The following is a 45,768-nucleotide window of genomic DNA, read 5'->3' as shown; positions in this document are numbered from 1 at the left end:
GGCGAGCAGCGCTTCTGCGTCACCGGCACGCCGACCGACGCGGTGATGATGGGCCTCGCCCACATCATGAAGGAGGTGCAGCCCGATCTGATCCTTTCCGGGGTCAATCGCGGCGCCAATCTCGGCGAGGACGTCACCTATTCGGGCACGGTTTCGGCGGCGATGGAGGGCGCGCTCGCCGGCATTCCCTCGATCGCGCTCAGCCAGAGCTATCCGCGGGAAGGGATGGGCGACATGGTGCCCTTCGCCGCCGCCGAGGCCTGGGCGGAGCGGGTGCTGCGCCCGCTGATCGGGACGCCGATGGCGCCGCGTACTTTGGTCAACGTCAATTTCCCCGCGCTGCCCCCCGAGGCGGTCAAAGGCATCCGCGTCGTCCGTCAGGGCATTCGCGACTATGGCCGCCTCAGGATCGTCAAGAACACCGATCCGCGCGGCTACAATTATTACTGGTTCGGGCTCGCGCCGGTGGTGCAGACGCCCGGCCACGAGACCGACCTCGAGGCGATCGCCGACGGCTATGTCACGGTGACGCCGCTCCATCTCGATCTCACCCACGAGGCCTCGCTCGATCGACTCGCGGAGCGGTTCGCGTGACCGTCCCGGTCGGCGGTCCGAACCAGACCACGCTGCGGCGCAAGGCCGCTCTCTCACCCTGGATGTCGATCGCCTGGCGGGTCGGCGCGGTGTTCGGCCTGCTCGCCTTCGCAATTGCCGTCCACTGGTTCGAGCGCGAAGGGCTGGAGGACGGCCTAGACGGCCATGTCAGCTTCCTCGACGTCGTCTATTTCACGATGATCAGCATCACGACCACCGGCTATGGCGACATCGTCCCGGTGACCGACACGACGCGCATGTTCGATGCGCTGGTGGTGACGCCGATCCGCATCTTCTTCGTGCTGATCTTTATCGGCACGGCTTATACGTTCGTCATCCGGCGGACTTGGGACAGGTGGAGCATGGCACGCTTGCAACGACATCTTCACGATCACATCGTGGTTGCCGGCTTCGGCACCAGCGGCTCGGAGGCGGTCGACGAGCTGATCGCGCGGGGCACCGACCCGGGGCGGATCGTCGTCATCGACGCGAGCGCGGACGCCCTCGCCCGCGCCGAATCCTTGGGCTGCGCCGTGCTCCAGGCCGACGCCACCCGCGACCAAACCCTGAACGCGGTGCGGATCGCCCGCGCCAGGGTGATGATCATCTCGGCCGGCCGCGACGATACGTCGATCCTGATCTGCCTGACGGCGCGGCATCTCGCGCCCGACCTCAGGATCACGCTGGCGGTGCGCGCCGAGGACAACGAGCTGCCGGCGCGCGCGGCGGGGGCGACGACCGTGATCAACCCGGTGAGCTTCGCCGGCCTGCTGCTCGCCGGCTCCGCGCACGGCCCCAACATTTCCGACTATCTCGCCGATCTCGCCTCCGCCCACGGCCGGGTCGCGCTCGGCGAGCGGGAGGTGAAACCCGAGGAATGCGGCAAATCGCTGGCGGAGCTTTCCACCGGCCTCGGCGTGCGCGTCTATCGCGACGGAAAGCCGATCGGCTTCTGGGAGGAAGAGGCGCGCTCGCTTTGCGCGGGCGACCGGATCGTCGAGATCATCCCCTCGATCGGCTGCGAGGCGTCGCTGCCGCTGCAGTCCGGACCGCCGCGCAAGATGGCGCCGGAAGGCGCCTGAGCCTCAGCCTGCCCCGGTCCACTTGGCGACGACATAAGCGGTCGGCTCCTCGCCGTCGCCGGGCGCTGTGGGCTGGTGATGGACGCATAAGACGGTCAGATAATTGGCCTCGTTGCCGCGCCGGACGCTGAGCCGGTCGCCGGGCGAAGGCAGAGCAAGGAAATCGAGCTCGCCCCATTCCTCCGACTGGTCCTGCAGCGATCCCCGCTCCACCAGCAGCCGCATCCGCACCATATTCGCCTTCTCCTCGGCGCTCATCTTGGCCGCCCTTGGCTTCCGGGGCTAGGAAATTCGGCTCTTGGGCAAGCACCCGCGTAACGACAATTTTACTCTCGCGGTGCATGAGGCCGGGAAGGAGACCGGATGGCGCGGTTCGTAACTTTCAAGCGGGGCGGTCAGCCCGGCAAGGTCGGGATCAATCCCGAGCTGGTGACCGACGTGCGCGCCTCGATCGGCGCTTTCACCGATATCTTCTTCGGCGAGCACCATATCGCTGTCGAGGGCTCCTACGACGAGGTAATCGCCCAGCTTTCGGGAGCGGACGAGCGGCGCGCCGGCGCGTCCCAGCAGCAATATTGGCTTAAAGGGTCCGGCGCCCGGCCCTGAGGGCTAGCGAGACTCTAGGAAAATCCGCGCTCCGGCACTATGTGGCGCGCTCCCATGGAACTCGAACTCCCCGCCCCGCCCAAGGTCGGCATGGTTTCGCTCGGCTGTCCGAAGAACCTCGTCGATTCGGAGCGCATCCTGACCAAGCTCCGCTCGGACGGCTACGCCTTGTCCGCGGACTATGCCGGGGCGGATGTCGTGCTGGTCAACACCTGCGGCTTCCTCGACTCGGCCAAGGAGGAGAGCCTGGAGGCGATCGGCGAGGCGATTGCCGAGAACGGCCGCGTGATCGTCACCGGCTGTTTCGGCAAGGAGGCCGAGGCGATCCGCCAACGCTTTCCCGAAGTGCTCGCGATCACCGGCGCGCATCAATATGAAGAGGTGGTCGGTGCGGTCCATGTCGCCGCGCCGATGCCGCCGAGCGCGTATCTGAACCTAGTGCCGGACGCCGGGCTGAAGCTCACCCCGCGCCATTACAGCTATCTGAAGATTTCAGAGGGCTGCAACCACCGCTGCGCCTTCTGCATCATCCCCTCGCTGCGCGGCGATCTGGTCAGCCGGCGGCCCGACGCGATCCTGCGCGAGGCCGAGAAATTGGTCGCGGCCGGGACGAAGGAGCTGCTGGTGATCAGCCAGGATACTTCGGCCTATGGCGTCGACATCCGCAAGGAGCCGCGGATGTGGCAGGGCCGCGAGATCGTGCCACACATGACCGATCTCGCCCGCGAGCTCGGCCGGATCGCGCCCTGGCTGCGGCTTCATTACGTCTACCCCTATCCGCACGTCGACCAAATCATCCCGCTGATGGCCGAGGGGCTTGTCCTCCCCTATCTCGACATTCCCTTCCAGCATGCCTCGCGCAGCGTGCTGAAGGCGATGCGGCGGCCGGCGAACGAGGCGAAGGTACTCGAGCGGATCCGCTCGTGGCGCGAGATCTGCCCCGACATCGCGATCCGCTCGACCTTCATCACCGGCTTCCCCGGTGAGACCGACGCGGATTTCGAATATTTGCTCGATTGGCTGGACGAGGCGCAGCTCGACCGGGTCGGTGCCTTCCGCTTCGAGCCCGTGAAAGGCGCCGCCGCCAATGACCTTCCCGGCGCCGTGCCCGAAGCGGTCAAGGAGGAGCGCTACGCCCGGCTGATGGCGAAATGCGCCGCCATCTCCGCCGCCAAGCTCCAGGCGAAGACCGGACGGACGATCGAGGTGATCGTCGACGCGGTCGACGCCGACGGCGCGACCGGCCGCTCCGAGGCGGACGCGCCCGAAATCGACGGCGAAGTCCACCTCCGCGACGCCGGCCATCTCGCGCAGGGCGATATCGTCAGCGTCCGCGTCGAGGACGCCGACGAGCACGATCTCTACGGCGTTCCGGTCGCGGCCTAGGGTCCTATTCCGCCGCCGCTGCGGCGCTTTGCGCCAGTCCCGTGACCAAATCGGCGAAGCGGCGGCCGACGGGCACCTTGTCCCCGCCCTGGAGCTCAGCCCGAAGCGCGCCGCTCCGGGTCCGCTCCAGCGCGACGATCGCGCCCTGCCGGCAGAGCACCGAGCGATGGACGCGGATGAAGCCGTGCGGACCGAGCATTCTCGCGGCGGCGCTCAGGGTCATGCGAATCGTGCCGCCCGCGTCGCCGGCATGGAGCCGGATATAATCGCCTTCCGCCTCGACCCATTCGATGCGCTCGACAGGCAGGCGCACCCGCTGGCGGTTACGCTCGGCCCAGAGCGTCTCCGGCTCTGGCGCGGAATGCGGCGCAGAAGACTTGCGCGAGAGGAGCGCCTGTTGCGCGGCCAGCGCGCGGTCGTAGCGCAGCAGCAGATAGGCGCCCGACCAGGCGAAGAAGTAGCCGAGCCAGACGAGCAGCCAGCGCAGGGTCGCGGGCAATGCCGCCGCCACCGTCGGGGTCTGCGGATCGAAAGAGAGATCGATGGCGAGGCGCGCCACCGCGATCGCCCCGGCCGCGCCCATCGCCCAGGCGAGGACCTGCCGCGCCTGGGCGACGAGAGAATCGGCCTCGCGGCGCGCCAGACGCGCGATCGCCAGGCCGAAGAAGATGGCGCCGAGCCCGGTGCTGACCAGCCGATTCGCTTGGACCAGATCGAACGCCTCGGGGTCGATCAGCAGCGCGCGCACGGAGAAGAGCAGGAAGGTGATCAGCCAGAACAGCGCGACGAAGGCCATCGTCGCGCGGCGCGACCAGCCGGCGTCGACGCCGACCGCGAGAGTTCCGGCCATCGAGGTACCCGGCATCATGTCCGCCGTTCGACTCACCCCGCCACCATGCGCAAAAGCGGGCCGGACGGCCAGTCCCGAGTGAGCGGCAGGCCCGCGACCCCATTCCCACCCCGCCGCGCCTTCGGCTAAGAGGCGCGCCATGACCGCGCTCGCCGATCTCCTCAAGCCCGATCAGGGCCAGGCCGCAACCCGCCTCCAGCTCGTCGACAAGAAGGGCTTCGACGCCTGGCTGAAGGACCAGCCGGGGCCGGCGCGGCAGGCCGCGCAGGCGCAGGGGTTCAAGGCGGAGGGCTACCAGCTCGCGATCCTTCCGGGGGAGCGCGACGGCTGGTCGGCGGCGCTCGGCGTCGCCAATGTCGACGAGCTCAGCCCCTGGTGCCTGTCCAAGGCCGCCGATCTGCTCCCCGAAGGGACCTATCGCGTCGCGGACCGGTCGCCGGGGCCGGGCGTGCTCGGCTGGCTGCTCGGCCAGTATCGCTTCGAGCGCTACCGCAAGGAGAAGAATTCGAAGGGCCCGCGCGTGCTTCTCACCGACGAGCCGGCGCGGATCGACGAGACGGTGCGGATCGCGGAATCGACCTTCCTCGTCCGCGATCTCGTCAACACGCCCGCCGGCGATCTCGGTCCCGCGGAACTGCAGGACGCGGTCGAGGCGGTCGCGAAGGATTGCGGCGCCAAGAGCCGCACGATTTCGGGCGAGGCGCTGGCGAAGGACTATCCGATGGTCGCCGCAGTGGGGCGTGCGGCGAGCGAGCGGCGGGCGCCGCGGCTGATCGAGCTCGAATGGGGCGATCAGCGCCACCCGCGCCTCGCCTTGGTCGGCAAGGGGGTGTGCTTCGACACGGGCGGGCTCGACATCAAGCCGTCGGCGGGGATGCGGCTGATGAAGAAGGACATGGGCGGGGCCGCGCATGCCCTCGCCCTCGCCCGGCTCGTGATGAAGGCGAATCTTCCAGTCCGGCTCCATTTGCTGATTCCCGCGGTCGAGAATGCGGTGTCGGGCGACGCTTTCCGCCCCGGCGACATCCTCACCAGCCGCAAGGGGCTGACCGTGGAGGTCGGCAATACCGATGCGGAAGGGCGGCTGATCCTCGCCGATGCGCTGACCAGAGCGGGCGAGGACAAGCCGGAGCTGCTGCTCGATTTCGCGACGCTCACCGGCGCCGCGCGAATCGCGCTGGGACCGGATCTGCCGGCGCTCTTTTCGAATGACGACGCGCTCGCTGGGGAGCTGCTCGCCGCCGGGACCGAAATCAGCGACCCGCTCTGGCGGATGCCGCTGTGGAAACATTATGAGGAGATGCTCGCCTCCGACCTCGCCGATCTCGGCAATGTCGCGGACGCGCCGATGGCGGGCTCGGTGACGGCCGCCTTGTTCCTCCAGAAATTCGTGCCCGAGGGGGTCGCCTGGGCGCATTTCGATACCTTCGCCTGGCGCGCTTCGGCCAGGCCCGGGCGGCCCAAGGGCGGCGACGCGCTCGGCCTGCGCGCGGCTTGGGAGGTGCTGCGCTGGCGCTATCCGCGCGGCTGATTTGCGGTCCTTGCCACGGACAATCGGACCAAAGCCGGAAACGAAACGGGTCCTTGCTGGTTTTAGGGCCGTAACATGCCTGAAAATTTGCGGAGCGAGCCCGTGGCCGACCATGCCCTCAAGAGCTGGATGCAGACGCTGATCAGCCATGTCAGATCCGGCCAGCCCGACCTCACCAACCGGCAAATGGCGCTGATGCTGCTGGTCTATCTCACCCCCGGCCCGCACACCGTGCGCGGCCTCGCCGCCATACTCGGCGTGTCGAAGCCGGTGATCACGCGCGCCTTGAACACGCTCGGCTCCCTCGGCTATCTGCGCCGCGTGCGCGACGAGGCGGACCGCCGCAACGTATTCGTCGCCAAGACCGGAACCGGGCAGGAATTCCTTGAGCGCTTCGAAGGCAACCTCGACAAGGCCGACAATGGCGGCCGCCGCTCCAGCGGCGAGCGCGGGCTGCTCTTCCAGCACGGCTGACCATTTCCGCCTGACCGGCCCGACCGCGCGGCTCGATCCGCGGGTCAACGCCTATCGCTCCGATCTCGCCGACATCGCCCTCTCCGCCTGCGTGCTCGCGCCGCATTATGCGCGCGCTTTGCTGCGCGGCTGCGGCTCGCGCCCGACGTTCGTGCGCGGCGGCGCCGACGCCGACGCTCCACCGGTGAGCGAGCTGCTGCCGGGCGAGGATTTCGCGGTGCTCGAATATGCCGGCGGCCGGGCCTGGGGCTATTGCGCGGCGGACCGGGCGGTCGGCTATGTCGAGGCGATTGAGCTGACCGAGCCGATCGCCCCGACCCACATCGTCTGCGAGAAAAGCGCACCGGTGATGCCCGACGCGCGCGTCACAGCGCCGCTGCTTGCGAGCCTGCCGATGGGCGCGCGGCTGCACGGCGAGGAATGCGGCGCCTGTCTCAACACCGAATATGGCTGCGTCCCCTTGAGCCATTTGGAGAGGATCGACGAGCCCGCCGACGACCCGGTTGTGATCGCCGAGCGGCTGATCGGCACCCCCTGGCTCGAGGGCGGGCGCAGCCATGCCGGGATCGACGCGGGCGGGCTCGTCCAGCTCACGCTTTCCCTGTGCGGCATCGCCGCGCCGCGCTTCGCCGACCAGCAGCGCGAGCTGGGCGAGCCAGCGACGGGCGCGCCGCGCCACGGCGATCTCGTCCTGTTCGAAGACGGGGCCGGGCTGATGATCGACGATCTCATGCTGATCCACGCCAGCCGCGAGGCGGGCAAGGTCACCACGGTCCCGCTCGCGCTGCTCCGGGACGCGGAGCGCCGTCGGCTGCCGCTCTAGGCGCGTTGCATTTCGACTGCGAAACGAGCAGTCTCCTCCCGCGAAAGACAACGGAGGGGAAAATGAACGTCATCACGACAAAGCCACCCGTCTGGTTTCGTGCAGTGGCGGTTCTGGCCGTCTTGTGGAACCTGATCGGAGTCTGGTCCTATCTCGGCCATGTCGGCACCGTCCCGCCGATGCAGGAAATGACGCCCGAGCAGCAGGTGCTGATGGCGACGATCCCGACCTGGGTCACGGGCGCCTTCGCCCTCGCCGTCTTCACAGGGCTCATCGGCAGCCTCGGCCTGCTGCTCTCGAAGGCCTGGGCACGGTTGGTGCTGATCGTGTCCCTGGTCTGCATTGTCGTGCAGATGGGCTGGGTGCTGTTCGTCAGCGAGGCCCGCGCGGTCGAAGGGAGTCAGGCCTTCGTCATGCCGATCCTGATCACCGCCATCGCGCTGCTGCTGGTCTGGGCGGCCAGTACCGGCGTGAAGCGCGGCTGGCTGACCTAGCGTCCGGGTTCCGCGGCCTTACATCTCGCCGCGGGCGCGGCGGATGGCGTACCAGCGCTGGACGTTGGCATTGTGCTGCTCCAGCGTGTCGGCGAAGACGTGCCCGCCGCTGCCGTCGGCGACGAAATAGAGCGCATTGGTCGGCTGCGGATTGAGCACGGCGGCGATCGACGCCCGCCCGGGATTGGCGATCGGCCCGATCGGCAGGCCCGCGCTCGCATAGGTGTTGTAGCCGTTATTGGCGCGCAGCTCGGAGAGCCGGATGCGCCGCCCGAGCGGCCGCCCGCGCGTGATCGGATAGATCACGGTCGGATCGGCCTGGAGCGGCATGTTGCGGCGCAGCCGGTTGGTATAGACGCCCGCGACCATTCGCCGCTCGGACGGCTTGCTGGTTTCCTTTTCGACGATCGAGGCGAGGATGATCGCCGCCTCGGGACTGACCACGGCGATGTTGGCGCCGCGCTGCTCCCAGAGCCGCGCCAGCTCGCGCCGCATCGCCGCCTGCATCCGCGCCAGCACCGCTGCCCGGCTCTCGCCGCGCCGGTAGCTGTAAGTGTCCGGCAGCACCGAGCCCTCGGGCGGGACCTCGATCGCGCCGGTCAGAAATTCGGTCCGCATCAGCCGCTCGTGGACGAGGACGGAGGGCATGCCTTCGGGAATCGTCACCAGCCGCTGGATCGGCCGGCCATATTGGAGATGGGTGAGGATCGCCGCCGCGCTTATCCCTTCGCGAAGCTGGAACTCGCCGGCCTGGATCGGGGCGTGATCGCCGAACAGCCGAGCGAAGCCGCGGAACACCGTGGCATTGCCGCGGATCGCGCCGGCCTGCTCGAGCTGCTGCGCGACGCGGGCGACGCTCGCGCCCTGCTCGACGATGAGCGTCACCGGCTGCGAAGTCGGCCCGGGGCCGACCCAGAACATCCAGAGCGAGACGCCCGCGGCGAGAATCGCGAGCGCCGGCACGATCAGCAGCAGCAGCGCCGCGCGCTTGATGGTCCTGCGGCGCTTCGGCTTCATAAGGGCTCGCTTACACGGCCTTCATGACGAGGCTGGCATTGGTGCCGCCGAAGCCGAAGCTGTTGTTGAGCACCGCCTTGACCCTGCGCTCCTTGGCGACGTGCGGGACGAGATCGACTCCCGCCGTCCCCTCGCTCGGATTGTCGAGGTTGAGCGTCGGCGGGACGATCTGGTCGCGCAAGGCGAGGATGCAAAAGATCGATTCGACCGCGCCGGCGCCGCCGAGCAGATGGCCGATCGCCGACTTGGTCGAGCTCATCGACAATCCGCCGATATGGTTGCCGAATAGGCGCCGGACCGCGCCCAGCTCGAGCTCGTCGCCGAGCGGGGTCGAGGTGCCGTGGGCGTTGATATAGTCGATATCGCCGAGGTCGAGGCCCGAGCGCTTCATCGCCACCTGCATCGCGCGGAAGCCGCCCGACCCTTCCGGGTGCGGGGCGGTGACGTGATAGGCGTCGCCGGACATGCCGTAGCCGACCAGCTCGGCGTAGATTTTGGCGCCGCGCTTTTTGGCCCGCTCATATTCCTCGAGCACGACGACGCCTGCGCCCTCGCCCATGACGAAGCCGTCGCGGTCCTTGTCATAGGGGCGGCTGGCCTTCTCGGGCTGGTCGTTGAAGTTGGTCGAGAGCGCGCGCGCCTGCGCGAAGCCGGCGATGCCGAGCGGGCAGAGCGCGTCCTCGCTACCTCCGGCGAGCATGACGTCGGCATCGTCCATCGCGATCATCCGCCCGGCGTCGCCGATCGAATGGGCGCCGGTCGAGCAGGCGGTGACGACCGCATGGTTCGGGCCCATCAGCCCGTATTTGATCGAGACCTGGCCCGAGATCAGGTTGATCAGCCGGCCGTGCACGAAATGCGGGCTGACCCGGCGCGGCCCCTTTTCGTGGAGGACGATCGATTCCTTCTCGATGCCGGGCAGCCCGCCGATCCCCGAGCCGATCGAGACGCCGGCGCGGAAGCGCTCCTCCTCGCTCATCTCGGTGAGGCCGGCATCCTCCAGCGCCTGGCCGGCGGCGTCGAGGCCGTAGATGATGAACGGATCGACCTGCCGCTGCACCTTGTGATCGACCCTTTTTCCGGGGTCGAAGCCATATTCATGCTCGGGCGGCTTGACCTCGCAGGCGATCTGGCAGGCATAATCGGTGGGATCGAACCGGGTGATGCGGGTCGCGCCGCACTTCGCGGCGAGGATGTTCTTCCAGCTCGTCTCGACGTCGCCGCCCAGAGGGGTGACGAGCCCGAGACCGGTGACCACGACACGGCGCATCTTTGGCTTACTCCTTAAAGACGAACGGCTCCCCACTTAGAGCGGGGAGCCGCAAATTCAATCGATCGGCTCTCGCCGCCGGCACCCGGCGAACGGACCAGGAGGCTCAGGCCTTGTTCTGGTCGATATAGTCGATCGCGTCCTTGACGGTGGTGATCTTCTCCGCGGCGTCGTCGGGAATCTCGACCCCGAACTCCTCCTCGAAAGCCATGACCAGCTCGACGATGTCGAGGCTGTCCGCGCCGAGATCGTCGATGAAGCTCGCTTCCTCGGTGACCTTGTCGGCCTCGACGCCCAGATGCTCGACGACGATCTTCTTAACGCGGTCAGCGGTCTCGCTCATAGTTCACCTTTCCCTAGAGGCGTTTCTTTTCGGCTCCCGCCCTAGCCCCTCGCAGCGGCAAAAGGCAAGTGGCAGGCAGTCAGGAGATCATCGCCATCCCGCCGTTGACGTGCAGCGTCTGGCCGGTGACGTAGCTGGCCTCGCGGCTGGCGAGATAGATCGCCGCCGCGCCGATATCCTCGCCGGTGCCGAGGTCGCCGGCCGGGATGCGCGCGACCAGCGCCGCCTTCTGCGCCTCCGGCAGGACGTCGGTCATCGCCGAGCGGATGAAGCCCGGGGCGATGCAGTTGACGGTGATGCCCCGGCTGCCGACTTCCTGCGCGAGCGCCTTCGACATTCCGACGAGGCCGGCCTTGGAGGCGGCATAATTGGCCTGGCCCGGATTGCCGGTCGCGCCGACCACCGAGGTGATCGAGACGATCCGCCCGAAGCGGGCGCGCATCATCGGCTTCAGCGCCGCGCGGGCGAGCCGGAAGGCGGCCTCGAGATTGACCCGGATGACCTGGTCCCACTCCTCGTCCTTCATCCGCATCGCGAGATTGTCGCGGGTGACGCCGGCATTGTTGACGAGGATGTCGAGCTGCCCCAGCGCCTCGACCGCGCGCGGCACCAAGGCATCGACCGCGGCGCCGTCGGAGAGGTTGCAGGCCAAGGCGACATGATCGCCGCCCAATTCGGCGCGAAACGCCTCGAGCTTGTCCGCGTTGGAGCCAGAGAGAGCCAGCCGCGCCCCCTGCCCCGCCAACGCCCTCGCGATCGCCGAGCCGATCCCGCCCGAGGCGCCGGTGACGAGCGCGGTCATGCCTGTAAGATCGAACATGGTCAGCCTCCTGAATCGGCGGCGAGCGTTGCCACGTCCGCGCCCGCCGTACCAGCCCCCGGCGTTGCACCTTGTTCGTGGCCTGTTAGTCTGCCGCCATGGGAGGGGAAAGATGATCCACCGGCGCCATGTCCTGATCGGCGGCCTTGCCGGGCTGGTCGCGCCGGCGCTCGCCCGCGCTCAGGGCGGCGGCCCGGGCGGACCAGGCCCGCCGCCCCAGCCCGGGCCGAACGCGCCCGAGCAGCGCCGCCCCGATCCGCTCGATCAGGGCCAGATGCAAAGCATGGACCAGACCGGGCCCGTTTCGCAGCCGCCGCAAATCCGCGCCCTCGTGCTCAGCCAGAGCTACCAGGCCACGCCGCGCTTCACGCTCGCCAACACGACCCGCGACGCCGAGCTGATCGTCCGCGCCTTCCGCCGTCTCGATTTCGATTCGGTGACGCATCACGGCGACGGCAGCCCGGCCGAGACCGCGGCGCGCATTGCCGCCTATCTCGACAGCCTCGATCCGAACACGATCGCGCTCGTCTATGTCGCCGGCCACGGCATCGAGATCGGTGGCGAGAATCTGCTGCTGCTCGAAGGCGCCGAAACCTTCCTCAGCCTCCAGGCCCTCGTCCAGGTGATGCGCCAGCGCGCCGGCGTCGCCATCCTCTTCCTCGACGCCTGCCGCAACAATCCGTTCAGCGCCGAGGATGTTGCGCGCGCGCGGGTCTCGCGCGCCGTCTCGCTCGACCCCGCCGATGCGGTGCGGTTGCAGACGATCAGCCTCGGCGATCTCCGCGCCGCCAGCGGGACGCCCGGACGGCTGCGCGCCTTCCAGCTTCAGGGCAGCAACATCCGGATCGTCTTCTCGACCGACCCCGCCAACGTCGCGCTCGACGATGTCGAGGGCAGCCGCAACGGCCCGTTCGCGACGGCGCTGGCCCGCCACATCCGGCGCCCCTACAGCCTCGACGACATCGTCTCGCTGACCACCGGCGAGGTCGTCCGCGTCACCCGCCGCGCCCAATATCCCTGGTCGCAAGGCTCGATCGGCCGCCCGATCTACTTCTCCGGCCCCAATCGAAGGCGACGCACCCGCAGCCGCTGAGATCTCGTCACTGCTGAGGAAGGTTCGCGCGGAGACGCGGAGACGCGGAGGGGCGATAGTCGTTGACCAATCTGCGCACTCCCTCCTTCAGCGTTGCTCCACCGAAATTGATGAGCAGCCCGACGGGCTGGTTGGCGAGCCGCATATAGGTGAGCAGCTGCTTCGCATGCGCAGCATGCAACTGATCGACCGACTTGATCTCGACGAGGAGGCGCTCATCGACGAGCAGGTCGATTCGAAACGCCGCATCGAAGTAGAGACCTTCGAACTCGATGGCGATCGGCTGCTGGCGGGCGACCGCGTAGCCCATCTCCGCGAGCTTGGCAGCGAGGATCGTCTCGTAAACCGACTCCAGCAGCCCGGGACCGAGCTGGCGATGCAGCCGCAGCGACACGTCCAGCACGTCGCCGCTTATCTCGTCGATGTCCTTCACCCGCTCCCCTCCGCGCCTCCGCGTCTCCGCGCGAATATAGACCTTCCCCTTTCCGCGTCTCCTCTTCTTCTCGGCGTCTCCGCGTGAAAACCCTAAATCCCCCCAACCAGCGCGTCGATGTCGTCCGGCGTGACGACGCTGGTCACATTCGCGTCCGGGGCGATGCGCTTGACCATCGGGCCGAGCACCTTGCCGCCCAGCTCGACGAAATCGGTGACCCCTGCCTCGGCCATGGCGGCTACGCTCTCGCGCCAGCGGACCATGCCCGTCACCTGCCGGACGAGCAGGTCCCGAATCTCGTCCGGATCGCTCGCCGGCGCGGCGGTGACATTGGCGTAGACCGGCACCGCGGGCGCCGCGAGCGCGGCCTCGCCCAGCGCCTCGCCCATCGCGTCGGCGGCGGGCTGCATCAGCCGGCAATGAAAGGGCGCGGAGACGGGCAGGAGGATGCCGCGCTTGAAGCCATGATCCCTGGCCGCAGCGACCGCCCGCTCGACCGCCGCGGCGTGGCCCGAAATGACGACCTGGCCCGGGTCGTTGTCGTTGGCCACGTCCAGCACGTCGCCTTCGCCCGTCTCGCTCACCAGCCGCTGCGCCTCGCTCAGGCCCGCGCCGAGCATCGCCGCCATCGCGCCGACCCCCACCGGCACCGCCGCCTGCATAGCCTTGCCCCTGAGCTTGAGCAGGCGCGCCGCGGTGGCGAGATCGAAGGTGCTGGCGGTGCAGAGCGCGCTATATTCGCCCAGCGAATGGCCGGCGACGAAGGCCGCCTTGGCGGGCAGATCCACGCCGGAGGCGCGCAGCACCGCGAGCGCATTCGCCATGATCGCCGGCTGCGCGTTCTCGGTCAGGGTCAGCTCCTCGATCGGCCCGTCGCGCATCAGCCGCGAGAGATTCTGCCCCAGCGCCTCGTCGACCTCGCCGAACACCTCGCGCGCCGCCGCGCTCGCCTCGGCCAGCGCCGCCCCCATCCCGACCGCCTGGCTCCCCTGCCCGGGAAAGATGAATGCGCGCATATCTCAGCCTCCTGTTCGCGGGCGGCTGGTAGGCAGGGCCGGCGCGGGGCGCAAGGGAATGGGAACATGGAAATTACTGTGCCGCCAGCCGCGGTCATAAACAGCGCGGACGGTTCGTGACGGCGCCGCCTTTCTCAAGCGGTTTGGGACCGCCTGTGCCACACAAAATTTGTAGGCAATTTGCAGAGCTGCTTAACCCCCCTGTTCCATGCCGAACAGTGACGGTAGGCTGGTCGGATGGGGGACCTTGAACGCGCCGCTGATCCTGACGGACAACCTGAACCGCCAACTGCTGCCAACGAATCGCCAACCCTCTTTGATGTTTATAAGCAGCGGATCGCTCGGGCTGGCGCTCGCGGGCTTCTTAACTTTTCGCACGTTCGCAGAGCTTGGGGCGAGGCAAGTACCCGCCATAAGGCGAAGCTAGAGCTTTTCGGCTGGTTGCTCGCAGCTGCTTTTGCTTACCTAGCCATAGTGCTGACGCAAGGTGGCGCTGAGGTGTCTCGTTCCTTTCGGTAATCACCGCCGCCGCAAATGCCAGCACGATGATAATTGCGACACTTATAGGCGTAGCGATCGTACTGCGGCTCTCCGCGACTTCGCTAACATTCTTTCGCCCGACACGAAGGACGAGCCGGCCACCGCAATCCCCATGGCGACCGCGAACATTGGGACCTTTCGCCGGCGATGGCCCCTCGTGGGCTGATTCGCGCTTACGCCACCGACCCTCCGAAAGGCTTGATTTTTCGCACCGTCTCCGCCATGTGGCCAGCCGTCCGGGGCGAAGGCTCAGTCCTTTCGCCCCGTTCATTTTTGAGACGACAGCCGGAGGGGCGTCCGCATTGGGCGGCGTCAGCGATCGGTCAAGACAAGGACAAGCGCGACATGGCTCTCTACGAGCATGTGTTTCTCGCGCGTCAGGACCTGGCCCAGGCCCAGGTGGACGCGCTGGCGGAAAACGCCACCAAGATCATCGAGGACAATGGCGGGAAGGTCGTCAAGACCGAGACCTGGGGTCTTCGCAACATCGCCTACCGGATCGCCAAGAACCGCAAGGCCCATTATGTCGCGCTCGATTTCGAGGCGCCGGCGCCCGTCGTCGCCGAATTGGAGCGGCAGACCCAGATCAACGAGGACGTCATCCGCTACCTGACGATCAAGGTCGATGCGCACGAGGCCGGCCCGTCGGTGATGATGCGCCGCGGCGAGCGCGACAAGCGCGACCGTGACGACCGCGGCGACCGCGGTGATCGTGGCCCGCGCGGGGACCGCGGCGACCGCGAGGACCGTCCGCGCCGTTCGCGCGAAGACGTCGACGCCTAAGCGAGAGGAGCAAGAGACATGGCACGCCCGTTTTTCCGCCGCCGCAAGTCCTGCCCCTTTTCGGGCAAGGACGCGCCGAAGATCGATTACAAGGACGTCCGCCTGCTGCAGGGCTTCGTCTCCGAGCGGGGCAAGATCGTCCCGAGCCGCATCACCGCGGTCTCCACCAAGAAGCAGCGCGAGCTGGCCAAGGCGATCAAGCGCGCCCGCCACATCGGCCTGCTTCCCTATGTCGTGAAATAAGGAGGGCGATAAGATGGACGTCATCCTGCTCGAACGGATCGAGAAGCTCGGCAGCATCGGCGACGTGGTGAAGGTGAATAACGGCTATGCCCGCAACTTCCTCCTGCCGCGCGGCAAGGCGCTCCGCGCCAACGAGGCCAACCGCAAGGTGTTCGAGGCCAATCGCGAGAAGATCGAGGCCAGCAACGCCGAGCGGCGCGGCGAGGCCGAGACGGAAGCCAAGAAGGTCGACGGGCTGAAGCTCCAGCTCATCCGCCAGGCTTCCAACACCGGCCAGCTCTACGGCTCGGTTTCGGCCCGCGACCTTTCCGAGGCGCTTGAAGCCGAAGGCCACAAGATCGCCAAGCACCAGATCGTCCTCGATCGCCCGATCAAGGCGATCGGCGTCCAGGACGTGAAGATCGCGCTCCATCCCGAGGTCGCGGTGACGATCAGCGTCAACATCGCCCGCTCGCCGGAAGAGGCCGAGCTGCAGGCGCAGGGCAAGGACGTGATGGCCGAGATGTTCGAGAAGGACGTCGCCGGCTTCACCGAGGAGCGGATCGAAGGCCTCGAGCCCGGTGAGGTCGTGCCCGAGCCGGAAGCCGAGGCGGCCGAGGAGGCACCCGCCGAGCAAGCCCCGGCGGAGACCGCCGAAGCGCCCGCCGAGGAAGGCGAGACCGCCGAAGAGGCCTGAGCCTCTCGATCACAGGGGAAAAGGCCGCCCGCCCGCAAGAGCCGGCGGCCTTTCTCTTGCGCTAGCGAATCTCGCTGAGCTCGATCCCCCGGGTCTCCCGCGCCAGGAGGGCCGAGGCGCCGCTGATCGCGCAGGTCACGCCGACATAGATCGCCACCGGCAGCGCCGAGTCGTATTCGCGGTAGAGCCAGAGCGCGACGATCGGAGCCAGCGAGCCGCCGACGATGGCGGTGAGCTGATAGGCCAGGCTGACGCCCGAATAGCGGATCCGGGTCGGGAAAAGCTCGGTGATGAACGCCGCCTGCGGACCGTACATCGCGCCGTGGAGAACGAGCCCGACGACCAGAGCGAGCAGGATCGCGGCGTTGTTGCCGCTGCCCAGCAAGGGGAACATGACGAACGCCCAAGCGGCAAGGGCCAGCCCGCCGAAGGCATAGACCGGCCGCCGCCCGATCCGGTCCGATAGCAAGGCGAAGGCCGGAATGGCGAAGAACTGCACCGCCGCGCCGACCAGCAAGGCGTTGAGCGCCAGGCTGCGCGTCTCCGCCGCCACGTCGACCAGATAGGTCAGGCTGAACACAGTCAGGATGTAATAGGAAATGTTCTCGCCGATCCTGAGCCCCGCGCCGAGCAACAAAGCACCCGGCCGCTCGCGGACCACGTCCATCGCCGGGAGCTTCGGCGGCGCCTCCGCTTCGTCCAGCGCGCGCTCGAACATCGGGCTCTCGTCGACCCGGTTGCGGATGTAGAAGCCGACCACGACGAGAAAGGCCGAGAGCAGGAAGGGCACCCGCCAGCCCCAGGCGACGAAGTCCGCCTCGGGCTGGATGCCCGCCATCAGCGCCAGTACGCCGGCGGCGAGGAGGTTGCCGGCAGGAACGCCCGCCTGCGGCCAGCTGGCCCAGAAGCCGCGCCGCGCGGCATCGCCATGCTCGGCCGCCATCAGCACCGCCCCGCCCCATTCGCCGCCGACCGCGAAACCCTGGACGAGGCGGAGCGCGATCAAGGCGAGCGGCGCCCAGATGCCGATCTGGTTGTATGTGGGGAGCAGCCCGATCAGCACCGTCGCGACACCCATCAGGATGAGGCTGATCATCAGCAAGCGTTTGCGCCCGATCCGGTCGCCATAATGGCCGAAGACGATCCCGCCGATGGGCCGCGCGACGAAGCCGAGCGCGTAGGTGGCGAAGGCGAGCAGGGTGCCGGTGAGCGGATCGAACTCGGGGAAGAAGAGACGGTTGAAGACGAGCGCCGCGGCCGCGCCGTAGAGGAAGAAATCATACCATTCGATGGTGGTGCCGATCATGCTCGCCATCACCACGCGCCGCAGCGGGGTCTTCGCTTCGCTCATCTATTCATTCCCTCGCAGGTCCAGGTTCCGGCAATCTCCTCGCTCGTCTCGGAACGCCGATTGGTGGTCGTGGCTCGGGCCTCCAGCCCTTCCGCCCCGACGCGGCCGATGCTGATGCTGACCTGGCGGTCCTCGAAGAAGCCGCCGGTCGGCCCGACGGGCGCCGACTGAACGAAGTGCCGCGCCTCTCCGGCAACGCGGGCGATCGCATTGCTCCCCGCCGCGACGAGCAGGATGTCCGGGCCGTGGCTGAACACGCAGCCGCCATCCCGTCCGACCTCGGCGATCTCGTCGCCCGAGAGCGGCTCGAGCCGGGCGGAGCGGCCGGCATCGTCCAGCTCGTCCTTCGGCGTCGAGACGCGCTCGATCTGCTCGGTCGAAACCGCCTGATTTCCGCCAGAGTCGCCACACCCGGCGAGCAGGACGGAGGCGATCAGCGGCCAAGCCCTCATCAATAGCCCATCAAAGCAAGCACCTCGCGGCGGCTGCGCTCGTCCTCGCGGAAGACGCCCATCATCCGGCTGGTCGTCATCATCACGTCGGGGGTCGAGACGCCGCGCGCGGTCATGCAGGCATGGGTCGCCTCGATCACTACCGCGACGCCTTGCGGCTTCAGATGCTCCCAGATCGCGTCGGCGACCTGCGCGGTCAGCCTTTCCTGCACCTGCAGCCGCCGCGCATAGCCGTGCAGCACGCGGGCGAGCTTCGAGATTCCGACCACCTTGTCCGCCGGCAGATAGGCGATCGCCGCCTTGCCGAGGATCGTCGCCATGTGGTGCTCGCAGTGCGACTGGAAGGGAATGTCTTTCAACAGGACGATCTCGTCATAGCCGCCGACTTCCTCGAAGGTGCGGCTGAGATGTCGGGCGGGATCTTCGGCATAGCCGCGCGCATATTCGCGCCAGGCGCGCGCGACCCGCTTCGGCGTGTCGCGCAGTCCCTCGCGGCCGGGATCGTCCCCGGCCCAGCGGATCAGGGTTCGCACCGCCTCCTGGACCTCGTCCGGCACTCCGACGCGCGACGGCTCGCTGACCAGGTCGCCATCCTCGGGTTCGCCATGCTCGGCCATCTGCACCTTCTCTCGCGCCGCTTGCGGGGCGATAGGGATACACAGGCAAAGCACGGCGGGAAACCTCCGCGTCGGCGTCTATGCGATCAGGCCGGGCTCAGCAGTGCCGGCCGTCCCCGCCCGGATCGGCGCCGCGCCCGGCGTCGCTGTCGCTGCAGCCACCGCGTCCGCGCCCGCCGCGTCCTCCGCCCCTGCCGCCGCCGCGCCGGCCGTGGCCATAATCGCCGCGGCCGTAGCCGATCGGATCGTAGGGATCGCTGTCCGAATAGCCGAAGCCGACGCAGCCAGTCAGGCTTCCTCCCAGAGCAATGCCACCGCCGATCCGCGCCAAAAAGCTACGCCGGCTCAACCCACGTATCGGTTTCATGACTCTCCCCTCCTTACTACGGAGGCGAAACGATCGGCTCTTGCGGGTGAACAGGAGTTTAATCGCGCGGCGGGGCGATCCGGCCGTGCCGGAGGAGATAATCGTTGAGGCGCCGCACACGGTCCGCCTGCGCGAGCAGCCGCTCGGCACCCGCCACGCGCCCGGCGAGATTTTGGCGCTGCAGCCAGTCCGTTCGGCGGTAGAGGCGCGTGGCGCCGTCATACGGGTCGCGCAGCGCGGACCAGCCGGGGGTCTCGATCAGCAGCGATCCGCGGAAACCGAAAGCGAGCCTGCCTTCCCCGGTGACGGCAATCAGGCTGTGGCCCTGCCAGGGATTGGCTTCGCGGAGGCCGAGCAGGTCGGCAAGGGTCGGCGCCACATCGAGCAGGCTGGCGAGCCCGTCATGCCGACCCGCCGGCAGCCGCGGATGCGCGCCCGCTACGATCAGCGGCACCCAGACCGACTCGCGATAAAGATCGTGCTGCCCGGGCGCCTGGCCGTGCTCGCCGAGATTGAAGCCGTGGTCGCCGACGATCACCACCAGGGTGCGCGCGAACCAGGGCTCGTGCCGGAACCCCTCCAGCAATTCGCGCACGACGTCGTCGGTGTAATGGGTGGTGTTGAGGATCCGCTCCGCCGCGCTGTCCTGGCCGGCAATGTCGAGCGCCGGCTCACGCGTGCGAAACGGGGTGTGATTGCTCACGGAGACGACCGAGGCGAAAAAAGGCTGGCCGGAGCGGCCGAGACGGCGGATGCCCTCGGCCGCCGCGTGAAACACGTCGCGATCCCGCTCCTCAGCCTCGGGGAAGCGCTGCACCCGGTCGTACCATAAGCGCAGCCATGGGCTGCTATTGTCCCAGTCGGTATCGCCGCCGTTGAACATTTCGGTGCGGTAGCCGAGCCGGCGCAGACGCTCGGGCAGGCAGTGCAGTTGGACGTGGGTGTAAGCGGTGATGTAGCGTCGGGAGGACGGCGCGATCGAGCAATGCGTGGCGAAGAGCCCGTTGATGCTCGGCATTCCGAAGCTCGATGCCCGTGTCCAGACCGCCGCATTCGGCCCTGCCGCGAGCCGGTCGAGATAGGGCGTCGGCGAGGGCCGGCGGGCGGCGTTGAGGAAGCCCACGTCCAGCCCGCGAAACGTCTCGAGCTGGAGATAGATGACGTTCCACCGTTCACCCTCTGGAATTGAGGACTCGGTCGGAACCCGCCAATAGGGATATGCGGAGTCGGGGAAGCGCCAGGCGCGGTCCGCGCTGCGGGCGAGCCAGGCGTGGCGATGCTCCGCGACCATCGCCGTCAATTCGCCCGGCGCCGCGCGATCCCCGAAGCCGGGCGCGACGTCCACGGCGAGGGCGATCACGACCGGCTCGACCTTGCGCAGGCGGAACTGGCTGGTCGCCATCCGCCAGCCATTGGCCGGGGCGGCAAGCGGCACGATCGCGAGAATCAGAGCGAGCCAGAGGCCCGGCCGCAGCCACGACGCGCGCTCGCGCCGAAGCAGGCGCTGCGCCCACCAGGCGTAGAGAGCGGGCGCGAGCACAAGCAACGCGAGCGGAAGAAACGGTCCGCCCCGGTCGGCGCGCAAAACGTCGAGGAACAGGCTGTCCGCGATCAGGGAAGGATCGCCATAAGCATAAAGGAAGGAGAGATTGAGACGGACCCCGAGGAAGCGGAGCACCTCATGATCGATCTGGCTCAGCGCCAGATTGACCGCGAGCAACGTGGTCTGGACGTAGGCCGGCAGGCGCCAGCCGCGCGAACGGAGCGGGCGGCGAAACAGCGCCAGCCAGAGGATAAAGAAGGGCAGCGAGAGCAGCCAGACGCCGAGCAGCTCATAATAGAGCGCCAGTCCGAGATAGCGCTCCCATTCGAGCAGCACCGGCCCGCCGTGCGGCGCCGGGCGCAGATAGAGAGCGAGCTGGAGCGCGACGCAGCCGAGCCAGCCGGCGAGCGCGAGGCGGAAGGCGAGCGCGAACTGACCGGCGCCGGTCGCCCGCTCGTCCCCCGGTGCGATGGACCCGCCCCCCATGAAGGATATATGCCAAGCACCGATGCGCATCGTCTATCCCCTGCTCTGGTCGCGGCCCGGCCGCCAGGCCTGCCGCGAGCAGAGCATGAACACGGTCGCGGCGCTGGCGCGGCGCGGGCACGAGGTGACGCTGCTGATGCCGCGAGGCGCGGACGATCCGGCGGTCACCCCCGACGACCTGCGCGCCTATTTCGACGTCGAAGGCGATTTTCGTGTGGTGCAGCGGGCGAGCCCCTGGGCGGGCGAGAGCCTGGCGCGCAGCCTGATGTGGCTGCGCCGGGTGCGGCGCGATCCGGTGCTGCGCGGCGCCGACCTGCTCTATTCGCGCGGTCCGGCGATGCTGGCTATGGGCGGGCTCTCCCCCCTCCCCTTCGCCACCGACCATTATCGCCCGTGGCCGGACGATTTGCCCGCAATCCGCCCGCTGATCCGCGCCGCCGCCCGGCACAAAGGCTGCCTGGGCATCGTGACCCATTCGGATTTCGCGGCGGAATCGTACCGGCGAATCGGGATCGACCCGGAGCGGCTCCTTGTCGCGCACAACGGCGCCGAGTCCCGACGAATGGGTGCAATGATCGACAAGACGGAGGCTCGCGCGCGGCTCGGCCTCCCGCGCGACCGGACGATCGCCGCCTATGCGGGCCGGCTCAACGCGCTGAAGGGACTCGACCAGCTCTTCGCGCTCGCCGCGCTGCGCCCCGATATATCGTTTTTGCTGATCGGCTCGGAAGGTCGGGGCCAGGTCGAGGAACAGGCCGCCGCTTACACCAATTTGGAGGTGGTCGGCTGGCAGGCGCCGGACACCCTGTCCGACTGGCTGAGCGCGGCGGACGTGCTGCTCATCCCGCCCTCGCGCGCGCCGCTCGAGCGGCACCGCAATTGCGTGCTGCCATTGAAACTATTCGCTTATCTCGCCGCCGGAAGGCCGATCCTCGCGCCGATCGCGCCCGACACGGCCGAGCTGCTCCGCGACGGGGAGAACGCGCTTCTCGTCCCGCCCGACCGGCCCGATCTCGCCGCCACCGCGCTCGACCGCATCCTGACCGAATCCGGGCTGGCGGGCCGGCTAGCCGCAAATGCGCGCCTCCTCTCCGAGAGCCTTACCTGGGATGCGCGCGCGACACGGATCGCCGCTTTCCTAGAATCGCGGCTCGAAGCTCAGCGCTCCCAATATAGGAGCACGGTCGTCGCGACGAGCAAGGCGAGGATCGGCGCGGTCCAGGCGCCGACGGCGGCCGGCAAATAGCCGACCTGCGCCGCGACGGTGAGCACGCCGTCCGCCACGAGGTAGAGCAAGCCCCCGCCGCCCGCGTAGAGCAAAGCCGGCCAGGCTCGATCGGTGCGCGGCGAGACGAACGCGAGCGGCAAAGCGAGCAGCAGCATGACCAGCGGCGCGAGCGGCTCCGCCGCACGGCGATGCAGCCGCGTCTCGAACAGGGCGGCGGCGCGGCTGACCGGCGCAGCCGCGTCGAGCGCGCGCTGCGCGGCCGCCGAGGACAAAGCCGGCGGCGCGGCGAAAAAGGTGGCCACGTCGTCGGGCTGCAACGCCACCGGCCAGGCGAGGCGCGGCAGATCTTCACTGGCCACTCCGCCCGGCGCGTAGCGGCTGCGCCGGACGTCGTGGAGGGTCCAGCCCTCCGTGCCCTCGGTCGCCCTAGCGGCCGCCAGCCGCTCGGCGATCAGACCGTGTGCGTCCCGCCTGAATATGTCGATCTGGGTCAGCAGGCGCCCGTCCGGCCCGGCGGCTTGCGCACGGACGATCTCGTCGCGGAGGTGGAACCAGCGCGCCGGCGGCGCCTCCGCCCGCGCGGCCGGCACCGTCCGCCCCCACCAGTCGGCAAGGGCGAGCTGGCTCTTGGGAACGGCCTGCTCGGCGAGGGACAGGCTCGCGGCGGCGAGCAGCAGCGGCACCGGCAGCGCCATCAGGAGAATGCGATATTGCGAGACGCCCGCGCCGCGAATCGCGACCATCTCGCGGCTGCGGCCGAAATCCGCGAACACGACCATCGCCCCGGCCAAGGCGGCGACGGGAAGGGCCTGCTGGAGCAGGGCCGGTAGCTGCAGCCAGGCGTATCGGGCGACATCGGCCAGGCCCATATCGCGCGCCACGAAATCGTCGCCCCGCTCGAAAAGGTCGACCAGCTGGAGGAAGCCGGCGACCGCGACGAGCGCGATCAGGGTCCATTTCAGCAGGCGCAGCGACAAATAGACGGCGATCGTCGCGCCCTTCAGGCTGGGCAGCGCCCGCGCGCCGCGTTGCGGCGAGGCCCAGCCGAATGGGCGCAGTAGAGTGGCGATGGGGCTGTGGCTTGGGAGGTGGCGGCCGGAGAGAAAGACCAGCATCGCGATCGCGGCGCAAAGGGCGGCCGCGCCGAGCGTGGCGCCGACCGGCTCGATCGTGCCGCCAAGCGCGAGCCGCTTGCTCAAGGTCAGCCCATGATGGAACGCGGCGAGCAGCGCCCCGGCGAGCACGATTCCCGCCGTCCGCCGCCCCTTCTTGGTGGCGAAGGCAAGCGGCAGGACGAGGAAGGGCAGCAAGGGAATGATCGCCACCCGCGCCAGCCGGCTATAGAATTCCGTCTCCAGTGCGCGCGGCGAAACGCTCGACCCGGCCGGAGCGTCGAGCAGCTCGGGCAGAGTCAGCTCGTTCTGGTCCCAGCCCCGCTGCCAGGACGAATCCTCGAGCCTCATCGATTGGCGAAACGCCATCGAATCGAACGCGACGACCGACGGCGCGCCCCCGCCCGGCCGCTGGGCGACGTAGCGGCCGCCGGCGAAGTCGATGCCGAACAGACCGTCGCGGGCCGAGAAGCCGGCGCGGCCGGCGCGCCCGGTCAGCACCAGCTCGCGCCCGTCCTGCAAACGCTGCCAGACGAATATCCCTTCGAGACGCCCGTCCGCGCCGCGCCGGTCGAAGCTGAACGCCAGATCGTCAATGGCCTGGTAGATCGCGCCCGGCTGCAGGTTCGCGGCCTGCCCCGCATTGACCGCCTCGACCCGGAGCGCGCGGAAGCCGTAGCGCCCGAGCGGCTCGAGCCAGCCGCCCGCGACGAGGCTGGCCAGCGCGATCAACACACCGAAGCCGGCCAAGGGCAGCGCGATCCGGCCGAGCGACAGGCCGGAAGCAAGCATCGCCTCCAGCTCCAGCCGGTCGTCGAGCCGCGCGACCAGCAGCATGAGAGAGACCATGAAGGCCGCCGGCAGCGCGAGATCGAGATAATAAGGCGCGAGCCGGAGGAGGAGCGGCAGGAAATAGCCGAGGTCCGCGCCGCGCGCGGCGAGCTCGTGGATCAGGCGCAGCGCGCGCTCCAGCATCATCGCGCTGCCGGCCGCGAGCGTGACGAGGAGAAACGGCCCGGCGACGCCGCGGATCAGATAGAGATCGAGCAGCCCCGGCCGGAGGGGCCGCCGCGTCGGCATGGCCAGCTCAGTCAAGCTCCGCCGCCAGCGCGCGGGCGACTTCATTATGGTGGCGGACCGAGAGGATCAGGAGCAGGTTCAAAAGCACCGCCTCGGCGAGGAAGAACCAGAGCGGGCTCCCCGCCGCCATGCTGGCGCCCAGGATTAAGGTACGCGGATTGGGGCCGAGCAGCTTTTGGAATGCGAGCGTACCCCCGGAGCGCTCCCGCGCCAGCCGCGCAACCCGCGCCAGCCGAGCGGGATCACCGGCCGACTCAGCGACGATCACGTCGATCCGCGCCGCCCAAGGCGTCATCTGGTTGGGCAGCTTCAGATAGAGCCGCGCCATCCAGCTGAAGCCGAGGCTGAACCAGTTGCCATGCGCGAATATCTCGTCGCCCTCGGCCTTGGCGTGCTTGAGCCAGGGCGTGCCGTAGACCCACCAGAGATAGGCACGGCGCTGCGTCTCGGCATGGTTGGTCTGGGCGATGTGCGAGGCACCGGCCAAAGCGGCGAGAGTCCAGGCCCAGCCGTCCAGCGTGTCGTCCAGCATGGCGGCGAGCACGATATAGAGCAGGGTGTGGCCGGCATAGTCGCAGACGCCGTCGACCAGCTCGCCCGTCGCGGAGGCCGTGCCGCGCAGCCGCGCGAGATGGCCGTCCGCGCCGTCGACGACATGCCAGGAGAGGTGGAGCAGGAAACCGATCAGGACCGAGACCGGCCAGGCGAAACCGGTATAGGCCCAGGCCGCCGCCCAGACGAGGAGCATGCCGGCGACCGAAACCGCGTTCGGCCCGACGAAGGTGGGTCGGAGCGTCCGCGCCAATCCTCGGGCGAGCGGATGATAGACGAAACGGTTGAGCGCGTCCTCGAGCTCGCCCGGGCGCGCGCCCTCCGCCGTCGGCGGATCGGCCGGTCGCGCGGGCCTCGAAGCCATTGATCGCCCCCTTCTCACGGAAAAATCGCTCGTCGGTTTCGATTTGTGCGTTACATGCGGCGCGGATGGGAAGCGAAAAATCCGATTGCCTCAGCTTGCGCTTCGCGAGCGCCGCCGCGGCCAATCGCCGCGTCGCGGGCGTCGCCGCCGTCGTCCGCCTCGTGCGGGAGGTCGACAAGGGCGGCGGCGTCCGGATCGTCCTGCCGGAGGGCGGGCTCGACGCGCGGACGCGCGACGACCTCGCCCGGCTCGCACCCGGTATCGAGATCATCGTCAGTCATGACGATGAGCCGGGGGTTGATGCGCCCGAACTGGACGCGCGGGCGATCCTGCGCGCCACCGCCAAGCCCGGCGACGGCTTCGTCTCGCGCCGGCTGAACCGGCCCGTTTCACAGCGTATCTCCATGCTGCTCCTCCACATCCCAGGTATCCGCCCCGTCCACGCCACCCTCGGCACCGCCTTGCTCGCCGTCGCGATGTTCGCGGCCCTGGTCGCCGGCGGCGAGGCCGGGCTGATCGCCGGAGGGCTGCTGTTCCACGCCGCTTCCGTGTTCGACGGGGTGGACGGCGAGATCGCCCGCGCGACCTGGCGAACCTCCCCGGCCGGGGCGGTGTTCGACACGGCGGTGGACCTCACCACCAACCTCCTGTTCATCGCCGGCGTCACCATCAACCTCGCGGAGCACACCGGCCCGCAGACGATGCTAGTCGGCGTCTGGACGCTCTCCCTCGCCGTAGCCGGGTTCGGCGCGATCATCCTGCGCGAAGCCCGTATTGGCCGAATACTCGACACCGGCGGCGTCAAGCGCCGCTATCAGAGCCGCCGGAGGGAGGGCTTTGCGGCATTGCTGATGGATTGCGCCATCGCGATCTCGAGCCGCGACACCTTCGCGTTCCTGTTCGCCGTCCTGATCCTCGTCGGCCTCGCCTTGCCCGCGCTCTACGTCTTCGCGGCGCTGACGACTGTGTGGTTCCTCTTCGTTCTCGCCTCCTTCCTCCCGGCCTCGGAACGGAACGCCGCCGAGCGAAGCGCTTGACTTCTTTCGGCGTTGTGGCGAGCGTCATCGAGCGGTCATGAAGTGGATGCCGCGTTGAACGGGGGCTTGATGTCGAAGGTCCGGACCGCGATCGTGGGGGTCGGCAATTGTGCCAGCTCGCTCGTCCAGGGCGTCCATTATTATGCCGATCCATCGCGCGGCACGCGCGGCCTGATGCACGCGGAGATCGGCGGCTACGGCCCGGCCGATGTCGAGTTTGTCCTCGCCATCGACACCGACGCCCGCAAGGTCGGCCGCGACATTTCCGAGGCGATCTTCGCGCCGCCCAATTGCACCGCGGTGTTCCAGCGCGATATCCCGACAAGCGGCATCCCTGTCATGATGGGCCGCGTGCTGGACGGGATGGCGGCGCACATGATCGCGGCCGGCGAGCGCGGCTTCGTGCCGGCCGCCGCGCCCGAGGCGGGCAAGGACGAGATCGTCGCCGCGCTGAAAGCTTCGCGCGCGGAGGTGCTGGTCAATTATTTGCCCGTCGGCTCGGAGGAGGCGACGCGCTTCTACATGGACTGCGCGCTCGAGGCGGGCGTGGCGGCGGTCAATTGCATGCCGGTGTTCATCGCCAGCGATCCCGCCTGGGAGCGGCGTTTCCAGGAGCGTCGGCTGCCGATCGTCGGCGACGACATCAAGGCGCAATTGGGCGCCACCATCGTCCACCGCGTCCTGTCCAACCTGTTCGGGCAGCGCGGCGTCGCGGTCAGCCACACTTACCAGCTCAACACCGGCGGCAATACCGACTTCCTCAACATGCTCGATCGGGGCCGGCTCGAATCGAAGAAGGAGTCGAAGACCGAAGCGGTGCAGTCGGCGCTGGCCGAGCGGCTCGCCGAGCCGGACATCCATATCGGCCCGTCCGACTACATCCCATGGCTCAACGACAACAAGCTCTGCTTCCTGAGGATGGAGGGCAGCCTGTTCGGCGACGTGCCGATGAACCTCGAGCTCAGGCTCTCGGTCGAGGACAGCCCGAACAGCGCGGCGGTGGTGATCGACGCGATCCGCTGCTGCAAGGTGGCGCTGAACCGCGGCGTCGGCGGCGCCCTGATCGGCCCCGCGGCTTTCTACTGCAAGCACCCGCCCCAGCAATTCAGCGACGACGTCGCCGCCCAGCTGGTCGAGGAGTTCATCGCCGGCGAGGCGCTGGCGGCGGAATGATCTGCCTGATCATCGCGGCCGGCCTCGGTAGCCGGCTGCGGGCGGTTTCCGATTCCAAGCCGCTGACGCCGGTCTGCGGGGTGCCGCTGATCGAGCATGTCATCCGCGCAGCCGCCGCCGCGGGGGCGACCCGCTTCCATGTCGCGACCGGCCACGAGACGGGACGGGTTGAGGCATTTCTCTCCGACCTCGAGTCCCGGACCGGCCTGCCGATTCGGGCGGTGCGGGTCGCCGACTGGGCCGCGGCGAACGGTCATTCGGTGATCGAGGGCGCGGACGGGATCGATGGCGACTACCTGCTGCTGATGAGCGATCATCTGTTCGATCCGGAGATCGTGCGCGCTTTGAGCCGCGCGCCGCGGCCGGCGGGGCTGCGGCTTGCCGTCGACCGCGATCTGGCGCGGCCGGGCCTCGATCTGGACGACGCGACCAAGGTGGCGTTCGGCGATGGCGGCCGGATCGCGAAGATCGGAAAGTTGCTGGAGCGCTATGACGCCGTCGACACCGGAATCTTCCACGCCACACCCGCCTTGGCGGCGGCCATAAGGGAGGCGATCGCCGGCGGCGGCGTCGGCAGCCTGTCCGAGGGCGTCCAGCGGCTGGCGGACAAGGGCGAGGCGGAAACGATGGACGTGGCCGGGCGCTTCTGGCTCGATGTCGACGATCCGCCCAGCCTGAAGCTGGCCGAAGCGATGATCGGCGCAGCCTAGGCGACCGCCGCCGCCTGTCCGTTCAGATAGGCATAGGAATCGTGCGCGAGCGCGCCCGGCGGCAGCGCATCCCAGAGCGGGCCGAGGTCCCGTTGGATGCGGGCCTTGAAGAATTCGGGGGTCGTACCGGTTTCGCCTTCGAAATAGGCGCGCAGGCCGCGATCCTCGCGGAGCATGCGCGCCATCTCGGCCTGGTAGCGGGGCCGGCCCGTCGTCGCGCCGCGAAACAGGTTGAACAAGCCGGCGGCGCCCGGACGATTGGCGACGAGGCGGCGCCAGGTCCCGCCGGCGCCGAGCGCATGGCGGGTCACGTCCGCCACCCGATCGTAGAAATCCGGCCAGGAATAGTGAAGCGGGCGGATGTTCATGCCGTGGTTGCTGTCGAGGAAGTGGAAGGCCATGGCGTTGATCCGGCCGGCGCGCTGCAGCTCGAGGTTGAGCGGCGAGGCGCGGCCGTAGCAGGTGAAGAGCGAGAAGGCCGGGTAGGCGCCCGGGGTCAGATCGATGAAGGCCTTGGTCAGCTCGAACGGCTCGTCGCCCGAGTCGCAATCGAGGCCGAGGATGAAATTGGTCTGGACCACCGGGATATGGGCGAGGATGCGGTTCACATGGTCCGCGACCTGACGGACCTTGGCCATCCCCGAGACCCGCGTCGCCTTCGACTTGTTGCCGTAATCGTACCAGGATTCGATGCCGGGAAGCATGCCGACGAAGCCGTTGCGCCGGAGCCGGGCGAGATTGTCGTCGGTGAGCAGCGACAGGCTCATCTCGGCGATGTGGCGCATCGTGCCGGGCGACGCGGCTTCCTCGATCGCCCCGAGATAATCGTCGAAGCGAACGCCGAAATTGGGGTCGTGCCAGCCGATGATCGGATTTTTGATCTTCGTCGCGGCGAAGCGCAGATCCGCCTTGAGCTGGTCGAAGGCGAGCGGCTGGTAGGGCACCGTCGCGTCGATGCAGAAGCTGCAGCTATAGGGGCAGCCGAAGCTGCCGATCATCGGCACGAACTTGAGCGGTCCCGCCTTGGCGAGCGTCGCCTCGACGAACTTCCAGCGCTGGCGAAGGCTCGGAATCTCGCGCGGCTGGACGGCGGCGCTCAAGCGGCGGCCATAAGGCCGGTGCGGCGCGGCCTCGCCGATCATTTCGGCGATCTCGGGCTTGCCGGTGAGCCCGAGGACATAATCGAAATGGCGGGCGGCATCTTCCGGATAGCAGCGGGCATGGGGACCGCCGAGCGCGGTGACCGCGCCCTTCGACCGGTAGATCGCGCTAAGCGCGTAGGCGGTGAAGGCGGAAAGCGTGAAGCCGCCGACGATCAGGAAGTCGGTCTCATCGGCGAGGCCGGTCAAATCCTCATAGCCAGTATAACAGAGATAGCGGACGTCATGCCCCAGCTCCTCGCACCAAACCGCGACGACCTGCGGCATGATGCTGGCGAAATTGGGACTCATCTTGCGCTTGAACAGGTCCCGGGTCGGGCCCCGCTCGGCGAGATCGATGATCGTGATCCGCATGCGTTTCCCCCTGCCCCACCTGAGCCCGCTCCCGCGCCGGGAGCAAGCGGATTCTCGCGTCTCCGCTAGGGATAGCGCATCCGGATCGTCGTGGCCGTGTTGGTCCGCGGCACGGCGAGGCGGACCGAGCGGAAGGAGGGCAGGCCGAATAGGGTCCCGGGATTGTTGGTGAAGCCATAGCCCTCCGCCGGCAGCCCGATCGCGCTGCGGTTGAAGCGGCGGTTGGCGTCGGCGTCATGATAGATGGCGAGCGCGTAGGTGCCGGGTGACGGGAGATGGATGCAGGCCCGCGTCACCGGCGCGCGCGCCGGTACCCGCCCGACGTAGAGCGAGCCGCGCCGGGCGAGGAAGCGGCGCGAATCGTCGGCATAGAGGGTCAGCGCGATCAGTCCCTGCGAGGCGCGGACATTCTCGATCGTGACGTAGAGCCGGGTAGCGCTCGGCGGCCCGGTGCACGGCCCCTGCGCTGCCGCGCTGCTCGCGACGAAGAGCGCGGCAACGAAGGCCGCGGCGATGCGCTTGATCATGTCCGGCTCCACGCTGCCCCGCGAGTGGTGACCCCGACAGGATTCGAACCTGTGGCCTACTGATTAGGAATCAGTCGCTCTATCCTGCTGAGCTACGGGGCCATTCTCGCGCCGCCGATGTGGCTCATGAGGCCGCGCCGGTCAATTCTCCTCGCCCGGCTCGGGCACCGGAAAGGGCAAGGGCGAGATGGGGATGCCGTCCTCGGCCAGGCTCTCGGCGTCCGCCCGGCTGGCGCGACCGTGGATCGCGCGTGCCTCCGCTTCGCCGAGGTGGATGGCGCGGGCCTCGTCCGGGAAGCGATCGCCGACATTGTCGCTCTTTTCGAGCAGCTGCCTTTGCATCGTCGCCATCTCGGCGAGCATCTTCTTCATCGCCGCGGGCCAGGGATCGGAGGAGGCATTCCCCTTGGCGCCGATGCGCGGCGCCATCGGCGCCTTGGCGACCTCGAAGCTGCCGCACAGCGGACAGCTCACCAGTCCACGGGTCTGCTGGCTCTCGAACTCAGCGCTGGAGCCGAACCAGCCTTCGAAGACATGGCCCGTCGCGCATCTGAGATCGAAGACGATCACTTGAACGGCTCAGGCCGCGGGATCGGGCGGCGGTGCCAGATCGCGGGCAGGCGGCTGCGCACCTCGTCGACCGCGCCGAGGTCGATCTCGGCGAAGCCGACGCCCGGCCTGTCGGCGCCCATGTCGAGCAGCACCTTCCCCCAGGGATCGACGACGAGCGAGTGGCCGTAGGTGACTCGGCCGTCCTCATGATGACCCACCTGCGCGGCCGCGACGACGAACACGCCCGCCTCGATCGCGCGCGCCCTCAGCAGCACATGCCAGTGCGCCTCGCCGGTCGGCACCGTGAAGGCGGCGGGGACGGCGAGGATCGTCGCGCCGTGATTGCTTAGGCTTGTGTAGAGATCGGCAAACCTGAGATCGTAGCAGATCGACAGGCCGAGCGGCCCGAGCGGTGTCTGGGCTACGACCGCGCCGGTCCCCGGCCGATAGACCGCCGATTCGCGCCAGCTCTCGCCGGTCGGCAGGTCGACGTCGAAGAGATGGATCTTGTCGTAACGCGCGCGGATCTCGCCGGTGTCGTCGATCACGAAGCCGCGATTGACGAGCATGTCGCCGTCCGTGTCGAGCAACGCCAGCGAGCCGAGATGGACCCAGATGCCCGCCCGCCCCGCGGCTTCGCGCACCACGGCCAGCACCAGATCGTCGCTCTCGAAATGAAGATGTTTGGTGGCCCGCGCCCGGTCGCGGTCGAGGAGGCCGCTCATTTCGGGCGTGAACAGCATCGTTGCGCCGGCGGCGCCTCCCTCCTCGACAGCCGCGACCAGATCGCGCGCATTCGCCTCCGGGTCGATGCCGGTTTGCGCCTGGTAGACGGCGATCTTCATCGGTCCGCCAGCAATGGATCGAGCCGCCCGGACGCGTCCAGCGTGTGAAGATCGTCGCTGCCGCCGATATGGCGCCCGTCGATGAAGATCTGGGGGACGGTGGTCCGTCCGTTGGCGCGCTGGATCATCTCTGCGCGCTTCGGCCCGCCCATGGTGATATCATACTCCTCGTACCGCGCGCCCTTGGCGTCGAGCAGCCGCTTGGCGCGCGCGCAATAAGAGCAGAAGATTTTGGAATAAATTTCGACCTGAGCCATCGCCCGAAAGGTGAGAGGCGGCCCGCCCCTTGTCAATGATCGCGGCCGCGCACGACGCGCGCCCAGGTCAGCACCTGGACCTCGGCCGCGCCGGCCCGCTTCAGCTCCCGCGCGCAGCCGTTGGCGGTCGCGCCGCTCGTGTAGACGTCGTCGATCAGCACGACCCGGCGGCCCTTCAGCTCCGTCTTGCGCGCGGGGGGCACCCGAAACGCCCCGCGCAGCGCGTCGCGGCGCTGCCGCGGGCTCATCGCCTTGAGCGGCGGCGTCGCCTTGACGCGGGAGATCAGGTCGAGCCGAGTTTCGAGCCGCGCCCGGCGGCCGAGCGCGGTGGCGACCAAGGCGGCCTGGTTATAGCCGCGCCGCCACAGCCGCCAGCGGTGCAGGGGCACGGGCACGAGGAGCGCGTCCGGCACCGCATCGAGATGGCGCGCCATGAACCGCGCCATGGTCTCGGCGACGCCGGGGCGGCCGCCATATTTGAGCTTCAGCGCGACCTTGCGCGGAATATCGCCATAAGCGACCGCGGCGCGCAGCCGGTCGTAGCGCGGCGGATGCGCCATGCAGCCGCCGCACAAGGCGTCCTCGCCCTGGCCGTAATCGAAGGGCAAGGCGCAGCGCGCGCAGCAGGGCTCGCCGAGAAAGATCAGCTCCGACCAGCAGGGAAAGCAGAAACGGTGCGGCGCTTCGGTGATCGCGCCGCAGGACGGGCAGCGCGGCGGCAGCGCGAAATCGAGCAGCCGCGAAGCGGCGGCGCGGGCCAGGGCGATCGGCGCCTGCATGGAGCTCAGCCTGCCCAGAATCGCCCCCTTGGGCAAGGTTGACAGGCCGGGCAAAGCCGACCATCTGCCCTGCCGGCGGCCCGATGGCGGAGTGGTTACGCAGAGGACTGCAAATCCTTGCACGCCGGTTCGATTCCGGCTCGGGCCTCCACCTTCCTAGGCGCTCTCGCTCTCTTCGGCTCCTCCGTCGGCCTCGCCTTGCTTGCGGCGGGCGGACGGCAGGGTGAAGCAGATGCGGGCGCCGCCGCCCTCGCGATCTTCCGTCCAGATGCGGCCGCCATGCGCCTCGATGATCGTGCGCGAAATGGAGACGCCGAGGCCGAGCCCGGCGCTCTTCGTCGTCGCGAACGGGGAGAAACGCTCGCTCATCGGCTGACTGAAGCCGGGGTCGTTGTCATCGACGCAGACAGTGACGCTTCCGGGCCCCTCGCGCCGGCTGCTGACGAGGATTTCGGGTGCGGCGACCCCTTCGGTCGAGTCATGGGCGTTGCGCAGCAGGTTTACCATTACCTGCTGAAGCTGGATTCTGTCGCCCTTCACCGTGCGGGCGTTGGCGGCGATCTCCTTGTCCACCTCGAACCGGCGGTTCGTGTCCGCCATCGCGATCAGCGCCGCCGCATCGTCGACGATGCGGGTCAGCGAAACCGAGACCAGAGTCTTGGGCTGGTTCGACAGCATCTCGCGCACGCCGCGGATGATGTTGGCGGCGAGATGGACCTGATGCTCCGCCGCGGCCATGCCCTCGACCGCCTCGTCCAGCGCCTCCGCGCCGCGCGCCTTGAGCCGGCCGCGGCTGCCGACGAGAAAATTCGCGGCCGAGGTGAGCGGCTGGTTGAGCTCGTGCGCCAGCGTCGCCGCCATCGCGTTCATCGCCTCGACCCGGGAGAGATGGGCGACATGGGTCTGGAGCAGATCGAGCAGCTTGCGGGCGCTGATATTCTGGTCGGTGCCGTGCAGCCGGACGACCCGGCCGCTCGCATCTTTAGCCGGGATTATGGCGCTCTGGTGATAGGTCTCCGCGCCGCTCGGCAGGTGGACCATATATTCCACCTCCTGGGCCTCGCCGGTTCGGATTGCCGCTTCATGGGCGTGGCGAATCACCGCGCGGCCATCCTCGTTCAGATAGGCCAGGAATTCCTCCAGAGTCGGACTCCCTTGTCCCTCGCGTTCGTACATGGCGAGCAATTGCGGCGACCAGAACGTTTCCCCGGTCCGCACGTTGTAATGCCAGTCGCCGATCTGGCCGATCCGCTGAGCTTCCTGGAGCCGGTGATTGGCCTGCGCCATCTCGACCTCGCGCCGCTCGCGCCGGTTGAGGACCAGGGTGAGCAACGCGGCGAAGGCGATCAGCATCAGGCTGAGCAGGGCCGCGCCGGCAATGAAGATGCGCGCCCGGTGCCGGGAAGGTTCGAGAACCTCCTCGGCCGAGACCCCGTAAACGACGAATAGGGGATACTCCTCGAGCCGGCGCTGGCTGAAATAGCGATCGACGCCGTCCATGACACTCGTCCCCAGATAGGTACCGCTGGGATTGGCGAGCTGGCGCCGCATGAAGGGCTGGCTGGAAAAATCTTCGCCGGCGCTAATCACGCTTCCGACGCGGCGGGCCCGGGCGATGCCGTCGAGGCCGATGACGGACATCACGTCCATCGGCCCAACCCTCGCGTCGCGATAGAAAGCGGTCAGCTGCTCCGGCGGGACGTTGACCGCCATCACTCCCGCGAACGAACCGTCTGGATGATTGAGCCGCCGGCTGAGCCAGATCACGTTGCGGCCGGTGATCGAGGATTCCGTCGGCGCGCTGATATAGAGGCGCCCGGTGTCGCGCCGCAGGTGCGCGCGAAAGGCGGGACGGTCGGCGACATTGGTCAGCGCCGAGGGCAGCGGCGTCGATGTGGCGATGATGTCACCGTTCTCATCTGCGATGCTGACGCCCAGAAAAGGCCCGCCGCGACCGAGGTTGCCGGAGATCCGCGCGGGATTGCCCGGTCTGCCGGCAAATTCGCCGCCGGCGTCGCCGCGTGCGAAGCGGCCGCTGACATAGCGCGTGACCAAGTCCGCCGCCTCGATCGTGCGCCGGACATATTGTTCGAAGGCGATCGTGCGATTCACGTTCTGGCGGATCGCGTCCTCAATCGCCTGGCGCCGTTCGAAGGCGGTCTGCGCGGCGACGAACCACCAGCTGCCAGCGACCAGCAGCAGGCAGAAGGCCCAGATCAGCCACTTGATCAGCCTGGCGCGGCGCGACGACGCGATCGCGGTGGGCGGCGGGGCGATTGCGGTCGGCATCGGTGCCGCTTATGGCTGGCGCCCGCGCGGCGTTCAATCGCCCAGCGCGACGGGAGCGCGATGAACTTGGCGGTGACGAGCGAGATGATGTCCGGCTTCGGCAGCCACTTCGAGACCGAGGCGATGGCGGGCGCGCTTCCCAAGGGCCGCAACTCGCCGCAACGGCCCGCGCACGGTCTCTATGCCGAGCAGCTTTCGGGCACCGCCTTCACCGCGCCGCGCTCCGAGAATCGCCGCTCGTGGCTCTATCGGATGCGGCCCTCCGCCGAGCATCCGCCCTATCGCGCTTATGACGGTGCGAAGCTGTTCGCACCGGGCACGGTCGAGACGCCGATTCCGCCGAACCGGCTGCGCTGGGATCCGCTGACGCTGCCCGACGCGCCGACCGATTTCGTTGACGGACTCGTCACGATGATGGCCAATCGGGACCCGGCCAGCTTCGAGGGTGTCGCGGTCCATATCTATCGGGCCAACCGGGATATGGCGGACCGCTATTTCTTCGACGCGGACGGCGAGGTGCTGCTGATTCCGCAGCAGGGCCGGCTCGACCTCCGGACCGAGCTGGGGCGGATGGAGATCGGCCCGGGCGAGGTGGCGCTGATCCCGCGCGGCGTGCGCTTTTGCGTGCTGCTGCCGGACGGGACGGCGCGGGGCTATGTCGCGGAGAATCACGGCAGCCTGTTCCGCCTGCCGGACCTCGGCCCGATCGGCGCCAACGGCCTCGCCAATCCGCGCGATTTCCTGACGCCCCCCGCCGCCTATGAGGATCGCGACGGCAAGTGCGAGCTCATCCAGAAGTATCTCGGCGCGCTCTGGGTGACCGAGCTCGGTCACAGCCCGCTCGACGTCGTCGCCTGGCACGGCAATCTGGCGCCCTGTACCTACGATCTCAGCCGCTTCAACACGCTCGGGACGGTGAGCTACGACCATCCCGACCCGTCGATCTTTACCGTGCTGACCAGCCCGAGCGACGTGCCGGGCCGGGCCAATGCTGATTTCGTTATCTTCCCGCCGCGCTGGATGGTGGCCGAGGACACGTTCCGGCCGCCCTGGTTCCACCGCAACGTGATGAGCGAGTGCATGGGCCTTATCCACGGCGACTATGACGCCAAGGCCGAGGGCTTCGCGCCGGGCGGGATGAGCCTGCACAATCTGATGGCGGGCCACGGCCCCGACGTGGAGAGCTGGAAGAAGGCGAGCGCGGCGGAGCTCAAGCCCCACAAGATCGAGGGCACGATGGCCTTCATGGTGGAGAGCTGCTGGCCCTATCGCCCGACGCAATTCGCGCTCGAACATGCGCAGCCCGACTATGACTCGGCTTGGGGCGGCTTTCCGAAGGCGAAACTCCCCTAGCTCCCCTGCAGCTTGTGGCGGCGCATCGCGTGGCGGAGTTGATCGTAGGTGAGGCTGAGCGCCGCGGCGGCGGCGCGCTGGTTCCAGCGGCATTTCTCGAGCGCCGCTGACAGGATCGCCTTCTCGTACTCGGCGACGGCGAGGCGAAGGTCCGCCGCCTCGGTCGGATCGTGGGCCGGCGCCGACGCTTCGGCAAGCGCAGCCCCCGCTTCCGCCTCAGCGGGTTTCTCACTCTCCGCCTTCTTTGCCGCCTGAAGCGGCCGCCAGGGCGATTCGAAGGGATCGAACTGAATGTCCTCGATCGGCCCCTCCTGCCCCTCCCAGCGGTAGACGGCGCGTTCGATAACATTGCGAAGTTCGCGCACATTGCCCGGCCAGGGATAGGCGATCAGCTTCGCCATCGCCGCCTCGGAAAAGCCGGGCCAGGTCTCCCAGCCGAGCAGCAGGCCCATTCGCCGCCCGAAATGATCGACGAGAACGGGGATGTCGCTTTCCCGGTGGCGGAGCGGCGGCAGGGTCACGACCTCGAAGCTGAGGCGATCGAGCAGGTCGGCGCGAAAGCGGCTCTCCTCGACCAGCTTGGGCAGATGCTCGTTGGTCGCCGCGACGATGCGGACGTCTACCTCGAGCGGGCGGCTCGCGCCGATCCGGGTGACCTCGCCATATTCGACCGCGCGCAGCAGCCGGTCCTGGGCCGGGCTGGAGAGGGTGGCGATCTCGTCGAGGAACAGGGTGCCGCCATTGGCCTCCTCGAAGCGGCCGGGCCGGGCCTTGGTCGCGCCGGTGAAGGCGCCCGCCTCGTGACCGAACAATTCGGCCTCGATCAAAGTCTCGGGCAGCGCCGCGCAATTCATGATAATGAGCGGACCGTCCCAGCGGGAGGAAAGATGGTGCAGACGCTCGGCGATCAGCTCCTTGCCGGTGCCGCGCTCGCCGATGACGAGCACCGGCCGATCGAGCGGCGCGGCACGGCTGGCGCGCTCCACCGCGTCCAGAAAGGACGAGGATTGACCGACGAGATGAGTGTTCCGCTCCATTCCCACTTATTGGGATATCGCGCCACGTCTTGGCAAGAGATTATCGTTCGCGACAACCCTGAAATGCTGCGTTTTTGGCGGTTTTCCGCCACTTCCGCCGATTGGCACGCCCCCTGCTTAAGAATTGGCGTCACCGCCGAATGGGCGGCGGGACGGGAATGCAACGCCAGGTTTAGGGAGACCGGATATGTTCAATTTCGACAAACTCGCTCGGGTCGCCACCGCCGCGGTCGGCGCGCTCGTCCTTTCCACCCTTTCGGTCGCCGCGGCGGTCGGTCCGGCCCGTTCGGCCGAAACCGCCCCGGTCAGCTATGCCGCTGTCCAGACGGGACAGGCGCATGGCTGAAGCCGAGCCGGTCAAGGTTTCGGTCGGTCGCGCGGAGCTTATCCGGAATAGCCCGCGCGAGCCCCGCCGCAACCGCCCGGCCCGGCCTTATGTAACAGCCAAGGAGTTGTTTCCCATGGGAATTTTTTCGCGGACGCGCGATATTATTGCCGCCAACGTCACCGACCTTTTGGATAAGGCGGAAGACCCGGCGAAGATGATCCGAATGATCATCCTGGAGATGGAAGAGACGCTCGTCGAGGTTCGCGCCTCGGCGGCGCGCACCATCGCCGACCAGAAGGAGATGCGCAGGCAGATCGGCAAGCTCGACCGGCTGCAGGAAGGCTGGGTCGAGAAGGCCGAGCTGGCGCTGTCCAAGGACCGCGAGGACCTCGCCAAGGCCGCGCTCTACGAGCGGCAGAAGGCCGCCGACATGGCCGACCAGCTCAAGACCGAGATCGAGGTGCTCGACGACGCGCTGCGCGCCTCCGAGGCCGACATCGCCAAGCTGCAGACCAAGCTGCGCGAAGCCCGCGCCCGCCAGAACGCGATCGTGACGCGGATGGAGAGCGCGCAGAATCGCGCCCGGCTGCGCGAGCTTTATTCAGGCCCGAAGGTCGACGACGCCTTTTCCCGCTTCGACCTGCTGGAGCGCGAGGCGGACCTTGCCGAGGGCCATGCCGACTCCCTGAGCATCGGCGGCCCGCCCAAGACGCTCGACGAGGAGATCGCCGAGCTTCGCAATTCCGACAAGGTCGACGCCGAGCTCGAAGCGCTGAAGGCGAGCCTCGCCAAGCGCACCAATGGCGGCGAGGCCGCGAAGAAGGAGGGCTGAGCCGATGGACGGAGCTGAAATCCTAATTCCGATCATTGTCGTCCCGGTCCTCTTCGTCATCCTGCCGTGGATCATCTTCCACTACATCACGAAGTGGAAGACCGCCGCCACGATCACTACCGAGGACGAGAATCTGCTCGACGAGCTGCACGATCTCGCCCGCCGGCTCGACGACCGGATGTGCACGATCGAGCGCATCGTCCAGGCCGAGAATCCCAACTGGCGTCAGCTCGGCTGCGATCCGGTCGAAACCGCGCTCGAAGACCGCGGCGAGCGGCTGATGGAAACCGCCCGCGCAACCCGCGCTCCCAGGAGGAAAGCATGACGTCGCAGCGCACCCGCTTCTATCTCGACAAGCAGAACGCCAAATGGTCGGGCGTCTGCGCGGGCATCGCCGACTATACCGGGATGGACGTCACCCTGGTCCGCATCGGCGTGGTGCTGATGACGATCATGGGCGGCTTTCCCTGGACGCTGATCGCCTACTGGATCGCCGCGGCGACCGCGCCGCGCAAGCCGCTCGACCTCTACGACGAGGCGCCCGAGGAGAAGAAATTCTGGCAGGGCGTGCGCGCCAACCCGAAGCGGATTACCCGCGACGTGCGCTCGCGCTTCCGCGACATCGACCGGCGGCTCGCCGACGTCGAGGCCTATGTGACCAGCTCGAACAGCCGCCTCGCGCGCGAGATCGAGCAGCTTCGTTAGTCTCAGTCGCTTGAGGGGTGTGGAAGAATGAATTTCGGTGTCTTCATTCCGATCGTCGCGATCATCGCCTCGGCCTGTGTGGTTATCGCCTTGCTGCGCTTCTCCTACGACAAGCGCGCCCTCGAAAAAGGTTCGAGCGGCAACCGGGAGCTGGAGCGAGAGAACGAGATGCTGCGCGAGACGGTGGCCCGGCTCGAGGATCGGATGGCGGTGCTCGAGCGGATCGCGACCGATCCGGCCGAGCGCACCGCCCGGGAAATCGAGCAACTGCGCTAGCCGCAACAGGGGAGTCGGAACATGGATTGGGGTGGACCGGGATTCGTCATCGCGATCGTCGCGATCAGCACCGTCGGCTGGCTGATCAACAGCTGGATCAGGGCCAAGCACGGCTATCCGCTCGAGAATGAATGGAGCGGCACGACGCACAAGGGAGATCCCGACGCGCAGGCGCGGATCGGCGAGCTCACCGCCGAAAATCGCGAGCTCAAGGGCCAGATCGGGCGGATGGAAGAGCGCCTCGCCGTGCTCGAGCGGATCGCCACCGATCCGGCCGAGCGCACCGCCCGCGAAATCGAAAATCTCAGGAATTAGGGGACCAATCAAATGCCCTTCGAAGTCCTCGCCCCCGTCGCCGCTCTCGTCGGCCTCGCCGCCATCGCCGGCTGGGTCGTCACCACCTGGTTGCGCGTCAGGCACGGCTATCCGCTCGAAAGCGCCTGGGGCGAGTCGGTCTATCCCAAGAGCAATGACGAGGCGATGGAGCGGATCAAGTTGCTCTCGACCGAGACTGCGCAATTGAAAGCCGAGCTCGGCGCGATGAAGGACCGGCTCGCCAATGTCGAGCGCATCGTCACCGACGACAGCCACCGCCTGACTCACGAGATCGAAGCCCTGCGCGGGCCGGCGAACTGAAGCGAAAGGACTAGAAGTGCCGCAGCAGCCCGACCTCGCCGAACAGGTCATCGTTCCCCACCTCCCCTGGATCATCGGCGGCGGCATGCTGCTGGGCCTGATCGCGATCCTCGCCTGGGTGTTCCTGACCTGGCTCAGGATCAAGCACGGCTATCCGCTCGAAACCTCGTGGGGCAAGTCGGTCGAGCCCAAGATGACGACCGAGACGGCCGAACGGATGAAATTGCTCTCCGGCGAGAACGCCCAACTCCGCGCCGAACTGGGCGCGGTGAAGGACCGGCTCGCCAACGTCGAGCGGATCGTCACCGACGATAGCCACCGGTTGACCCACGAAATCGAAAATCTGCGCGGCAAGCGGAACTGAGGAGGACGCGATGGACAAGACCTGGCTCGTTGTCGGCTTCTTCTTCGTGGTGGTCGGCATCCCGGTGATCGCCGGCGTGGCCGCCGACGCGTTCAAGCGCTGGCTGAAGCACAAGGAGAAGCTCGCCGAGGCGCTCAACGCCGGGACGGCGGAAAAGGCGGCGCAATATGCAGCGCAGAACGAGCGGCTGGAGCAGCGCGTACGCGTGCTCGAGCGGATCGTCACCGACAAGGGGATCGAGGTGGCCGACGAGATCGAAAGACTGCGGGACAGGCCGCTGAACTAGGCAATCAGGCGAGACAGGCAGGAGCATCGATGCAAAGCAGTCACATCATGGTGATCATGATCGTCCTGATCGTGATGATCGCCAGTGTCTTCAGGGCCAAGTATGGCGGCGGCCGGAGCCGGCACGGCCACGGCTTGCCCGCCACCCGCGACGATGCCGAAACCCGGCATTTGCGCGACGAGGTGAAACAGCTCCGCGAGCGGCTGCAGGTGCTCGAGCGAATCACGGTGGAGAAGGAAAACAGCCTCGAGCGCGAGATCGAAAAGCTGCGCGACCGCTAGGAAGATGAGATGACCGATCCCACGCTCCTCGTTCTCGCCTTCGCCGCGACCCTTGCGCTGGCGCTGGTCTCGGCCGCCGCCCTGCGCGGCTGGCAGGGCTGGCTGGAGCTCAGGCGGCTGGAGCTGAATGGCGGCCGGGCCGCGCCCGGCGCGCGGGGGCCGGCCCGAGTCGAGCTGACCGAGCTGCGCGACCGGGTGCGCCGGCTTGAAGCCCTCGCCAATGGCGTCGAGGGCTGACGCTTAGGGTGACGAATCCGGACGTTGGGGCTAAGGCCGCCGGCATGGCCTTCCAATCGATCGACGAGGTGTATGCCGATTACGAGCTGCTCGACGCGGACGACCGCTACCGGCTGCTGATCGACCTCGGCCGGGCGCTGGAGCCGATGCCCGAGCCGCTCAAGACCGACGCGACCCTGGTGCGCGGCTGCTCGGCCGCGGTCTGGGTCTATCCGCTGCCGCGGGATGACGGACGGCTGCATTTTCTCGCCGACAGCAATGCAGCAATCACCAAGGGCATCGTCGCCCTGATCCTGCTTGCCGTGCAAGACCGACGCCCAAGCGAGATCCTCGACCTCGACATCGAGGCCGCCCTTGCCCCCTTCGACCTCAGGAATCAGCTGAGCTCGAACCGCACGCAGGGTATCCCCAACATGATCGCGCTCGTCCGCCAGACCGCGGAGCGGCTGGCCTGATGAGCGACCCGCGCAGCCCGGAGACGTCCTTCGATCCCGAGAAGTTCATGTCCTATGTCCGCCGGGTCGGCCACGGCGGCGCGCTCGGCATCGCCTATGTCGCGCATGGCGAGGATTGGGCGGAGCTGAGCCTGCCTTACCGCCCCGAGCTGGTCGGCATGCCGGAGAGCGGGATCATCGCGTCGGGCCCGATCATCAGCCTGATGGACATGGCGACCAGCCTGGCCATCTGGGTTCGGCTCGGCCATTTCCGCCATCAGGCGACGCTCGACCTGCGCGTCGACTATCTGCGTCCGGCCGTGCCCGAGCGGACGATCACCGGCCGCGGCGAATGCTACGGCCTCACCCGCAGCGTTGGCTTCGTCCGCGGCCTGGCGCATGACGGCGATCCGGACGATCCGGTGGCGCATGTCTCCGGCACCTTCATCGTCACCGAGTGACTCTCAGGCGGCCTTTCGCACCTGCTCCTCGATCTCGCCGGGAACGAGCCATTCCAGCTCGAGCGCCTCGTTGAAACGGGCCTGACCGGCGAGCACCGCGTCCTCGATCGCCTGCTCGCGCTTGGCGCGCCAGGCCCCGACGAGCACGTCGGTACGATAGCGATAGAGCGACATAATAGCGCCCCCCACATCGTTACTTCAGCACTCGAAGAATTGTCGAAGAAGAGAAAGGTTCCGCGCGGCTCAAGCTGCGTTGCGGCGCTCTTCGGACTTGCGCAACACTTCGTAGGCGGCCTGGATCGCCTGGAAGCGGGTGGCGGCTTCGGCGTCGCCGGGCTTGAGATCGGGGTGGTTCGCCTTGGCGAGGCGGCGATAGGCGGCCTTCACCGCTTCGAAATCGGCGTCGGCCTCGAGCTCCAGCACGTCCAGCGCGCGCATCTCGTCGCGGCCGCGGCTGCCGTCGCCGGGGCCGCCCCAGCCGTAATAATTGGCCTGCTTGAAAGCGCCGGCATCGCGCTGCTCGGCCGCTTCGCGCGCCGCGATCTCCTCGGCGGTCAGCCCCTCGAAATAATTCCAGTTGCGATTGTACTCGGCAGCGTGCGCTTCGCAGAAATGCCAGCGCTCTCGGCTGTTCGGCGATTTCGGCGCGGGCCGGTCGCCCGGCTCGTCGCAGCCGTGCCGGTCGCACTTACGCACGGGCTCGGCCTGGCGCGTGGAGCCATAGCCACGCCAGCGGGGAAAACCCCAATCGTCCGATCGCCTGTGCCGCGCCATGATCTTCCAGATAGGCAAAGGCCGGCGCCGGGGCCAGCCTGAGCAGGGAAAAATGCCAGAGGGTCTGTAAGCCGGGTTCTGTCCTCCGCCGTCGCCAAGGCTAAGGCGGATGTGCGGCCATTCCTCTAGGAGGCGGATCGCTCCGCCCCTCAAGCAACCAACCCGGGCGACGAGCGGGAACACGCCCATATGCCGCCCCTATTCGGTCTTGCTCCCGGTGGGGTTTGCCGTGCCGCCGCCGTTGCCGGAGGCGCGGTGGGCTCTTACCCCACCCTTTCGACCTTGCCGGACCGAAGCCCGGCGGACTGCTTTCTGTGGCACTGTCCCTGGGGTCGCCCCCGCCGGGCATTATCCGGCACCGTCGTTCCATGGAGCCCGGACTTTCCTCTCCTCCCTCGCGGGAGCAGCGGCCGCCCAACCCTCTGGCCTACCCTATATAGTCCGGCCGCTCTGCCGATCCAACAGCAGAGCGAGGAGGATAGCGCGGCACTCGCCGTCGATCTCGCCGTCGAGCAGCTCGGGGCGGAAGCGGCGCTGGAAGGCAAGCACCGCCGCCGCCCGATCGCTGACGTCATAGCCCCAGCGCTCGAGCGCGAGCAGGAAGCCGCCGTCGGTCCAGTGCGGATCGGCGAGGGCGCGAGTCGGGCGGGGAACGGCGAGGCCGTGGCGGGCCAGCCGCGCCCAGTCGAAGAGCTCGCCCGGATCCTGCTTGCGCGCGGGCGCGACGTCGGAATGGCCGACGACATTGGCGGGCGGCACGTTGTGGCGGCGGACGATGCCGGCGAGCAAGGGAACGAGCGCGTCCATCTGCTGCTCGGTGAACGGGCGGTAGCCGAATTCGTGGCCCGGATTGACGATCTCAATGCCGACGCTGCAGGCGTTCACGCCGTGGACCCCGCGCCAATAGGACTGGCCGGCATGCCAGGCGCGCTTGTCCTCCGCGACGAGACGCAGCACCTGGCCGTCTTCGGCGAGCACGTAATGCGACGAAACCCGCGCCGCCGGATCGCGCAACCGGGCGATCGCCGAGGGGCCGTCCTCCATCCCGGTGTAATGGAGCACGATCATCGAGACGGGCTGGTCGCGCTCGTCGAAATTGGGCGACGGGGCCTCGACGATGTCGTCTTCCACGCCTCTTTACCGCGCCAAAAGCGGCGCGGCGTCAAGGCGGATCAGGCGACTCGGGCGGGCCGTACTGCTGCCGGGGACGCTGCGGCGAGCCGGTAGAGGCCGCGATGCTCTGAATCCGGGGTGAAGCGGTCGGTCTGGCCGAGCACGGTCTCGCCGGCGCCGAGCATCAGGGTGCCGTCGTCCGCGACCGCCTGGGCGAGGCGGTTGAAGGCGAGCCGGCGCATGTCGGGCGCGAAATAGAGCAGGACGTTGCGGCACAGGACGATGTCGAAACTCCCCGGCGAAGGCGGCGGCTCGAGGATGTTGGCCACCTCGAAGCGGACGCTCGCGCGCAAGGCGGGGTCGATTTGCCATTCGCCGCCGCCCTGCTCGGAGAACCAGCGCAGCATCTGCCTGATCGGCAGGCCACGCTGCACTTCGAACTGCGAATAGGTGCCGGCGCGGGCGCGGGCGACCGCGCTCGCCGAAAGGTCGGTGCCGACGATGTCGATCGTCCAGCCCTGCCAGCGGGCCTTGTCGGCGGCGAAGCTCATCGCCAGCGAATAGGCCTCCTGCCCGGTCGAGCAGCCGGCGCACCAGATCGACAGCCGGCGCTTGCCCGCGCGCGCCTTTTCCAGCTTCTTGACCGGCCCTTCGAGCAGCAGATCGAAGGGCAGCTTGTCGCGGAAGAAATAGGTCTCGTTGTTGAGCAGGGCTTCGATCACCCGGTCGGAGAGGGCGCGGTCCTGACCGGAGACGAGGCGCGCGACGAGCTGATCGATGCCGGCGAAGCCCCGCTCGCGGAGGATCGCGGCGAGCGCTGTATCGATCCGCCAGCGGCGGTTGAAGGCGAGCTGCTGGCCGGTGCGCGCCTCGAGCAGGCTGGCCAGGATGCGTTGCGAGGAGGCGCTGATTTCCATGCTAGCGCCCCTTCGCGGCCACTGCGACGCGGCGCGCGAGGTCGGCCGGCGGCAGCACGGCCGAGGCAAGACCCGCTTCGGCGATGACGCGCGGCATGCCCCAGACGGCCGCGCTGGCCCGGTCCTGCGCGAGGATCGCGCCGCCGGCGTCGACGAGGCGGCGCGCGCCGAGCAGGCCGTCGCGCCCCATGCCGGAAAGAATGACGCCGAAGCCCGTGTCGCCATAGGCCTTGGCGACGGAGGCGAACATCGGGTCGACCGAAGGACGACAGCCCGAGAGCGCGTGGCTGCGGTCGAGCCCGATGCGCACTTCGGCGCCGTTCCGGATCACGCAGAGATGCGCATCGCCCGGCGCGACGTGGATGACCTCCGGGCGGACGGCTTCACCTTCTCTCGCCACGCGCGCCTCGCGACCGGCGGCGCGTTCGAGCTGGCGGGCGAAGGAGGCCATGAACGCCTCGGGAAGGTGCTGGGTGACGAGGATCGGCGCCGCGAGCCGGGCCGGCAGTGCGGCGAGGAAATCGATCAGCGCGGGTAGTCCGCCAGTGGACGCGCCGAGAGCGAGGCAGCCGACCGGTCCTTTCGGCAGATCGCGAAGCACGAGCTGGGGTGAGTCTCGCCCCATAACGGGATCCGGCGCGCGGACGGCGCGGCCGAGGCGGCGGAGCCGGTCGGCGAGAACATCGGCGAAGCGGCCGGCGAAATCGGCGGCGCCGGGTTTAGGCAGGGTATCGGCCGCGCCCTGCGCCAGCGCGCGGACGGTGGTCTCGGCGCCGTCTTCGGCCATCGACGAGACGATGAGGACGCGGGCGCCGCCGCTCGCGC

The 45,768-nt window shown here is 68.3% G+C and carries 58 protein-coding genes, 2 tRNA genes and 1 other RNA gene; 31 read left to right on the top strand and 30 right to left on the bottom strand.

The window, feature by feature from the left end:
• The coding region (gene surE / locus ACT4N8_RS07060) for a 5'/3'-nucleotidase SurE (RefSeq protein ID WP_444857427.1) at positions 1-594 on the top strand (594 nt) is incomplete at its 5' end.
• On the top strand, positions 591-1,676 hold the full coding sequence (locus ACT4N8_RS07055; RefSeq protein ID WP_444857426.1) for a potassium channel family protein: 1,086 nt from the start codon (positions 591-593) through the stop codon (positions 1,674-1,676). The genes surE and ACT4N8_RS07055, both read left to right, overlap by 4 nt.
• 3 nt (positions 1,677-1,679) lie before the next feature.
• Here the strand turns inward: ACT4N8_RS07055 and ACT4N8_RS07050 are convergent, their stop codons facing one another.
• Positions 1,680-1,934 carry a hypothetical protein gene (locus tag ACT4N8_RS07050; protein WP_444857425.1) on the bottom strand — a complete coding sequence of 85 codons (255 nt, stop codon included), beginning with the start codon at positions 1,932-1,934 and terminating at the stop codon, positions 1,680-1,682.
• 105 nt (positions 1,935-2,039) lie between these two features.
• Here ACT4N8_RS07050 and ACT4N8_RS07045 point away from each other — a divergent pair, with 105 nt between their 5' ends.
• Entirely contained in the window at positions 2,040-2,282 is a 243-nt protein-coding gene (locus ACT4N8_RS07045) for a hypothetical protein (RefSeq protein WP_444857424.1), read from the top strand.
• Between the two features lie 54 nt (positions 2,283-2,336).
• A complete protein-coding gene (gene rimO / locus ACT4N8_RS07040; protein WP_444857423.1) occupies positions 2,337-3,668 on the top strand; it encodes a 30S ribosomal protein S12 methylthiotransferase RimO in 1,332 nt (443 codons plus the stop codon).
• Positions 3,669-3,672: 4 nt separating this feature from the next.
• On the opposite strand, the gene ACT4N8_RS07035 is transcribed toward rimO, so the two are convergent.
• The gene (locus ACT4N8_RS07035; RefSeq protein WP_444857422.1) at positions 3,673-4,536 is read right to left on the bottom strand and encodes a LytR/AlgR family response regulator transcription factor; all 864 of its coding nucleotides are present in this window, start codon (positions 4,534-4,536) and stop codon (positions 3,673-3,675) included.
• A gap of 121 nt (positions 4,537-4,657) precedes the next feature.
• Here ACT4N8_RS07035 and ACT4N8_RS07030 point away from each other — a divergent pair, with 121 nt between their 5' ends.
• The 4 genes from ACT4N8_RS07030 to ACT4N8_RS07015 all read left to right on the top strand — a co-directional run bounded on the left by ACT4N8_RS07030 (position 4,658) and on the right by ACT4N8_RS07015 (position 7,840).
• Positions 4,658-6,049, top strand: a complete 1,392-nt coding sequence (locus tag ACT4N8_RS07030) for a leucyl aminopeptidase family protein (protein ID WP_444857421.1) — start codon at positions 4,658-4,660, stop codon at positions 6,047-6,049.
• A gap of 129 nt (positions 6,050-6,178) precedes the next feature.
• The gene (locus ACT4N8_RS07025) at positions 6,179-6,523 is read left to right on the top strand and encodes a MarR family winged helix-turn-helix transcriptional regulator (RefSeq protein WP_444857429.1); all 345 of its coding nucleotides are present in this window, start codon (positions 6,179-6,181) and stop codon (positions 6,521-6,523) included.
• Positions 6,471-7,346 carry a C40 family peptidase gene (locus ACT4N8_RS07020; protein ID WP_444857420.1) on the top strand — a complete coding sequence of 292 codons (876 nt, stop codon included), beginning with the start codon at positions 6,471-6,473 and terminating at the stop codon, positions 7,344-7,346. The genes ACT4N8_RS07025 and ACT4N8_RS07020 overlap by 53 nt, the downstream gene beginning before the upstream one ends.
• Positions 7,347-7,408: 62 nt before the next feature.
• On the top strand, positions 7,409-7,840 hold the full coding sequence (locus tag ACT4N8_RS07015) for a hypothetical protein (RefSeq protein ID WP_444857419.1): 432 nt from the start codon (positions 7,409-7,411) through the stop codon (positions 7,838-7,840).
• A gap of 18 nt (positions 7,841-7,858) precedes the next feature.
• On the opposite strand, the gene mltG is transcribed toward ACT4N8_RS07015, so the two are convergent.
• From mltG to fabG, 4 genes are all read right to left on the bottom strand, one after another.
• Complete coding sequence (gene mltG, locus ACT4N8_RS07010) at positions 7,859-8,857, bottom strand: endolytic transglycosylase MltG (RefSeq protein WP_444857418.1); 999 nt, start codon at positions 8,855-8,857, stop codon at positions 7,859-7,861.
• Positions 8,858-8,867: 10 nt separating this feature from the next.
• Positions 8,868-10,127: a beta-ketoacyl-ACP synthase II gene (fabF, locus tag ACT4N8_RS07005; RefSeq protein ID WP_444857417.1), complete on the bottom strand. Its 1,260-nt coding sequence runs from the start codon at positions 10,125-10,127 to the stop codon at positions 8,868-8,870.
• 106 nt (positions 10,128-10,233) lie between these two features.
• Complete coding sequence (locus ACT4N8_RS07000; protein ID WP_444857416.1) at positions 10,234-10,470, bottom strand: acyl carrier protein; 237 nt, start codon at positions 10,468-10,470, stop codon at positions 10,234-10,236.
• Positions 10,471-10,549: 79 nt separating this feature from the next.
• On the bottom strand, positions 10,550-11,290 hold the full coding sequence (gene fabG, locus ACT4N8_RS06995) for a 3-oxoacyl-[acyl-carrier-protein] reductase (protein WP_444857415.1): 741 nt from the start codon (positions 11,288-11,290) through the stop codon (positions 10,550-10,552).
• Positions 11,291-11,402: 112 nt separating this feature from the next.
• On the opposite strand from fabG, the gene ACT4N8_RS06990 reads away from it, so the two are divergent.
• On the top strand, positions 11,403-12,383 hold the full coding sequence (locus ACT4N8_RS06990) for a caspase family protein (protein ID WP_444857414.1): 981 nt from the start codon (positions 11,403-11,405) through the stop codon (positions 12,381-12,383).
• A 7-nt stretch (positions 12,384-12,390) separates the two neighbouring features.
• Here ACT4N8_RS06990 and ACT4N8_RS06985 read toward each other — a convergent pair whose 3' ends face one another.
• Both ACT4N8_RS06985 and fabD read right to left on the bottom strand, forming a co-directional pair.
• Complete coding sequence (locus tag ACT4N8_RS06985) at positions 12,391-12,816, bottom strand: GxxExxY protein (protein WP_444857413.1); 426 nt, start codon at positions 12,814-12,816, stop codon at positions 12,391-12,393.
• A 92-nt stretch (positions 12,817-12,908) separates the two neighbouring features.
• On the bottom strand, positions 12,909-13,832 hold the full coding sequence (fabD, locus tag ACT4N8_RS06980; protein ID WP_444857412.1) for an ACP S-malonyltransferase: 924 nt from the start codon (positions 13,830-13,832) through the stop codon (positions 12,909-12,911).
• An 885-nt stretch (positions 13,833-14,717) separates the two neighbouring features.
• Here fabD and rpsF point away from each other — a divergent pair.
• Genes rpsF through rplI form a run of 3 tightly spaced genes read left to right on the top strand, consistent with a single transcriptional unit; the run spans position 14,718 to position 16,074 of the window.
• Positions 14,718-15,155: a 30S ribosomal protein S6 gene (gene rpsF / locus ACT4N8_RS06975; RefSeq protein WP_444857411.1), complete on the top strand. Its 438-nt coding sequence runs from the start codon at positions 14,718-14,720 to the stop codon at positions 15,153-15,155.
• 18 nt (positions 15,156-15,173) lie between these two features.
• A complete protein-coding gene (rpsR, locus tag ACT4N8_RS06970) occupies positions 15,174-15,398 on the top strand; it encodes a 30S ribosomal protein S18 (RefSeq protein WP_309001494.1) in 225 nt (74 codons plus the stop codon).
• A 13-nt stretch (positions 15,399-15,411) separates the two neighbouring features.
• The gene (rplI, locus tag ACT4N8_RS06965) at positions 15,412-16,074 is read left to right on the top strand and encodes a 50S ribosomal protein L9 (RefSeq protein WP_444857410.1); all 663 of its coding nucleotides are present in this window, start codon (positions 15,412-15,414) and stop codon (positions 16,072-16,074) included.
• A gap of 61 nt (positions 16,075-16,135) precedes the next feature.
• On the opposite strand, the gene ACT4N8_RS06960 is transcribed toward rplI, so the two are convergent.
• The 5 genes from ACT4N8_RS06960 to ACT4N8_RS06940 all read right to left on the bottom strand — a co-directional run bounded on the left by ACT4N8_RS06960 (position 16,136) and on the right by ACT4N8_RS06940 (position 20,890).
• On the bottom strand, positions 16,136-17,425 hold the full coding sequence (locus ACT4N8_RS06960; protein ID WP_444857409.1) for an MFS transporter: 1,290 nt from the start codon (positions 17,423-17,425) through the stop codon (positions 16,136-16,138).
• Complete coding sequence (locus ACT4N8_RS06955) at positions 17,422-17,877, bottom strand: hypothetical protein (RefSeq protein ID WP_444857408.1); 456 nt, start codon at positions 17,875-17,877, stop codon at positions 17,422-17,424. The genes ACT4N8_RS06960 and ACT4N8_RS06955 overlap by 4 nt, the downstream gene beginning before the upstream one ends.
• Positions 17,877-18,494, bottom strand: a complete 618-nt coding sequence (gene folE, locus ACT4N8_RS06950; RefSeq protein WP_444857407.1) for a GTP cyclohydrolase I FolE — start codon at positions 18,492-18,494, stop codon at positions 17,877-17,879. The genes ACT4N8_RS06955 and folE overlap by 1 nt, the downstream gene beginning before the upstream one ends.
• A gap of 97 nt (positions 18,495-18,591) precedes the next feature.
• Positions 18,592-18,861 (bottom strand): hypothetical protein, encoded by a 270-nt coding sequence (locus ACT4N8_RS06945; RefSeq protein ID WP_444857406.1) that lies wholly within the window; start codon positions 18,859-18,861, stop codon positions 18,592-18,594.
• Between the two features lie 58 nt (positions 18,862-18,919).
• On the bottom strand, positions 18,920-20,890 hold the full coding sequence (locus tag ACT4N8_RS06940; RefSeq protein WP_444857405.1) for an LTA synthase family protein: 1,971 nt from the start codon (positions 20,888-20,890) through the stop codon (positions 18,920-18,922).
• Between ACT4N8_RS06940 and ACT4N8_RS06935 the strand changes: the two genes are divergently transcribed.
• A complete protein-coding gene (locus ACT4N8_RS06935; protein WP_444857404.1) occupies positions 20,889-22,136 on the top strand; it encodes a glycosyltransferase family 4 protein in 1,248 nt (415 codons plus the stop codon). The genes ACT4N8_RS06940 and ACT4N8_RS06935 overlap by 2 nt on opposite strands.
• Here the strand turns inward: ACT4N8_RS06935 and ACT4N8_RS06930 are convergent.
• Both ACT4N8_RS06930 and ACT4N8_RS06925 read right to left on the bottom strand, forming a co-directional pair.
• A complete protein-coding gene (locus tag ACT4N8_RS06930) occupies positions 22,049-24,325 on the bottom strand; it encodes an LptF/LptG family permease (protein WP_444857403.1) in 2,277 nt (758 codons plus the stop codon). The two genes, ACT4N8_RS06935 and ACT4N8_RS06930, sit on opposite strands and share 88 nt — an antisense overlap.
• A complete protein-coding gene (locus tag ACT4N8_RS06925) occupies positions 24,318-25,226 on the bottom strand; it encodes a CDP-alcohol phosphatidyltransferase family protein (protein ID WP_444857402.1) in 909 nt (302 codons plus the stop codon). Before ACT4N8_RS06925 ends, ACT4N8_RS06930 begins: the two co-directional genes overlap by 8 nt.
• Before the next feature lie 65 nt (positions 25,227-25,291).
• On the opposite strand from ACT4N8_RS06925, the gene ACT4N8_RS06920 reads away from it, so the two are divergent.
• From ACT4N8_RS06920 to ACT4N8_RS06910, 3 genes are all read left to right on the top strand, one after another.
• On the top strand, positions 25,292-26,263 hold the full coding sequence (locus tag ACT4N8_RS06920; RefSeq protein WP_444857401.1) for a CDP-alcohol phosphatidyltransferase family protein: 972 nt from the start codon (positions 25,292-25,294) through the stop codon (positions 26,261-26,263).
• Between the two features lie 69 nt (positions 26,264-26,332).
• Positions 26,333-27,436 carry an inositol-3-phosphate synthase gene (locus tag ACT4N8_RS06915; RefSeq protein WP_444857400.1) on the top strand — a complete coding sequence of 368 codons (1,104 nt, stop codon included), beginning with the start codon at positions 26,333-26,335 and terminating at the stop codon, positions 27,434-27,436.
• Positions 27,433-28,146: a phosphocholine cytidylyltransferase family protein gene (locus tag ACT4N8_RS06910; protein WP_444857399.1), complete on the top strand. Its 714-nt coding sequence runs from the start codon at positions 27,433-27,435 to the stop codon at positions 28,144-28,146. Before ACT4N8_RS06915 ends, ACT4N8_RS06910 begins: the two co-directional genes overlap by 4 nt.
• On the opposite strand, the gene ACT4N8_RS06905 is transcribed toward ACT4N8_RS06910, so the two are convergent.
• The 7 genes from ACT4N8_RS06905 to ACT4N8_RS06875 form a co-directional block, all read right to left on the bottom strand.
• Entirely contained in the window at positions 28,143-29,660 is a 1,518-nt protein-coding gene (locus ACT4N8_RS06905; RefSeq protein WP_444857398.1) for a radical SAM protein, read from the bottom strand. The two genes, ACT4N8_RS06910 and ACT4N8_RS06905, sit on opposite strands and share 4 nt — an antisense overlap.
• 65 nt (positions 29,661-29,725) lie before the next feature.
• Positions 29,726-30,187, bottom strand: coding sequence for a DUF2141 domain-containing protein (locus ACT4N8_RS06900; RefSeq protein ID WP_444857397.1), 462 nt, complete (start codon positions 30,185-30,187; stop codon positions 29,726-29,728).
• A gap of 25 nt (positions 30,188-30,212) precedes the next feature.
• A tRNA-Arg gene (locus tag ACT4N8_RS06895) sits at positions 30,213-30,289 on the bottom strand.
• Between the two features lie 39 nt (positions 30,290-30,328).
• The gene (locus tag ACT4N8_RS06890; protein WP_444857396.1) at positions 30,329-30,757 is read right to left on the bottom strand and encodes a DUF1178 family protein; all 429 of its coding nucleotides are present in this window, start codon (positions 30,755-30,757) and stop codon (positions 30,329-30,331) included.
• Positions 30,754-31,584: a carbon-nitrogen hydrolase family protein gene (locus ACT4N8_RS06885; RefSeq protein ID WP_444857395.1), complete on the bottom strand. Its 831-nt coding sequence runs from the start codon at positions 31,582-31,584 to the stop codon at positions 30,754-30,756. Before ACT4N8_RS06885 ends, ACT4N8_RS06890 begins: the two co-directional genes overlap by 4 nt.
• Positions 31,581-31,841 (bottom strand): glutaredoxin 3, encoded by a 261-nt coding sequence (gene grxC, locus ACT4N8_RS06880; RefSeq protein WP_444857394.1) that lies wholly within the window; start codon positions 31,839-31,841, stop codon positions 31,581-31,583. The genes ACT4N8_RS06885 and grxC overlap by 4 nt, the downstream gene beginning before the upstream one ends.
• A 32-nt stretch (positions 31,842-31,873) precedes the next feature.
• On the bottom strand, positions 31,874-32,620 hold the full coding sequence (locus tag ACT4N8_RS06875; protein ID WP_444857393.1) for a ComF family protein: 747 nt from the start codon (positions 32,618-32,620) through the stop codon (positions 31,874-31,876).
• A gap of 77 nt (positions 32,621-32,697) precedes the next feature.
• Between ACT4N8_RS06875 and ACT4N8_RS06870 the strand changes: the two genes are divergently transcribed.
• A tRNA-Cys gene (locus tag ACT4N8_RS06870) sits at positions 32,698-32,771 on the top strand.
• A gap of 5 nt (positions 32,772-32,776) precedes the next feature.
• Here the strand turns inward: ACT4N8_RS06870 and ACT4N8_RS06865 are convergent.
• Positions 32,777-34,909, bottom strand: a complete 2,133-nt coding sequence (locus tag ACT4N8_RS06865) for an ATP-binding protein (RefSeq protein WP_444857392.1) — start codon at positions 34,907-34,909, stop codon at positions 32,777-32,779.
• Positions 34,910-34,969: 60 nt separating this feature from the next.
• On the opposite strand from ACT4N8_RS06865, the gene hmgA reads away from it, so the two are divergent.
• The gene (gene hmgA / locus ACT4N8_RS06860) at positions 34,970-36,262 is read left to right on the top strand and encodes a homogentisate 1,2-dioxygenase (protein ID WP_444857391.1); all 1,293 of its coding nucleotides are present in this window, start codon (positions 34,970-34,972) and stop codon (positions 36,260-36,262) included.
• Here hmgA and pspF read toward each other — a convergent pair.
• Positions 36,259-37,299 carry a phage shock protein operon transcriptional activator gene (pspF, locus tag ACT4N8_RS06855; RefSeq protein WP_444857390.1) on the bottom strand — a complete coding sequence of 347 codons (1,041 nt, stop codon included), beginning with the start codon at positions 37,297-37,299 and terminating at the stop codon, positions 36,259-36,261. The genes hmgA and pspF overlap by 4 nt on opposite strands.
• A gap of 187 nt (positions 37,300-37,486) precedes the next feature.
• On the opposite strand from pspF, the gene ACT4N8_RS06850 reads away from it, so the two are divergent.
• The 13 genes from ACT4N8_RS06850 (at position 37,487) to ACT4N8_RS06790 (ending at position 42,139) form a co-directional block, all read left to right on the top strand.
• Complete coding sequence (locus ACT4N8_RS06850) at positions 37,487-37,645, top strand: hypothetical protein (protein WP_444857389.1); 159 nt, start codon at positions 37,487-37,489, stop codon at positions 37,643-37,645.
• Positions 37,646-37,760: 115 nt separating this feature from the next.
• Positions 37,761-38,459, top strand: a complete 699-nt coding sequence (gene pspA / locus ACT4N8_RS06845) for a phage shock protein PspA (protein WP_444857388.1) — start codon at positions 37,761-37,763, stop codon at positions 38,457-38,459.
• 4 nt (positions 38,460-38,463) lie between these two features.
• On the top strand, positions 38,464-38,784 hold the full coding sequence (gene pspB / locus ACT4N8_RS06840; protein ID WP_444857387.1) for an envelope stress response membrane protein PspB: 321 nt from the start codon (positions 38,464-38,466) through the stop codon (positions 38,782-38,784).
• Positions 38,781-39,164, top strand: coding sequence for an envelope stress response membrane protein PspC (gene pspC, locus ACT4N8_RS06835; RefSeq protein WP_444857386.1), 384 nt, complete (start codon positions 38,781-38,783; stop codon positions 39,162-39,164). The genes pspB and pspC overlap by 4 nt, the downstream gene beginning before the upstream one ends.
• 27 nt (positions 39,165-39,191) lie before the next feature.
• Positions 39,192-39,440, top strand: a complete 249-nt coding sequence (locus ACT4N8_RS06830) for a hypothetical protein (protein WP_444857385.1) — start codon at positions 39,192-39,194, stop codon at positions 39,438-39,440.
• A 21-nt stretch (positions 39,441-39,461) separates the two neighbouring features.
• The gene (locus ACT4N8_RS06825; RefSeq protein WP_444857384.1) at positions 39,462-39,755 is read left to right on the top strand and encodes a hypothetical protein; all 294 of its coding nucleotides are present in this window, start codon (positions 39,462-39,464) and stop codon (positions 39,753-39,755) included.
• A gap of 12 nt (positions 39,756-39,767) precedes the next feature.
• Positions 39,768-40,076 (top strand): hypothetical protein, encoded by a 309-nt coding sequence (locus tag ACT4N8_RS06820; RefSeq protein ID WP_444857383.1) that lies wholly within the window; start codon positions 39,768-39,770, stop codon positions 40,074-40,076.
• An 85-nt stretch (positions 40,077-40,161) separates the two neighbouring features.
• Positions 40,162-40,440 carry a hypothetical protein gene (locus tag ACT4N8_RS06815; RefSeq protein WP_444857428.1) on the top strand — a complete coding sequence of 93 codons (279 nt, stop codon included), beginning with the start codon at positions 40,162-40,164 and terminating at the stop codon, positions 40,438-40,440.
• 10 nt (positions 40,441-40,450) lie between these two features.
• Complete coding sequence (locus ACT4N8_RS06810) at positions 40,451-40,726, top strand: hypothetical protein (RefSeq protein WP_444857382.1); 276 nt, start codon at positions 40,451-40,453, stop codon at positions 40,724-40,726.
• A 29-nt stretch (positions 40,727-40,755) separates the two neighbouring features.
• Complete coding sequence (locus ACT4N8_RS06805; RefSeq protein ID WP_444857381.1) at positions 40,756-41,007, top strand: hypothetical protein; 252 nt, start codon at positions 40,756-40,758, stop codon at positions 41,005-41,007.
• A 9-nt stretch (positions 41,008-41,016) separates the two neighbouring features.
• A complete protein-coding gene (locus tag ACT4N8_RS06800) occupies positions 41,017-41,244 on the top strand; it encodes a hypothetical protein (protein ID WP_444857380.1) in 228 nt (75 codons plus the stop codon).
• Between the two features lie 44 nt (positions 41,245-41,288).
• Positions 41,289-41,699 carry a SufE family protein gene (locus tag ACT4N8_RS06795; RefSeq protein ID WP_444857379.1) on the top strand — a complete coding sequence of 137 codons (411 nt, stop codon included), beginning with the start codon at positions 41,289-41,291 and terminating at the stop codon, positions 41,697-41,699.
• Positions 41,699-42,139 (top strand): PaaI family thioesterase, encoded by a 441-nt coding sequence (locus tag ACT4N8_RS06790; protein WP_444857378.1) that lies wholly within the window; start codon positions 41,699-41,701, stop codon positions 42,137-42,139. Before ACT4N8_RS06795 ends, ACT4N8_RS06790 begins: the two co-directional genes overlap by 1 nt.
• Before the next feature lie 3 nt (positions 42,140-42,142).
• On the opposite strand, the gene ACT4N8_RS06785 is transcribed toward ACT4N8_RS06790, so the two are convergent.
• The 6 genes from ACT4N8_RS06785 to ACT4N8_RS06760 form a co-directional block, all read right to left on the bottom strand.
• Positions 42,143-42,313 carry a hypothetical protein gene (locus ACT4N8_RS06785; RefSeq protein ID WP_444857377.1) on the bottom strand — a complete coding sequence of 57 codons (171 nt, stop codon included), beginning with the start codon at positions 42,311-42,313 and terminating at the stop codon, positions 42,143-42,145.
• 69 nt (positions 42,314-42,382) lie between these two features.
• Positions 42,383-42,913, bottom strand: coding sequence for a J domain-containing protein (locus ACT4N8_RS06780; protein ID WP_444857376.1), 531 nt, complete (start codon positions 42,911-42,913; stop codon positions 42,383-42,385).
• 51 nt (positions 42,914-42,964) lie between these two features.
• An RNA gene (rnpB, locus tag ACT4N8_RS06775) (RNase P RNA component class A) lies at positions 42,965-43,339 on the bottom strand.
• A 6-nt stretch (positions 43,340-43,345) separates the two neighbouring features.
• Entirely contained in the window at positions 43,346-44,044 is a 699-nt protein-coding gene (locus tag ACT4N8_RS06770; RefSeq protein ID WP_444857375.1) for an N-acetylmuramoyl-L-alanine amidase, read from the bottom strand.
• A 41-nt stretch (positions 44,045-44,085) separates the two neighbouring features.
• On the bottom strand, positions 44,086-44,943 hold the full coding sequence (locus tag ACT4N8_RS06765) for a CheR family methyltransferase (protein WP_444857374.1): 858 nt from the start codon (positions 44,941-44,943) through the stop codon (positions 44,086-44,088).
• 1 nt (position 44,944) lies between these two features.
• Positions 44,945-45,768, bottom strand: an 824-nt coding sequence (locus tag ACT4N8_RS06760; protein ID WP_444857373.1) for a chemotaxis protein CheB, incomplete at its 5' end; no start/stop codon positions are given.

The organism is Sphingosinicella sp., assembly GCF_052387495.1.
Lineage (GTDB): Bacteria > Pseudomonadota > Alphaproteobacteria > Sphingomonadales > Sphingomonadaceae > Allosphingosinicella.
This window is presented reverse-complemented; position numbering and strand designations above follow the sequence as displayed.

Coding starts and splice junctions, on each gene's coding strand:
- ACT4N8_RS07050 (WP_444857425.1), bottom strand. CDS start 1,934: ATGAGCGCCGAGGAGAAGGCGAATATGGTGCGGATGCGGCTGCTGGTG.
- ACT4N8_RS07045 (WP_444857424.1), top strand. CDS start 2,040: ATGGCGCGGTTCGTAACTTTCAAGCGGGGCGGTCAGCCCGGCAAGGTC.
- rimO (WP_444857423.1), top strand. CDS start 2,337: ATGGAACTCGAACTCCCCGCCCCGCCCAAGGTCGGCATGGTTTCGCTC.
- ACT4N8_RS07035 (WP_444857422.1), bottom strand. CDS start 4,536: ATGATGCCGGGTACCTCGATGGCCGGAACTCTCGCGGTCGGCGTCGAC.
- ACT4N8_RS07030 (WP_444857421.1), top strand. CDS start 4,658: ATGACCGCGCTCGCCGATCTCCTCAAGCCCGATCAGGGCCAGGCCGCA.
- ACT4N8_RS07025 (WP_444857429.1), top strand. CDS start 6,179: ATGCAGACGCTGATCAGCCATGTCAGATCCGGCCAGCCCGACCTCACC.
- ACT4N8_RS07020 (WP_444857420.1), top strand. CDS start 6,471: ATGGCGGCCGCCGCTCCAGCGGCGAGCGCGGGCTGCTCTTCCAGCACG.
- ACT4N8_RS07015 (WP_444857419.1), top strand. CDS start 7,409: ATGAACGTCATCACGACAAAGCCACCCGTCTGGTTTCGTGCAGTGGCG.
- mltG (WP_444857418.1), bottom strand. CDS start 8,857: ATGAAGCCGAAGCGCCGCAGGACCATCAAGCGCGCGGCGCTGCTGCTG.
- fabF (WP_444857417.1), bottom strand. CDS start 10,127: ATGCGCCGTGTCGTGGTCACCGGTCTCGGGCTCGTCACCCCTCTGGGC.
- ACT4N8_RS07000 (WP_444857416.1), bottom strand. CDS start 10,470: ATGAGCGAGACCGCTGACCGCGTTAAGAAGATCGTCGTCGAGCATCTG.
- fabG (WP_444857415.1), bottom strand. CDS start 11,290: ATGTTCGATCTTACAGGCATGACCGCGCTCGTCACCGGCGCCTCGGGC.
- ACT4N8_RS06990 (WP_444857414.1), top strand. CDS start 11,403: ATGATCCACCGGCGCCATGTCCTGATCGGCGGCCTTGCCGGGCTGGTC.
- fabD (WP_444857412.1), bottom strand. CDS start 13,832: ATGCGCGCATTCATCTTTCCCGGGCAGGGGAGCCAGGCGGTCGGGATG.
- rpsF (WP_444857411.1), top strand. CDS start 14,718: ATGGCTCTCTACGAGCATGTGTTTCTCGCGCGTCAGGACCTGGCCCAG.
- rpsR (WP_309001494.1), top strand. CDS start 15,174: ATGGCACGCCCGTTTTTCCGCCGCCGCAAGTCCTGCCCCTTTTCGGGC.
- rplI (WP_444857410.1), top strand. CDS start 15,412: ATGGACGTCATCCTGCTCGAACGGATCGAGAAGCTCGGCAGCATCGGC.
- ACT4N8_RS06960 (WP_444857409.1), bottom strand. CDS start 17,425: ATGAGCGAAGCGAAGACCCCGCTGCGGCGCGTGGTGATGGCGAGCATG.
- ACT4N8_RS06955 (WP_444857408.1), bottom strand. CDS start 17,877: ATGAGGGCTTGGCCGCTGATCGCCTCCGTCCTGCTCGCCGGGTGTGGC.
- folE (WP_444857407.1), bottom strand. CDS start 18,494: ATGGCCGAGCATGGCGAACCCGAGGATGGCGACCTGGTCAGCGAGCCG.
- ACT4N8_RS06945 (WP_444857406.1), bottom strand. CDS start 18,861: ATGAAACCGATACGTGGGTTGAGCCGGCGTAGCTTTTTGGCGCGGATC.
- ACT4N8_RS06935 (WP_444857404.1), top strand. CDS start 20,889: ATGAAGGATATATGCCAAGCACCGATGCGCATCGTCTATCCCCTGCTC.
- ACT4N8_RS06940 (WP_444857405.1), bottom strand. CDS start 20,890: ATGGGGGGCGGGTCCATCGCACCGGGGGACGAGCGGGCGACCGGCGCC.
- ACT4N8_RS06925 (WP_444857402.1), bottom strand. CDS start 25,226: ATGGCTTCGAGGCCCGCGCGACCGGCCGATCCGCCGACGGCGGAGGGC.
- ACT4N8_RS06920 (WP_444857401.1), top strand. CDS start 25,292: ATGGGAAGCGAAAAATCCGATTGCCTCAGCTTGCGCTTCGCGAGCGCC.
- ACT4N8_RS06915 (WP_444857400.1), top strand. CDS start 26,333: ATGTCGAAGGTCCGGACCGCGATCGTGGGGGTCGGCAATTGTGCCAGC.
- ACT4N8_RS06910 (WP_444857399.1), top strand. CDS start 27,433: ATGATCTGCCTGATCATCGCGGCCGGCCTCGGTAGCCGGCTGCGGGCG.
- ACT4N8_RS06905 (WP_444857398.1), bottom strand. CDS start 29,660: ATGCGGATCACGATCATCGATCTCGCCGAGCGGGGCCCGACCCGGGAC.
- ACT4N8_RS06900 (WP_444857397.1), bottom strand. CDS start 30,187: ATGATCAAGCGCATCGCCGCGGCCTTCGTTGCCGCGCTCTTCGTCGCG.
- ACT4N8_RS06885 (WP_444857395.1), bottom strand. CDS start 31,584: ATGAAGATCGCCGTCTACCAGGCGCAAACCGGCATCGACCCGGAGGCG.
- grxC (WP_444857394.1), bottom strand. CDS start 31,841: ATGGCTCAGGTCGAAATTTATTCCAAAATCTTCTGCTCTTATTGCGCG.
- ACT4N8_RS06875 (WP_444857393.1), bottom strand. CDS start 32,620: ATGCAGGCGCCGATCGCCCTGGCCCGCGCCGCCGCTTCGCGGCTGCTC.
- ACT4N8_RS06865 (WP_444857392.1), bottom strand. CDS start 34,909: ATGCCGACCGCAATCGCCCCGCCGCCCACCGCGATCGCGTCGTCGCGC.
- hmgA (WP_444857391.1), top strand. CDS start 34,970: ATGAACTTGGCGGTGACGAGCGAGATGATGTCCGGCTTCGGCAGCCAC.
- pspF (WP_444857390.1), bottom strand. CDS start 37,299: ATGGAGCGGAACACTCATCTCGTCGGTCAATCCTCGTCCTTTCTGGAC.
- ACT4N8_RS06850 (WP_444857389.1), top strand. CDS start 37,487: ATGTTCAATTTCGACAAACTCGCTCGGGTCGCCACCGCCGCGGTCGGC.
- pspA (WP_444857388.1), top strand. CDS start 37,761: ATGGGAATTTTTTCGCGGACGCGCGATATTATTGCCGCCAACGTCACC.
- pspB (WP_444857387.1), top strand. CDS start 38,464: ATGGACGGAGCTGAAATCCTAATTCCGATCATTGTCGTCCCGGTCCTC.
- pspC (WP_444857386.1), top strand. CDS start 38,781: ATGACGTCGCAGCGCACCCGCTTCTATCTCGACAAGCAGAACGCCAAA.
- ACT4N8_RS06830 (WP_444857385.1), top strand. CDS start 39,192: ATGAATTTCGGTGTCTTCATTCCGATCGTCGCGATCATCGCCTCGGCC.
- ACT4N8_RS06825 (WP_444857384.1), top strand. CDS start 39,462: ATGGATTGGGGTGGACCGGGATTCGTCATCGCGATCGTCGCGATCAGC.
- ACT4N8_RS06820 (WP_444857383.1), top strand. CDS start 39,768: ATGCCCTTCGAAGTCCTCGCCCCCGTCGCCGCTCTCGTCGGCCTCGCC.
- ACT4N8_RS06815 (WP_444857428.1), top strand. CDS start 40,162: ATGCTGCTGGGCCTGATCGCGATCCTCGCCTGGGTGTTCCTGACCTGG.
- ACT4N8_RS06810 (WP_444857382.1), top strand. CDS start 40,451: ATGGACAAGACCTGGCTCGTTGTCGGCTTCTTCTTCGTGGTGGTCGGC.
- ACT4N8_RS06805 (WP_444857381.1), top strand. CDS start 40,756: ATGCAAAGCAGTCACATCATGGTGATCATGATCGTCCTGATCGTGATG.
- ACT4N8_RS06800 (WP_444857380.1), top strand. CDS start 41,017: ATGACCGATCCCACGCTCCTCGTTCTCGCCTTCGCCGCGACCCTTGCG.
- ACT4N8_RS06795 (WP_444857379.1), top strand. CDS start 41,289: ATGGCCTTCCAATCGATCGACGAGGTGTATGCCGATTACGAGCTGCTC.
- ACT4N8_RS06790 (WP_444857378.1), top strand. CDS start 41,699: ATGAGCGACCCGCGCAGCCCGGAGACGTCCTTCGATCCCGAGAAGTTC.
- ACT4N8_RS06785 (WP_444857377.1), bottom strand. CDS start 42,313: ATGTCGCTCTATCGCTATCGTACCGACGTGCTCGTCGGGGCCTGGCGC.
- ACT4N8_RS06780 (WP_444857376.1), bottom strand. CDS start 42,913: ATGGCGCGGCACAGGCGATCGGACGATTGGGGTTTTCCCCGCTGGCGT.
- ACT4N8_RS06765 (WP_444857374.1), bottom strand. CDS start 44,943: ATGGAAATCAGCGCCTCCTCGCAACGCATCCTGGCCAGCCTGCTCGAG.